This is a genomic window from Saccharopolyspora sp. NPDC045839, from assembly GCF_056431645.1.
The window spans coordinates 131,828-187,809 of record NZ_JBWKKH010000001.1 but is presented as its reverse complement, the minus strand read 5'-3'; the positions used below and the strand labels follow the sequence as shown (position 1 = coordinate 187,809).

At 70.7% G+C, this 55,982-nt stretch carries 52 protein-coding genes and 2 pseudogenes (1 of these 54 cut by a window edge); 27 read left to right on the top strand and 27 right to left on the bottom strand.

All coding sequences use genetic code 11. The annotated features are described in order from the left end of the window. The 8 genes from AC07EQ_RS00900 to AC07EQ_RS00865 form a co-directional block, all read left to right on the top strand. Window positions 1-1,049: the 3' portion of an NADH:flavin oxidoreductase gene (locus AC07EQ_RS00900; RefSeq protein WP_478385808.1), read on the top strand. 184 nt of this gene lie to the left of the window's left edge; only the last 1,049 of its 1,233 coding nucleotides appear in the window; its start codon lies off the left edge, out of view; it ends in the stop codon at window positions 1,047-1,049. 14 nt (window positions 1,050-1,063) lie between these two features. After that, window positions 1,064-2,725: a steroid-22-oyl-CoA synthetase gene (gene casI, locus AC07EQ_RS00895; RefSeq protein ID WP_478385806.1), complete on the top strand. Its 1,662-nt coding sequence runs from the start codon at window positions 1,064-1,066 to the stop codon at window positions 2,723-2,725. Window positions 2,726-2,912: 187 nt separating this feature from the next. Continuing rightward, window positions 2,913-4,115 carry an acyl-CoA dehydrogenase family protein gene (locus tag AC07EQ_RS00890; RefSeq protein ID WP_478385804.1) on the top strand — a complete coding sequence of 401 codons (1,203 nt, stop codon included), beginning with the start codon at window positions 2,913-2,915 and terminating at the stop codon, window positions 4,113-4,115. Continuing rightward, window positions 4,112-5,065, top strand: coding sequence for a bifunctional MaoC family dehydratase N-terminal/OB-fold nucleic acid binding domain-containing protein (locus AC07EQ_RS00885; RefSeq protein WP_478385802.1), 954 nt, complete (start codon window positions 4,112-4,114; stop codon window positions 5,063-5,065). The genes AC07EQ_RS00890 and AC07EQ_RS00885 overlap by 4 nt, the downstream gene beginning before the upstream one ends. 23 nt (window positions 5,066-5,088) lie before the next feature. Then, entirely contained in the window at window positions 5,089-6,201 is a 1,113-nt protein-coding gene (locus AC07EQ_RS00880) for an acyl-CoA dehydrogenase family protein (protein ID WP_478385800.1), read from the top strand. Between the two features lie 11 nt (window positions 6,202-6,212). Next, window positions 6,213-6,638, top strand: coding sequence for a MaoC family dehydratase (locus tag AC07EQ_RS00875; RefSeq protein WP_478386228.1), 426 nt, complete (start codon window positions 6,213-6,215; stop codon window positions 6,636-6,638). Beyond that, window positions 6,635-7,816 carry a lipid-transfer protein gene (locus AC07EQ_RS00870; RefSeq protein WP_478385798.1) on the top strand — a complete coding sequence of 394 codons (1,182 nt, stop codon included), beginning with the start codon at window positions 6,635-6,637 and terminating at the stop codon, window positions 7,814-7,816. The genes AC07EQ_RS00875 and AC07EQ_RS00870 overlap by 4 nt, the downstream gene beginning before the upstream one ends. After that, a complete protein-coding gene (locus AC07EQ_RS00865; RefSeq protein WP_478385796.1) occupies window positions 7,813-8,628 on the top strand; it encodes a MaoC/PaaZ C-terminal domain-containing protein in 816 nt (271 codons plus the stop codon). Before AC07EQ_RS00870 ends, AC07EQ_RS00865 begins: the two co-directional genes overlap by 4 nt. Before the next feature lie 59 nt (window positions 8,629-8,687). On the opposite strand, the gene AC07EQ_RS00860 is transcribed toward AC07EQ_RS00865, so the two are convergent. Beyond that, a complete protein-coding gene (locus AC07EQ_RS00860; protein WP_478385795.1) occupies window positions 8,688-9,101 on the bottom strand; it encodes a RidA family protein in 414 nt (137 codons plus the stop codon). 92 nt (window positions 9,102-9,193) lie between these two features. Here AC07EQ_RS00860 and AC07EQ_RS00855 point away from each other — a divergent pair, with 92 nt between their 5' ends. Beyond that, window positions 9,194-9,688 carry a MarR family winged helix-turn-helix transcriptional regulator gene (locus AC07EQ_RS00855; RefSeq protein ID WP_478385794.1) on the top strand — a complete coding sequence of 165 codons (495 nt, stop codon included), beginning with the start codon at window positions 9,194-9,196 and terminating at the stop codon, window positions 9,686-9,688. 69 nt (window positions 9,689-9,757) lie between these two features. On the opposite strand, the gene AC07EQ_RS00850 is transcribed toward AC07EQ_RS00855, so the two are convergent. Genes AC07EQ_RS00850 through AC07EQ_RS00840 form a run of 3 tightly spaced genes read right to left on the bottom strand, consistent with a single transcriptional unit; the run spans window position 9,758 to window position 12,050 of the window. After that, window positions 9,758-10,516 (bottom strand): SDR family NAD(P)-dependent oxidoreductase, encoded by a 759-nt coding sequence (locus AC07EQ_RS00850; RefSeq protein ID WP_478385793.1) that lies wholly within the window; start codon window positions 10,514-10,516, stop codon window positions 9,758-9,760. Next, on the bottom strand, window positions 10,513-10,716 hold the full coding sequence (locus AC07EQ_RS00845) for a hypothetical protein (RefSeq protein ID WP_478385792.1): 204 nt from the start codon (window positions 10,714-10,716) through the stop codon (window positions 10,513-10,515). Before AC07EQ_RS00845 ends, AC07EQ_RS00850 begins: the two co-directional genes overlap by 4 nt. Next, on the bottom strand, window positions 10,713-12,050 hold the full coding sequence (locus AC07EQ_RS00840) for an acyl-CoA dehydrogenase family protein (protein ID WP_478385790.1): 1,338 nt from the start codon (window positions 12,048-12,050) through the stop codon (window positions 10,713-10,715). Before AC07EQ_RS00840 ends, AC07EQ_RS00845 begins: the two co-directional genes overlap by 4 nt. Before the next feature lie 151 nt (window positions 12,051-12,201). On the opposite strand from AC07EQ_RS00840, the gene AC07EQ_RS00835 reads away from it, so the two are divergent. From AC07EQ_RS00835 to AC07EQ_RS00820, 4 genes are all read left to right on the top strand, one after another. Beyond that, complete coding sequence (locus AC07EQ_RS00835; protein ID WP_478385789.1) at window positions 12,202-13,911, top strand: class I adenylate-forming enzyme family protein; 1,710 nt, start codon at window positions 12,202-12,204, stop codon at window positions 13,909-13,911. A 9-nt stretch (window positions 13,912-13,920) separates the two neighbouring features. Beyond that, the gene (locus tag AC07EQ_RS00830; RefSeq protein WP_478385788.1) at window positions 13,921-14,607 is read left to right on the top strand and encodes a TetR/AcrR family transcriptional regulator; all 687 of its coding nucleotides are present in this window, start codon (window positions 13,921-13,923) and stop codon (window positions 14,605-14,607) included. A 25-nt stretch (window positions 14,608-14,632) separates the two neighbouring features. Further along, the gene (locus AC07EQ_RS00825) at window positions 14,633-15,412 is read left to right on the top strand and encodes an SDR family NAD(P)-dependent oxidoreductase (RefSeq protein WP_478385787.1); all 780 of its coding nucleotides are present in this window, start codon (window positions 14,633-14,635) and stop codon (window positions 15,410-15,412) included. A 232-nt stretch (window positions 15,413-15,644) separates the two neighbouring features. Beyond that, window positions 15,645-16,283 (top strand): LysE family translocator, encoded by a 639-nt coding sequence (locus AC07EQ_RS00820; RefSeq protein ID WP_478385786.1) that lies wholly within the window; start codon window positions 15,645-15,647, stop codon window positions 16,281-16,283. A 109-nt stretch (window positions 16,284-16,392) separates the two neighbouring features. Here the strand turns inward: AC07EQ_RS00820 and AC07EQ_RS00815 are convergent, their stop codons facing one another. From AC07EQ_RS00815 to AC07EQ_RS00800, 4 genes are read right to left on the bottom strand one after another with little or no spacing between them, the layout of a single operon-like run. Continuing rightward, complete coding sequence (locus AC07EQ_RS00815; protein WP_478385785.1) at window positions 16,393-17,463, bottom strand: NAD(P)H-dependent flavin oxidoreductase; 1,071 nt, start codon at window positions 17,461-17,463, stop codon at window positions 16,393-16,395. After that, complete coding sequence (locus tag AC07EQ_RS00810) at window positions 17,460-18,227, bottom strand: CoA-transferase subunit beta (RefSeq protein WP_478385784.1); 768 nt, start codon at window positions 18,225-18,227, stop codon at window positions 17,460-17,462. Before AC07EQ_RS00810 ends, AC07EQ_RS00815 begins: the two co-directional genes overlap by 4 nt. Before the next feature lie 2 nt (window positions 18,228-18,229). Continuing rightward, entirely contained in the window at window positions 18,230-19,120 is an 891-nt protein-coding gene (locus AC07EQ_RS00805) for a CoA transferase subunit A (RefSeq protein ID WP_478385783.1), read from the bottom strand. Beyond that, window positions 19,117-19,875 carry an enoyl-CoA hydratase family protein gene (locus AC07EQ_RS00800; RefSeq protein WP_478385782.1) on the bottom strand — a complete coding sequence of 253 codons (759 nt, stop codon included), beginning with the start codon at window positions 19,873-19,875 and terminating at the stop codon, window positions 19,117-19,119. The genes AC07EQ_RS00805 and AC07EQ_RS00800 overlap by 4 nt, the downstream gene beginning before the upstream one ends. An 81-nt stretch (window positions 19,876-19,956) precedes the next feature. On the opposite strand from AC07EQ_RS00800, the gene AC07EQ_RS00795 reads away from it, so the two are divergent. Further along, a complete protein-coding gene (locus AC07EQ_RS00795) occupies window positions 19,957-20,718 on the top strand; it encodes an SDR family oxidoreductase (RefSeq protein ID WP_478385781.1) in 762 nt (253 codons plus the stop codon). Window positions 20,719-20,850: 132 nt separating this feature from the next. Here AC07EQ_RS00795 and AC07EQ_RS00790 read toward each other — a convergent pair whose 3' ends face one another. After that, a complete protein-coding gene (locus AC07EQ_RS00790; RefSeq protein WP_478385780.1) occupies window positions 20,851-21,876 on the bottom strand; it encodes a TerC family protein in 1,026 nt (341 codons plus the stop codon). 147 nt (window positions 21,877-22,023) lie between these two features. Between AC07EQ_RS00790 and AC07EQ_RS00785 the strand changes: the two genes are divergently transcribed. Both AC07EQ_RS00785 and AC07EQ_RS00780 read left to right on the top strand, forming a co-directional pair. Further along, entirely contained in the window at window positions 22,024-22,617 is a 594-nt protein-coding gene (locus tag AC07EQ_RS00785) for a DUF3556 domain-containing protein (RefSeq protein WP_478385779.1), read from the top strand. Between the two features lie 114 nt (window positions 22,618-22,731). Continuing rightward, window positions 22,732-24,147 carry a phytoene desaturase family protein gene (locus tag AC07EQ_RS00780; protein WP_478385778.1) on the top strand — a complete coding sequence of 472 codons (1,416 nt, stop codon included), beginning with the start codon at window positions 22,732-22,734 and terminating at the stop codon, window positions 24,145-24,147. Window positions 24,148-24,344: 197 nt separating this feature from the next. On the opposite strand, the gene AC07EQ_RS00775 is transcribed toward AC07EQ_RS00780, so the two are convergent. From AC07EQ_RS00775 to AC07EQ_RS00765, 3 genes are read right to left on the bottom strand one after another with little or no spacing between them, the layout of a single operon-like run. Beyond that, window positions 24,345-25,349, bottom strand: a complete 1,005-nt coding sequence (locus AC07EQ_RS00775) for an alpha/beta fold hydrolase (RefSeq protein WP_478385777.1) — start codon at window positions 25,347-25,349, stop codon at window positions 24,345-24,347. Further along, complete coding sequence (locus tag AC07EQ_RS00770; protein ID WP_478385775.1) at window positions 25,346-26,797, bottom strand: MFS transporter; 1,452 nt, start codon at window positions 26,795-26,797, stop codon at window positions 25,346-25,348. Before AC07EQ_RS00770 ends, AC07EQ_RS00775 begins: the two co-directional genes overlap by 4 nt. 47 nt (window positions 26,798-26,844) lie before the next feature. After that, window positions 26,845-28,782, bottom strand: a complete 1,938-nt coding sequence (locus AC07EQ_RS00765; RefSeq protein WP_478385774.1) for a flavin-containing monooxygenase — start codon at window positions 28,780-28,782, stop codon at window positions 26,845-26,847. A gap of 300 nt (window positions 28,783-29,082) precedes the next feature. Here AC07EQ_RS00765 and AC07EQ_RS00760 point away from each other — a divergent pair, with 300 nt between their 5' ends. Then, window positions 29,083-30,018 carry an SDR family NAD(P)-dependent oxidoreductase gene (locus AC07EQ_RS00760; protein WP_478385773.1) on the top strand — a complete coding sequence of 312 codons (936 nt, stop codon included), beginning with the start codon at window positions 29,083-29,085 and terminating at the stop codon, window positions 30,016-30,018. Further along, window positions 30,018-30,944, top strand: coding sequence for an alpha/beta hydrolase (locus AC07EQ_RS00755; protein ID WP_478385772.1), 927 nt, complete (start codon window positions 30,018-30,020; stop codon window positions 30,942-30,944). The genes AC07EQ_RS00760 and AC07EQ_RS00755 overlap by 1 nt, the downstream gene beginning before the upstream one ends. Window positions 30,945-30,948: 4 nt before the next feature. On the opposite strand, the gene AC07EQ_RS00750 is transcribed toward AC07EQ_RS00755, so the two are convergent. Then, window positions 30,949-31,545, bottom strand: coding sequence for a TetR/AcrR family transcriptional regulator (locus tag AC07EQ_RS00750; protein ID WP_478385771.1), 597 nt, complete (start codon window positions 31,543-31,545; stop codon window positions 30,949-30,951). Window positions 31,546-31,681: 136 nt separating this feature from the next. Further along, on the bottom strand, window positions 31,682-31,894 hold the full coding sequence (locus tag AC07EQ_RS00745; RefSeq protein WP_478385770.1) for a tRNA-dependent cyclodipeptide synthase: 213 nt from the start codon (window positions 31,892-31,894) through the stop codon (window positions 31,682-31,684). 818 nt (window positions 31,895-32,712) lie between these two features. Between AC07EQ_RS00745 and AC07EQ_RS00740 the strand changes: the two genes are divergently transcribed. Then, entirely contained in the window at window positions 32,713-33,129 is a 417-nt protein-coding gene (locus AC07EQ_RS00740; RefSeq protein ID WP_478386227.1) for a Fur family transcriptional regulator, read from the top strand. A 17-nt stretch (window positions 33,130-33,146) separates the two neighbouring features. Continuing rightward, window positions 33,147-35,375: a catalase/peroxidase HPI gene (katG, locus tag AC07EQ_RS00735; protein WP_478385769.1), complete on the top strand. Its 2,229-nt coding sequence runs from the start codon at window positions 33,147-33,149 to the stop codon at window positions 35,373-35,375. A gap of 94 nt (window positions 35,376-35,469) precedes the next feature. Here katG and AC07EQ_RS00730 read toward each other — a convergent pair whose 3' ends face one another. Next, on the bottom strand, window positions 35,470-36,744 hold the full coding sequence (locus tag AC07EQ_RS00730; RefSeq protein WP_478385768.1) for a M20 family metallo-hydrolase: 1,275 nt from the start codon (window positions 36,742-36,744) through the stop codon (window positions 35,470-35,472). A gap of 198 nt (window positions 36,745-36,942) precedes the next feature. Further along, the gene (locus tag AC07EQ_RS00725) at window positions 36,943-38,115 is read right to left on the bottom strand and encodes a PucR family transcriptional regulator (protein ID WP_478385767.1); all 1,173 of its coding nucleotides are present in this window, start codon (window positions 38,113-38,115) and stop codon (window positions 36,943-36,945) included. 198 nt (window positions 38,116-38,313) lie between these two features. Here AC07EQ_RS00725 and AC07EQ_RS00720 point away from each other — a divergent pair. The 3 genes and pseudogenes from AC07EQ_RS00720 to AC07EQ_RS00710 form a co-directional block, all read left to right on the top strand. After that, window positions 38,314-38,394, top strand: a pseudogene (locus tag AC07EQ_RS00720) (IS200/IS605 family transposase); the annotation flags it as partial. 45 nt (window positions 38,395-38,439) lie between these two features. Continuing rightward, window positions 38,440-39,027 (top strand): annotated as a pseudogene (locus AC07EQ_RS00715) (RNA-guided endonuclease InsQ/TnpB family protein); the annotation flags it as partial. Between the two features lie 143 nt (window positions 39,028-39,170). Beyond that, window positions 39,171-39,362 (top strand): hypothetical protein, encoded by a 192-nt coding sequence (locus tag AC07EQ_RS00710; RefSeq protein ID WP_478385766.1) that lies wholly within the window; start codon window positions 39,171-39,173, stop codon window positions 39,360-39,362. A gap of 117 nt (window positions 39,363-39,479) precedes the next feature. On the opposite strand, the gene AC07EQ_RS00705 is transcribed toward AC07EQ_RS00710, so the two are convergent. The 9 genes from AC07EQ_RS00705 to AC07EQ_RS00665 form a co-directional block, all read right to left on the bottom strand. Continuing rightward, window positions 39,480-40,550, bottom strand: coding sequence for a DUF6924 domain-containing protein (locus AC07EQ_RS00705; RefSeq protein ID WP_478385765.1), 1,071 nt, complete (start codon window positions 40,548-40,550; stop codon window positions 39,480-39,482). Between the two features lie 176 nt (window positions 40,551-40,726). Next, window positions 40,727-41,302: a class I SAM-dependent methyltransferase gene (locus AC07EQ_RS00700; protein WP_478385764.1), complete on the bottom strand. Its 576-nt coding sequence runs from the start codon at window positions 41,300-41,302 to the stop codon at window positions 40,727-40,729. A gap of 69 nt (window positions 41,303-41,371) precedes the next feature. After that, the gene (locus tag AC07EQ_RS00695; RefSeq protein ID WP_478385763.1) at window positions 41,372-43,021 is read right to left on the bottom strand and encodes an MDR family MFS transporter; all 1,650 of its coding nucleotides are present in this window, start codon (window positions 43,019-43,021) and stop codon (window positions 41,372-41,374) included. Then, entirely contained in the window at window positions 43,018-43,617 is a 600-nt protein-coding gene (locus tag AC07EQ_RS00690) for a TetR/AcrR family transcriptional regulator (protein WP_478385762.1), read from the bottom strand. The genes AC07EQ_RS00695 and AC07EQ_RS00690 overlap by 4 nt, the downstream gene beginning before the upstream one ends. Window positions 43,618-43,900: 283 nt before the next feature. Then, complete coding sequence (locus tag AC07EQ_RS00685) at window positions 43,901-45,100, bottom strand: cytochrome P450 (RefSeq protein ID WP_478386226.1); 1,200 nt, start codon at window positions 45,098-45,100, stop codon at window positions 43,901-43,903. Beyond that, on the bottom strand, window positions 45,100-46,275 hold the full coding sequence (locus AC07EQ_RS00680) for an NAD(P)/FAD-dependent oxidoreductase (protein ID WP_478385761.1): 1,176 nt from the start codon (window positions 46,273-46,275) through the stop codon (window positions 45,100-45,102). The genes AC07EQ_RS00685 and AC07EQ_RS00680 overlap by 1 nt, the downstream gene beginning before the upstream one ends. Further along, window positions 46,272-46,472, bottom strand: coding sequence for a ferredoxin (locus tag AC07EQ_RS00675; protein ID WP_478385760.1), 201 nt, complete (start codon window positions 46,470-46,472; stop codon window positions 46,272-46,274). Before AC07EQ_RS00675 ends, AC07EQ_RS00680 begins: the two co-directional genes overlap by 4 nt. 31 nt (window positions 46,473-46,503) lie before the next feature. Continuing rightward, window positions 46,504-47,991 carry an MFS transporter gene (locus AC07EQ_RS00670; protein WP_478385759.1) on the bottom strand — a complete coding sequence of 496 codons (1,488 nt, stop codon included), beginning with the start codon at window positions 47,989-47,991 and terminating at the stop codon, window positions 46,504-46,506. 68 nt (window positions 47,992-48,059) lie between these two features. After that, complete coding sequence (locus AC07EQ_RS00665) at window positions 48,060-51,200, bottom strand: BTAD domain-containing putative transcriptional regulator (protein ID WP_478385758.1); 3,141 nt, start codon at window positions 51,198-51,200, stop codon at window positions 48,060-48,062. A 312-nt stretch (window positions 51,201-51,512) separates the two neighbouring features. On the opposite strand from AC07EQ_RS00665, the gene AC07EQ_RS00660 reads away from it, so the two are divergent. Genes AC07EQ_RS00660 through AC07EQ_RS00645 form a run of 4 tightly spaced genes read left to right on the top strand, consistent with a single transcriptional unit; the run spans window position 51,513 to window position 53,598 of the window. Continuing rightward, entirely contained in the window at window positions 51,513-51,662 is a 150-nt protein-coding gene (locus AC07EQ_RS00660) for a helix-turn-helix domain-containing protein (RefSeq protein ID WP_478385757.1), read from the top strand. Between the two features lie 18 nt (window positions 51,663-51,680). After that, a complete protein-coding gene (locus AC07EQ_RS00655) occupies window positions 51,681-52,484 on the top strand; it encodes an RNA-guided endonuclease InsQ/TnpB family protein (RefSeq protein ID WP_478385756.1) in 804 nt (267 codons plus the stop codon). Further along, window positions 52,412-52,678 (top strand): alpha/beta hydrolase family protein, encoded by a 267-nt coding sequence (locus AC07EQ_RS00650; protein WP_478385755.1) that lies wholly within the window; start codon window positions 52,412-52,414, stop codon window positions 52,676-52,678. Before AC07EQ_RS00655 ends, AC07EQ_RS00650 begins: the two co-directional genes overlap by 73 nt. A 44-nt stretch (window positions 52,679-52,722) precedes the next feature. Continuing rightward, the gene (locus tag AC07EQ_RS00645; RefSeq protein ID WP_478385754.1) at window positions 52,723-53,598 is read left to right on the top strand and encodes a macrolide 2'-phosphotransferase; all 876 of its coding nucleotides are present in this window, start codon (window positions 52,723-52,725) and stop codon (window positions 53,596-53,598) included. Window positions 53,599-53,649: 51 nt separating this feature from the next. On the opposite strand, the gene AC07EQ_RS00640 is transcribed toward AC07EQ_RS00645, so the two are convergent. Beyond that, entirely contained in the window at window positions 53,650-54,954 is a 1,305-nt protein-coding gene (locus tag AC07EQ_RS00640; protein WP_478385753.1) for an SLC13 family permease, read from the bottom strand. A gap of 85 nt (window positions 54,955-55,039) precedes the next feature. Further along, the gene (locus AC07EQ_RS00635; protein WP_478385752.1) at window positions 55,040-55,792 is read right to left on the bottom strand and encodes a fumarylacetoacetate hydrolase family protein; all 753 of its coding nucleotides are present in this window, start codon (window positions 55,790-55,792) and stop codon (window positions 55,040-55,042) included. Window positions 55,793-55,982 lie beyond the last annotated feature (190 nt).

Genomic DNA, 55,982 nt, shown 5'->3' with positions numbered 1-55,982 from the left:
TCGCCTACTGCGCGGTGTCTCCCGAAGGGCGCACCGACCGGCACCAGATCCTGTGGACCCCGGAATCGCTGCCGGGCCTGCAGAAGCTCACCGCCGCGGTCCACGCCGAGGGCGCCGCCGCGTCGGCGCAGATCGGGCACGGCGGCCCGGTCGCCAACCCCAAGGGCAACGGCGCGCCCGCGCTGGCGCCGAGCCGGCACTTCCACAAGACCACGCTCAGCTTCGCCAAGGAGGCCACCCGGGACGATCTGCGCCGCATCGTGCGGGATCACGCCCGGGCGGCGCGCATGGCCATCGAGGCGGGCTTCGACGCGGTCGAGGTGCACCTGGGCCACAACTACCTGGCCAGCTCCTTCCTGAGCCCGAAGCTCAACCACCGCACCGATTCCTACGGCGGGAGCCTGGAGAACCGGGCGCGGTTCGCGCGGGAGATCATGACGGCCGTCCGCGAGGCCGTCGACGACCGGATCGCGATCATCGCCAAGATGAACATGGACGACGGCGTGCCGGGCGGCTTCTGGCTCGACGAGGCGATCGCGGTGACCCGCTGGCTGGAGTCCGACGGCACGGTCGACGCGCTGGAGATGACCGCGGGCAGCTCGCTGAGCAACCCCATGTACCTGTTCAAGGGCGACGCGCCGCTGGAGGCGTTCGCCGACGTCATGCCCCAGCCCATCAAGCTCGGCGTGAAGCTCGTCGGCAACAAGGTGCTGCGGGAGTATCCCTACCGGGACGGTTTCCTGCTCGAGGACGCCCGCCAGATCCGGGCCGCCGTCAAGCTGCCGATGATCCTGCTCGGCGGCATCACGAACCGGGGGATCATGGACCAGGCGATGGCCGGGGGCTTCGAGTTCGTGGCGATGGCGCGCGCCCTGCTCCGCGAGCCCGACCTGGTGAACCGGATCGAGGCCGACGCGGGCGTCCGGTCGCTGTGCAACCACAACAACCGTTGCATGCCAACGAACTTCACCGGCACGCGCTGCGTCCTGGTCGACCGGAGCACCACGCGCTCCGCGACCTGGGGCACCGAGGCCGGTTACGTCTCCTGAAGCGGCGAGGACCGATGACCGAGCGACGAGAGACCATCGCCGACCTGCTGCTCGACCGGATCGGCGACCACCGGCCGGGGCTCCGCTCCCGGGAGCGGACCTGGACCTGGGACGAGGTCGTCCGGGACAGCGCCGCCCGCGCCGGCCTGCTGCGGCGGCTGCGCGACGAGGACCGGCCGTGCCACGTCGGGATCCTCCTGGACAACGTCCCGGAGTTCATCCTCTGGCTGGGCGCGGCGGCGCTCGGCGGGGCGACGGTGGTGGGCATCAACCCCACCCGCCGCGGCGCCTACCTGGAGGAGGAGGTGCGCAACACCGACCTCCAGCTGGTGGTGACCGACGCGGCGGGGCTGGAGATCCTCGACGGCCTCGACATCGGCGTGGCGCGGGACCGCTTCCTGCTCGTGGATTCGGCGGAGTACGCCGAGCAGCTCCCGAGCCGGCCCGAACCGGCCAAGGATCCGTCGGTCACGGCCGCGACCCGGATGCTGCTGCTGTTCACCTCCGGGACCACCGGCGCGTCGAAGGCCGCGATCTGCTCCCAGGGACGGCTCGTCGGGCTGGCGTACCAGAACACCGCGAAGTACCGCATCGGCCGCGACGACGTCTGCTACTGCTGCATGCCGCTGTTCCACGGCAACGCGCTGATGGCCCTCTGGGCGCCCGCCCTGCTCGCGGGGGCGTGCGTCGTGCTCACGCCGAAGTTCACCGCGTCGGGCTTCCTGGACGACGTTCGCCATTACGGCGCAACGTACTTCACCTACGTCGGCAAGGCGCTCGGCTACCTCCTCGGCCGGCCGGAACGACCGGACGACGCCGACAACACGCTGACGCACGGCTTCGGCACCGAGGCGTCGCCGGAGGACCAGGCCGAGTTCAAGCGCCGCTTCGCTGCGACGCTGTACGAGGGCTACGGGTCCAGCGAAGGCGCCGGGATGATCAACCAGGCCCCGGACGGGCCGCCCGCGGCGCTCGGAGTGCCCGCGCACGCCGGCGTCCGCGTCGTCGACCCGGAGACCCGCGAGACCTGCCCGCCCGCGAAGCTGGACGAGCACGGCCGGGTGCTCAACGCCGAGCTCGCCATCGGCGAGATCGTCAACACCGAGGGCGCCGCGAAGTTCGAGGGCTACTACAAGAATCCGGCGGCCAACGCCGAGCGGGTGCGCCACGGCTGGTACTGGACCGGCGACCTCGGGTACGTCGATCCGGCGGGCTACTTCTACTTCGCCGGCCGCTCGGGCGACTGGATCCGGGTGGACGGCGAGAACATCTCCGCGCTGCTGACCGAGCGGATCCTGCGCCGCCACCCCGATGTCGTCGCCGCCGGCGTCTTCGCGGTGCCCGACCCGCGCTCGGGCGATCAGGTGATGGCGGCCGTCGAGATCCCCGAGCGGATGAGCTTCGAGGATCTCGGCCTGCCGGAATTCCTCGCAAGGCAAGAAGATCTGGGCTCCAAGGGCGCGCCGCGCTACATCCGCGTGTCGCACCAGCTGCCCACGACCGGCTCGAACAAGCTCCGCAAGAAGGAGATGCAGGCCGACGGCTGGCGGACCACCGACGACGTGCACTGGTGGGCAGGTCGCGGCGAGCCGTCGTACGAGCTGATGACCGCGGCGGACAAGGAATCCCTCCGCGACCGGTTCGCCGCGAACGGCCGGCTGCGCTTCCTGCCCTGACCGCAAGGAGAAACGACAGCGGGACCGCACCTGGAGGGATGTTCCTGCAGGTCCGGGGCCGTGAGTCCTTTGAGTCGCTATAGCAGCCAAAAAGACTCACGGCCCGCTACCCGCGGAAACACCCCGCGAGAGTCCGGGTCCCGCTGATCAGAACCGTGCTTCTCGAGCCCAGGAACGAGGACTCCCGATGGATTTGCGCGAGACACCCGAGCAGCGCCGGCTCCGGCAGGAGCTGCGCGGCTACTTCGCCGGGCTGCTGCCCGCGGACGAACGCAGACGGGTGGGGGAGGAGGGCGTCGGCGGGGACAGGTTCCGGGAGGTCGTCAGGATGCTCGGCCGCGACGGCTGGCTGGGCATCGGGTGGCCGCGCGAGTACGGCGGCCAGGGCCGGTCGGTCGAGGAGCAGTACGTCTTCTTCGACGAGGTGCAGCGGGCCGGGCTGCCGTTCCCGTTCGTCACCGTGAACACCGTCGGCCCCACGCTGATGGAGTACGGCACGGAGGAGCAGAAGAAGACGTACCTGCCCGGAATCCTCAGCGGCGACGTCGTCTTCGCCATTGGCTACACCGAACCCGACGCGGGCACCGACCTCGCCTCGCTGAAGACCCGGGCGGTGCGCGACGGAGGGGGCACCTCCCGCTCGAGCGAAGCCGAGAGTGGGGGAGAGTACGTGGTCAACGGGCAGAAGATCTTCACCTCGGGCGCGAACACCGCGGACTACGTGTGGCTCGCGGCCCGCACCGACGCGAAAGCGCCCAAGCACAAGGGCATCTCGATCCTGATCGTGCCCACCAGCGCCCCGGGCTTCTCCTGGAGCCCGATCCAGGCAGTCGGCGGCATGGTGGTCACCGCGACCTACTACAGCGACATCCGCGTCCCGGCCGGCGACGTCGTCGGCGCGGTCGACGGCGGATGGCGGCTGATCACCGCCCAGCTCAACCACGAGCGCATCGGCCTGGCCGCGCTCGGCGGGCGGATGATCCAGCTCTGGGAGCAGGTGCTGGCCTGGGCGAAGCGCACCGGGGTCGCCGAAAAGCCATGGGTGCGGCGGGAAATGGCCCGGACGTACGCGAAGCTCGAAGCGATGCGCCTGATGAACTGGAAGATGACCACGGCCGTCGCGGAAGGCGCGCTGACCGGCGCGACCGCCGGTGCCGCGAAGGCGTACGGCACCGAGACTCACATCGACGTCCAGCGCACGCTGACCCAGGTGCTCGGCGCGGCCGGCCGGATCCGCCCGGATTCGCCGGCGGCGGTGCTCGGCGGGCAGATCGAGCAACTTTCCAGGCAGGGCATCGTCAACACCTTCGGTGGCGGCGTGAACGAGGTGCTGCGCGACATGGTCGCCACCCAGGGCCTCGGCCTGCCCCGGGCGAAGAGGGGCGCATGAGCGACGAGCAGATGACCCCGGGGGCGGCGTACGAGCAGCGCCTCCAGTCCTACGCGGGGCGCGTCCTCGTGCCGGGCAGGCCGGGCCAGGACCCGGTCAACGTGCCGATGATCCGCCACTGGGTCGAGGCGATGGGCGACGCCAACCCGGTCTACCTCTCGGCCGAGGCCGCGCGGGCCACGGGCCGCGACGGCGTCGTCGCCCCGGCCTCGATGGTGCAGGCGTGGACCATGCGGGGCTACGCCGCCACCACGGCGCCGGAGGCGAGCGATCCGACGCCCTTCGACGAACTCGTCGCCCTGCTCGCGGAGGGCGGCTACACCTCGGTGGTGGCCACCGACTCCGGGTTCGAGTTCCACCGCGAGCTCGTGCCCGGCGACGAGATCAGCACCGAGGAGGTCGTGGAGTCGGTCTCCCCGGAGAAGCGCACCGGGCTCGGCGCGGGGCGGTTCGTCACCACGGTGCGCACCTACCGCGACGCGAGCGGAACCGCGGTGGCGACCCAGAAGTGGCGCACCCTGCGGTTCCGGCCCGCGGCGAAGAAGGCGCTGCGGCCCCGGCCCGCCGTGAACCAGGACAACGAGTTCTGGTTCGCCGCGGCGAAGGAGAAGCGGCTGGTCGTCCAGCGGTGCCGGTCCTGCGAGACCCTGCGCCACCCGCCCGGCCCGTGCTGCCCGCACTGCCAGTCCTTCGACTGGGACACCGTGACGGCATCCGGGCGCGGCACCGTCTACAGCTACGTGGTCGCGCACCACCCGCCGCACCCGGCGTTCGAGTACCCGCTGCTGATCGCGGTCGTCGAACTGGCGGAGGGCACCCGGCTGATCACCAACCTGGTGGGCGTGGCGCCGGACGACGTCGCCATCGGCATGCCGGTCCGGCTCGACTGGCTCGAAGCGGACCCGCAGCTGACGCTGCCCGTGTTCCGCCCCGCGACCGACCGGCCCTGACCGGCAGGAGAAGGAGACCCCGAATGGACTTCCACCTCAGCGACGAGCTGGTCGCGGTCCAGGACCTGTCCCGCAGCATCTTCGCCGACCGGGCCGCCACCGACCGGATCCGGGAGGTGGAGGCGTCGGAGACGCGCGTCGACGAACGCCTCTGGGCGGACCTGGCCGGGGCCGGGCTGGTGGGCATCGCGCTGCCCGAGGAGCACGGCGGAGCGGGCCTCGGCCTCGCCGGCCTGTGCGTGCTGCTGGAGGAGCAGGGCCGGTTCGTCGCGCCAGTTCCACTGTGGACGGCGGGCGTGGCGGCGCTGGCGGTCGCCACCCACGGCGACGAGGAGCAGCGCGGCCGGATCCTGCCGGCGGCGGCCGACGGAAGCCTGCGGCTGGCCCTGGCGCTGGAGGAGTTCGCCCCCGCCGAGCCCGGCGCGCCGGCGTGCACCGCGACCGGCGACGGAAATGCCTGGCGGCTAACGGGAACCAAGGCGGTCGTGCCGTCTCCGCAGGGCGCCGACGCGGTGGTCGTGTCCGCGACCACGGACCACGGACCGGGGCTGTTCCTGGTGCGTGCGGACGCCGACGGTGTGCGGTGGGAACGGGCCGAGACCACGACCCGAGACCTCAGCGGGCACCTCCACCTCGACCGCGCCGTCGGGCACGCGGTCGGCGATCCGGGCGGCGACGCGCTCCGCCGGACCCTGCGCCGCGCCACCGCCGCCCTCGCGGCGATCCAGGCAGGGGTCGCGCAAGGAGCCCTGGCGCTGGCCGCCGGCTACCTCGGCGAGCGGCACCAGTTCGGCCGCCCCCTGGCCACCTTCCAGGCGGTCCAGCACCAGCTGGCCGACTGCTACATCGACATCGAGGCCATGCGGGTGACGCTGTGGCAGGCGATCACCTCGCTCGCCGACGAGGCGCCCGGCGCCGGCGCCGCCGTGCTGGTGGCCAAGTGGTGGGCGGACCAGGCCGGGCTGGACGTCGTGCACCGCACCCAGCACGTGCACGGCGGCATCGGCGTCGACGTCGATTACCCGGCCCACCGGTTCTTCCTGTGGGGCAAGCAGATCTCCGGCACGTTCGGCGGAGCCGAGGCGGCCCTCGCCGACCTGGGCGAGCACCTGGCCGTCGAGGAGGTGGCCTCGTGACGATCCCGCCGATGCGGACCTTCGACGCGGTGCGCGTCGGGGAAGTCCTCCCGGAGCTGGAGATCCCGCTGACCCGCACCCTCGTGGTGGCCACTGCCATCGCGAGCCGGGACTTCCAGGACGTGCACCACGATCCGGGGCTGGCGGCCGAGCGCGGCTCGCAGGACGTGTTCATGAACATCCTCACGACCAACGGCCTCGTGGACCGGTTCGTCACCTCGTGGGCCGGCCCGGCCGCGGTGGTCAAGGCCATCCGGATCCGGCTCGGGGCGCCCAACTACCCGGGCGACACGATGGTCCTCAGCGGCGCGGTGACCGGCAAGGACGAGCCGCACCGGCGCGTCCAGGTCTCGGTCCGGGGCGAGAACGGCCTCGGCGCGCACGTCACCGGCACGGTCGACGTCCAGCTTCCCGGCGCCCGGAAGGAATCCGCATGAGCGGCACCGCCTTGTCCCGTTCGGCCGCGATCGTCGGCATCGGCGCGACGGAGTTCTCCAAGAAGTCCGGCCGCAGCGAACTGCAGCTGGCCACCGAGGCGGTGCTCGCCGCCGTGGCCGATGCCGGGCTGACGCCCGCCGACGTCGACGGCATGGTGACCTACACCGCGGAGTCGAGCGCCGACATCCACGTCGCCCGCAACGCGGGGATCGGCGATCTCACCTTCTTCTCCCGCGTCGGTTACGGCGGCGGGGCGGCGTGCGGCACGGTCGCGCACGCCGCGGCCGCCATCGCCACCGGGCTGGCGTCGGTCGTGGTCTGCTGGCGGGCCTTCAACGAGCGGTCGGGGGAGCGCTACGGGCTGGGCCAGGCCGACCGCGCGATGGACACCAGCGCCGACCGGGCCGCGTACTCGTGGATGACGCCGTACGGCCTGAACACCCCCGCCCAGTGGGTGGCCATGTTCGCCCGCCGCTACCTGCACGAATACGGCGCCACCTCGGAGGATTTCGGGCGGGTCGCCGTGCTGGACCGCAAGCACGCCGCCACCAACCCCAACGCCTGGTTCTACGGGCGCCCGATCACCCTGGCCGATCACCAGGCGTCGCGGTGGATCGCCGAGCCGCTGCACCTGCTGGACTGCTGCCAGGAAACGGACGGCGGCCAGGCGCTGGTGCTGGTCTCCGCGGAGCGCGCCCGGGACCTGCCGCACGCCCCGGTCCACGTGCTCGCCGCGGCGCAGGGTTCCGGCGCGGACCAGCACATGATGACGAGCTACTACCGGCCGTCGATCTCGGGCATCCCGGAGCTGGGGCTGGTCGGCGACCAGCTGTGGTCGCAGAGCGGGCTGCGCCCCGACGACGTGCAGGCGGCGATCCTCTACGACCACTTCACCCCGCTGGTGCTCCCGCAGCTGGAGGAGCTCGGCTTCTGCGCCAGGGGCGAGGCGAAGGACTTCATCCGGGACGGTCACCTCGAACTGGACGGCAGGCTGCCCACCAACACCCACGGCGGCCAGCTCGGCGAGGCGTACCTGCACGGGATGAACGGCATCGCCGAGGCCGTCCGGCTGGTCCGGGGCACCTCGGTCAACCAACCGGCGGGAGTGCGGAACGTGGTGGTCACGGCGGGAACCGGGGTGCCGACCAGCGGCCTGGTCGTGGGAGCGGCGCGATGACGGCGGAAACGGCCCGCCCGGCGGGCGAATGGCGCGGCGTCGAGCTCGGCAGCCGCGTGGTCGACTACACCGAGCGGGACGCGATCCTCTACGCGCTGGCGGTCGGCGCCGCCGCAGCGGACCTGGACCTGGTCTTCGAGGAGCGGCTGCGCGTCCTGCCGACCTTCGCGCTGACGCTCGCGCAGTGGGCTCCCGACGCACTGGGCACCCGGGGCGCTTTCGACACCCGCACCGCCGTGCACGGCTCCCAGCGGCTCGAAGTGCTCGCCCCGCTGCCCCGCTCGGGTTCCCTGGCGATGACCGCTTCGGTGGCGCAGGTGTGGGACAAGGGCTCGGCGGCGATCTTCGAGGTGGCGGTGGAGAGCGACTACTTCGTCGCCACCTGGGCGCTGTTCGCCCCCGGCTGCGGCGGGTTCGGCGGCGAGCGCGGCCCGTCGAGCCCGAAGCGGCCGGAAGCCGCGGCCGGCCACCGGCTCGACGTCGCCACCGCGCCGAACCAGGCTGCGCTGTACCGGTTGCTGGGGGATCGCCACCACATGCACATCGATCCCGAAGCCGCCGAGGCGGCCGGGCAACCGCGGCCGTTCCTGCACGGCCTGTGCACCCTGGCGGGCACGACCCTGTCCGTGGCGCGGCGCTACGGCGTCCATCCGGCCGATCTGCGCCGGTTGGAGGGTCGCTTCGCCGCTCCCGTCTTCCCCGGCGACCGGCTCGCGGTCGAGTGCTGGGGAGCCGACGCGAGCGCGGTCGTCTTCGGCGCCGCGGTCGCGGAGCGCGCCGTGCTGACCGGTGGGACGGTCTCGTTCGGCTAGCGCCGGCGCCTGCCGACCGGGGGCGTCCGGTCGGCAGGCGCTTCGGAGGCGGCCGGCGGTCAGCCGACGATGGCCGTCACGCGGATCTCGACGCGCATCCCCGGCGCGCCGAGGGCCGGAACGCCGAGCTCGGTCCAGATGGGCGCGCGGTCGCCCATGCGCTCGCGGAACTGCGCCACCATGACGCGGTTGTGGACCTCTCCGATGAACTCGGCGGATTCGGGGACGTGGTAGGAGTTCACGGCGATGACGTCGCGCCACGTGGCGCCGGCCGTGGCGAGGGTTCGCTCGACGTTCTCGAAGGCCTGCACTATCTCGTCTTCGAGGGACTCGGGGAAGTTCCAGTCGTCGTCCCATCCTCCCTGGCCCGAGGTCTCGACGCGGTCGCCGATGCGAACTGCCTGGTTGTAGTGCATGTCGGTCAGCTGCCTCGCGCCGTACCCGGGCGTGGCGAAGAACTCCGGTTCGTTCATGATGGCCCCTTCGAGATCACTTCACGTGTGAAGTGAACGTAGCACGGTTTCACTTCATGCGTGAAGTCATGGCGGCTGGGTAGGGTTCCGCCATGGCCACCACCGCAACCCCAGGCGGGCACGCCCCGGACGAGACGCCGTGGCTGAACCCGGACGAGAAGGAGGCCTGGACCGGGCTGGTCTCGCTGATCCTGCTGCTGCCGGGACGGCTGGAGTCGCCGCTGCAGCAGGAGGCCGGCCTGACCCTCTTCGAGTACCTGGCCCTCAGCCACATCTCGGAGGCCCCGGAGCGCCGTCTGCGGATGAGCGAGCTGGCCTACCTGGCCAACGGGTCCCTCTCGCGCCTGTCCAACGTCGTCAAGCGGTTCGAGCAGCGGGGCTGGGTGGAGCGTTCGCCCGATCCCGACGACGGCCGGTACACCGTCGCCGCTCTCACCGACGCCGGCTACGAGGTGGTCGCCGCCGCTGCGCCCACGCACGTGCGCGCGGTGCGGCGGCTCGTCCTGGACCCGCTCACCGCCACCGACCAGCAGGCGCTGGCCAGGATCGCGGCCAAACTGCGGGTACGACCGGCCGACCTGGCCTGAAGGTTTCCCGCAATCGCGGGTTCGGTCCTGCGATTGCGGGACAGCCGAGCGGAAGGTTCCTCGGGTGAGTCAGTGGACGCCGCCGTCGAGGCGGAGGACTGCTCCGGTGCAGAAGGAAGACGCGGCACTGGCGAAGTAGAGAGCTGCTCCCACGACCTCGTCGGGCTCGCCGCCGCGGCCCAGCGCGATCGAGGTCCTGGCCCGTTCGGCGAAGGCGTCGAGGTCCCAGGCGTGGGAGATGTCGGTGAGGAACGGCCCGGCTTGGATGGCGTTCACCCGGACCTTGGGGCCGAAGGCGCGGGCGAAGCCTTCGGTGAGGGTGTTCAGGCCGGCTTTCGCCGCGGCGTAGGGGAGTTCGATCGGTGCCGGCCGGATCGCGGCTATCGACGAGATGTTGATGATCGCGCCGCCGTCGCCATCGGCCATCCGGGTGCCGATCAGTGCGGTGAGCCGGAACGGGCCCTTGAGGTTGACGGCGAGCACCTTGTCCCACAGGGCTTCGCCGACCTGGTCGAGACTGGGGTAGAGCGGCGAGAGGCCGGCGTTGTTGACCAGCACGTCGACCCGGCCGAACTCGGCGTAGGCGCGTTCGACCAGGGCATCGCACTGGTCCCAGTGGCTGACGTTGCAGGCCACGGGGAGCGCGCGGACGCCGTGTTCCTCCTCGATCTCACGTGCCGTGCTCTCGCAGGCTTCCAGCTTGCGGCTGGCGATGATCACGTCCGCCCCCTTGGCCGCGAAGGCGTGGGCCATCGCGCGGCCCATGCCTCGGCTGCCGCCGGTGACGAGGGCGATCTTGCCGGTCAGGTCGAAGGTCGTGTCGGTCATGGGATCGCGCTCCAACCGGGGTTCATATCGGCGATCGGGCTCGGGTGAGCAGGCCGCAGCACGACGTTCTGCGTGCCGCCGGCCAGTTCGGTGACTTCGGTGAAGTCGCCCGGCGGCAGGTCCTGGTCGTCCATCCACCGTGCGAGCGCGGTGAAATCGACCAGTTCCGGATCCACTGTGGATGGTCGGGGTGCGCTCACGCCGGGAGCCGCCCGTGTCGCTTGAGCACGTCGGCGTACTTCTGGCGGGCTTGGTCGCGCAACTTCGGCTCGTGGCGGGTGGGGAACAGGTCGTCGGACGGCTCGTAGTCGTGCAGCACCTGCCGGGCCAGGGTGGCCTTGTGGACCTCGGTCGGGCCGTCGGCGAGCCCCATGTGGAAGGACTGGGTGACGTACCCGGCGAACGGCATCTCGTTGGAGACGCCGAGCGAACCGTGGACCTGCAGCGCGCGGGAGGCCACATCGCGCAGGACGCGCGGCATCATCGCCTTGACCGCGGAGATGTCGGCGCGCACCTTGCGGTAGTCCTGGTACTTGTCGATGCGCCACGCGGTGCGCAGCACCAGGAGCCGGTAGGTCTCCAGGTCCAGCCAGGAATCCGCGATCATCTCCTGCACCATCTGCTTGCGCGCGAGCTGCTCGCCCTGGGTGGTGCGGGAGAGCGCTCGCTCGGCCATCATGTCGAGGCTCCGCCTGATCAGCCCGACGGTGCGCATGGCGTGGTGGATGCGCCCACCGCCGAGGCGGGTCTGCGCCACCATGAACGCCTCGCCGCGCGGGCCGAGCAGCGCGTCGGCCGGAACGCGGACGTTGCGGTAGCGGATGTAGGCGTGCGAGCCCGCTCCTTCGGGGTCACCGCCGAGCCCGACGTTGCGGATGATCTCCACGCCCGGTGCGTCGGCCGGGACGATCAGCATCGACTGCTGCCGGTAGGGCGGGTTGTCCGGGTCGGTGACCGCCATGACGATGAGGAACGCCGCGTAGCGTGCGTTGGAGGAGAACCACTTCTCCCCGTTCAGCACCCATTCTCCCCCACTCTCGGCTTCGCTCGAGCGGGAAGTGCCCCCTCCATCGCGAACCGCGCTGGTGGTGAACACCTTCGGGTCGGCGCCACCTTGCGGCTCGGTCATCGAGAACGCCGAGACGATCTCGTTGGCGAGCAGCGGCTGCAGCCAGCGCTCCTTCTGCGCCGGCGTGCCGAAGTGGGCGAGGATCTCGCTGTTGCCGCTGTCGGGGGCTTGGGCGCCGAAGACGATCGGGGCGCAGCGCGCCCGGCCGAGGATTTCGTTCATCAGGGCGAGCTTGACCTGCCCGTACCCGGGTCCGCCCAGGTCCGGGCCGAGGTGGCAGGCCCACAGGCCGCGTTCGCGGACCGTTTCCTGCAACGGCGGGATCAGCTCCGCGCGGACCGGGTCGTCGAGGTCGTAGGGGTGGTCGATGATGTGGTCGAGCGGTTCGATCTCCTCGCGGACGAACTCCTCGATCCAGTCGAGTTCCCGCTGGAACTCGGGGTCGGTCTCGAATTCCCAGGCCACGGCGGTCTCCTCCGGTGCGGGCTTCGGTGACGGGCGCCAACGTAATGCGACTGCCTTAGAAGCACAAGCACTTGATTTTCCGTTGCGGGCGGGGCAGATTCGATGCGTCTCACGGAATGTTCGAGCCGGCGAGGGTGGGGACGTGGAAACGATGAGGAACCACGAGGACATCCGTGCCGAGCTGACCGCTCCGGGCGCGCCTTTCGAGACCGTCGAGGTCGACATCCGCGGTGTGCGAGTGCGTGCCTGGCGGAACGCGCCTGCCAGCTTGCGGGCCATGGTCGAGAGCTCGCGGGCCTTCGCCGAGCGGGATTTCCTCGTCCACGGCGACGAGCGGGTCACCTACCGCGAGCACTTCCAGCAGGTGGCCGGGTTGGCGGGGCGGCTCGTCGACGAGCACGGCATCCGGAAGGGCGACCGGGTCGCCATCGCCATGCGCAACTTCCCCGAATGGCCGGTCGCCTTCTTCGCCGCCGCGTGCGCCGGTGCTGTCGTGGTGCCGTTGAACGCTTGGTGGTCGGCGAGCGAGCTGGAGTTCGGCCTGCGCGACTCCGGGGCGAAGGTGCTGATCGCGGACCAGGAGCGGATGGACCGGCTGCGGGACGTGCTACCGGGCCTCGGGATCGCCGCGATCGTGGCGCGGCCGACCGGGCCGCTGCCCGCAGGCAGCCGGGACATCCGCGATGTGCCCGCCGCCGCGGAGCTTCCCGATGTCGACCTCGGCCCCGAGGACGACGCCACGATCTTCTACACGTCCGGGACCACCGGCACTCCCAAAGGCGCGTTCGGCACGCACCGCAACATCTGCGGCAACGTGACCAGCGTGGGATACGCGGCGGCCCGGGCGCTGCTCCGGCAGGGCGGGTCGCTCGCCGATCTGGCCGCGGCGCAGGCGGTGCCGGCGACGGCCCTGGTGGCGGTTCCGTTCTTCCACGGCACCGGCTGCCACTCGGTGCTGCTCGGTGCCTTTCACCGAGGTGCCACTTTGGTCCTCATGCACAAGTGGGACGCCGGCACCGCGCTCGAACTCATCGAGCGCGAGCGCGTCACGCAATTCACCGGCGTGCCGGCGATGCTCGCGCAACTTTGTGCGCACCCCGAGTTCGCGCGGCGCGACCTGACCAGCCTGACCGCGGTCGGAACCGGAGGAGCGGCTGCGCCACCGGCGCTCGTGCAGCGCTCCGCCGCGCTCCTGCCCGGCGCGGCGCCGGCCAACGGCTACGGCCTCACCGAGACGTCCTCGATGACCACGGCCAACCGCGGACTCGATTACCTGACCAAGCCGGACAGCGTCGGGCTCGCGGTCGCGATCTGCGACGTCGAGGTGGTGGACCCGGTCACCGAGCAGCGGTTGCCCACCGGCGAGATCGGCGAGCTGCGGATCAAGGGCGCGAACGTGGTCAAGGGCTACTGGAACCGGCCGGACGCCACGGCCGACGCGATCACCGACGGCTGGCTGCGCTCCGGCGACCTCGCCCGGATCGACGAAGAGGGGTTCGTCCACATCGTCGACCGGGCCAAGGACATGCTGATCCGCGGCGGGGAGAACGTCTACTGCGCCGAGGTCGAGGCCGCGATCCACGAGCACCCCGCAGTGGCCGACTGCGCCGTGATCGGCATCCCGCACGACATCCTGGGCGAAGAGGTGGGGGTGCTGGTCCAGGTCCTCGCCGGGACCACCCTGACCGCCGAGGCATTGCGCGCGTTCCTGGACGGGCGGACAGCGCGGTTCAAGATCCCCGCGCACGTCTGGGTGCAGGAGGACGAGCTGCCCCGCAACGCCTCCGGGAAGATCCTCAAGCGGCAGATCCGCACCGAGCTGATCCGCGCGGTCGCGGCCGGCGAATCGCGGCACGGATAGGTTCTCGCCATGACCCACACCTCGACGCGCGATGCCGAACCCGCGACGGACGCGCGTTCGGCGCTGATCCGAGCGGCCACCCGGCTCTTCGCCGAACGCGGGATCTACGCGGTGTCGCTGCGGGAGATCACCCGCGCCGCCGGGCAGCGCAACACCACCGCGCTGCAGTACCACTTCACCAACCGGGAAGGCCTGCTCCGGGAGGTGCTGATCGAGCACGGGCGGGATGTCGGGGCACGCCGCGACACGCTGCTCGACCAGTACGAGCTGACCGGCCGCGACGACCTGCGCGCGCTGGCGTCCGCACTGGTCCTGCCCCTGATCGCGAAGCTGTCGGATCCCACGGGCGGCCGCGAGTACCTGCAGATCACCGCGGAACTGCTCGGCCGGACCAACCGGATGGTCGAGCCTGGGGAACCTGCCGCGATCGTGCTCGACGACCCCGGGGGCAGCCTGGCCCGCTGGCTCGAACTGGTGGCACCGATGCTGCCGCCCGAGGCGGTCGGCCCGCCGCTGCACCGCCGGTTCGCGGCCATCCACTTCGCGCACCTCGAACTGAGCCGCCGCGCCAAGGACGACCCGCGCAGCGAACAAACCCTGTTCACCCACTACCTCACCGACCTGGTGGCCGCGGTGCTCGCCGCACCGGTCTCCGACGAGACGAAGCGGGTGCTCGCCACGCGGCAGCGATCCTGACGCCCGCCCGACCGGAAGGACATCGATGCCCCGACTGACCAGATTGAGCCGTTCCGTCGCCGGCAGCGTCGCCCTCGTGACCGGGGCGGCGAGCGGGATGGGGCGGGCGACGGCCCACCTGCTCGCCGACGAGGGCGCCGCCGTCGGCATCGTCGACCGCGACGCCGACGGGCTCGCGGCGGTTGCTGACGAGATCCGCGGCGCAGGTGCCGGGGTGCACGCCGTGGTCGCGGACGTCGCAGATCCCAGCGCGCCTGCGGCCGCGGTGTCGGAGGTCCGCGAGGCGCTCGGCCCGATCGACGCCCTGGTCAACAACGCCGGAGTCAGCATCCACGCCGGCTTGGCGGATGAGGGTTTCGACGATGCGTGGGCGACCACGCTCGCGATCAACCTGACCGCATATCCCGGGTTCGTCCGGGCGGCCCTTCCGGACCTGCGCCGCAACCGCGCGGGCCGGGTCGTGAACGTCGCCTCCACCGAGGGGCTCGGCGCGACGGCCGGGATCACGGCCTACACCGCTTCCAAGCACGGCGTGATCGGCCTGACGCGCTCGCTCGCCGTGGAGCTGGGGCCCAGCGGAGTCACGGTGAACTGCGTCTGCCCCGGCCCGATCAACACCGGCATGACCGCGCGAATCCAGGACGAGGACAAGGCCGTCTTCGCGCGGCGGCGCACAGCGCTGCGGCGGTACGGAGAGCCGGAGGAGGTCGCCCACGTCACGGTATCCCTGCTACTGCCCGCGGCCTCGTTCGTCACCGGCGCGGTGCTCGCGGTCGACGGCGGCCTGACCGTCCGCAACGCCTGATTCAGGCGGATCGCGGAGGATCTTCCACCTGGACCGGCGACTCCTCGCGCCCAGTTCGCAGTTTCAATTGAAACTGCGAACCGGGCGCTCGAAGAGTGGCGACCGCGTCCTCGCTGGGAGCCGAGTCGCGTGCCGCCGCACCGCTTTCCGCAACGCCCGCTTGCAAAGGGTCGTTTCAGAGACGCGTGAGCCCGGCCGGGGACGGCGACTGCCCGCCCGATACGTTCGCTCCATGGAACTCGTACCGCTCGCCTCGTTGCTCGGCGTCGTGGTGGTGGAGTTGGGCATGGTGCTGACCCCCGGGCCCAACATGGTCTACCTGGCATCGCGGGCCATCTCGCAGGGGCGGCGTGCCGGACTCGTGTCGCTCGCCGGGGTCGCCCTCGGATTCGTCGTCTACCTCGTCGCGGCGGCCGCCGGTCTGTCCGCCCTCTTCGTGGCCGTACCTGAGGCCTACCACGTGGTGAAACTCCTGGGCGCGGCGTACCTCGCGTGGATGGCCTGGCAGATCCTGCGCCCCGGTGGCGGGTCGCCGTTCGAACCGCGCGAACTGGTCCCGCACTCGGCGGCCCGCCTGTTCGGCATGGGGCTGCTGACGAACCTCTTGAATCCCAAGATCGCGCTCCTGTACGCCGCGCTGATCCCTCAGTTCGTCGATCCCGCGCTGGGTGCGACGTGGTGGCAGTTCCTCCAACTCGGAACCGCGCAGATCGTGGTCGGCGTGACCATCAATGGCCTCATCGTTCTCGCCGCCGCTGCGCTCGCCGGGTATCTGGCCCGCCACCCCCGCGTGCTCCGGGCACAGCGTTTCGCATCCGGCACCCTGCTGGGCTTCTTCGCCGTCAAGATGGCCACCAGCCGGCCCAACTGAACCCGCCCTGTCATGCCGGCAGGCCGGAATCTGGGCACCTTCGGATGAGCGTGCCCGAAGCTTCCGAAAGAGGCGGTGCCCACTGTGCGGTGGGCACCGCCTCTGGTTCTCAGAGCGCGTACTTCTGGGTCCTCCGCAGGCATTCGGCTGCCTCGGTGACCACCCGGTCGATCAGCTCCTCGCAGGTCGGCAGGTCGTCCAGGACGCCGACCACCTGACCGGCGGCGAGCACGCCGGCGTTCGTGTCGCCTTCGACGAGGCCGGACTTGAGCATCATCGGGGTGTTGGCCGCGAGCACCATCTGGGACCAGGACCGGCCGCTGCCGTGCTTCATCGACCGGCCGTCGGCGGCGAGGCCGCGCCAGGTCATCCCGCTCAGCTTCTTGAACTTCAGGGTCCGCTGGATGGTCGGCCCCAGCCGCTTCAGGATGCTCGTCTCCTGCAGTTCCGCCACGAACCGGGTGCGCAGCATGCGGTGCGGCATGCCGTCGACCTTGTCGGTGACGACCGTCCCGTTGACGTCGTGGGAGAGGTACAGCCGCTTCACGGCATCGGGAACGGCGCTGTCCTTGGTGAGCAGGAAGCGGGTGCCCATGCCGATTCCCGCCGCGCCGTAGGACAAAGCCGCCGCGAGGCCGCGGCCGTCGAAGAAGCCGCCCGCCGCGACGACGGGGATGTCGACGGCGTCGAGCACGCTCGGCAGGAGCAGCGTGGTGGGCACCGAGCCGGTGTGACCGCCACCCTCGCCGCCCTGGACCATGACCGCGTCGGCGCCCCACGCCGCCACCTTCTCGGCGTGGCGGGGCGCGCCGACCGAGGGCATCACGACGATGCCGTGGTCCTTGAGCTTGGCGATCAGCTCCTTCTTCGGCGCCAGCGCGAACGATGCGACCTTCACCCCGTGCTGGATCAGCAGGTCGACCCGTTGCGGCGCGTCGCCGGCGTCGGCCCGGAGGTTGACGCCGAAGGGCCGGTCGGTGCGGCGCTTGACCGCGATGATCGCCCGCTCCAGCTCTGCCAGGCTCATCGTCGCGCTGGCCAGGATGCCCAGGCCGCCGGCGTTCGCCGTGCCGCCGACCAGGCTCGGCCCGGCCACCCAGCCCATGCCGGTCTGCACGACCGGATGCCGGATGCCGACCAGGTCGTTGAGCGGGGTGCGCAGGAGCTGCTCGGTGCTCATCGGGCGGCCTCCGGCTTGACCTCGCGGTCGCGCAGGTTCTTCGGGTCGATCACCTCGCGGATGAGGGTCAGCTCCGCGTCGGTGGGCGTGCGGGTCTCCGGAACGTCGTCGTCGGCGTGGATCTCGCACCCGCTGACCGCCCGCACGTCGTCGACGGTCACGCCCGGGTGCACCGAGCGCAGCCGCAACGTGCGGTCGGGGCCGCCCAGGTCGAGGACCGCGAGGTTCGAGACGATGCGGTGGATGTCGTTGTACCGGGCGGCGGCAGGTCCGGCCTGCTCGGCGAGCTTCGGCCCGATGCCGGAGACGATGTCCACCCGTTCCACGAAGACCCGGGGGGCGTGCTTCGGAACCCAGTACGAGGTGCGGTTGTTCGCGGTGTTGCCGGGGGCGCCGCGGGAACCGAGCAGCTGGCGCTTCGGCTGCGCGAATTCGCCGATCGCGGAGATGTTCTGGTTGCCGTGCCGGTCGATCTGGGTGGCGCCCATCATGACGTGCCGCTTGCCGTAGGCGACCACGTCGAAGACCTTCCGGAACGGGATCCAGCCCTCCACCGCATCGGATCCGGCCCCGAGCGCGGGAACCTCGGCGAGGAAGCGGGATTCGCCGTCGGAGATCACCAGATCGGGATTGCTCGTCAGCTTGGCCAGCCGCACACCCAGGGTGGGCAGCAGTCCCATCGGGCTGCCGAAGATCTCGCCGTCGTCGGCGAACGCGTCGGCGATGGCCGCCGCGCAGATCTCGGCACGCGTCACGTCGGACATCCTCACGCCTCCTGCTCTTCGTGGAACGCCTTCACGGCGGCCTGGTAGTCGTCCTCGGTGCCGCGCAGGAAGCGCCGTTCGAAGGCTTCCCAGGCCGACGGGTCGGCGGCCGCGGCGGCGTAGGCGCGCTGGAACTTCTCGTCCCGCTCGTAGTCCGGGGTGCACGTGGTGAAGTGGGCCCCGTTGGGCGTTTCGACGACGCCGTCGACCATCATCCGGCTGATCAGCAGGCGCTGGACGGGGGCTTCGCGGGTGAGCTCCGCGGTGTCGACGATGCGCTCGCAGGTCACGAACGCCTTGTCGGCCGCCATGCAGAACAGGTCGTCGAAGTAGGGATCCGGGCCGAGGTAGGTGGCGTTGCCGTGCGGGTCCGCGCGGTTCATGTGCACCAGCGCGGCGTCGAGGTGCAGCGCCGGAACGGCGACGAGTTCCTCGAAGACGCCGTCCGCGGCGGGGTACGGGCTGGCCACGGTGCGCAGGCCGGGGTTGTTCACCATGACGTCGGAGCCGAGCCCGGCGCGCATGGGCAGGAACGGCAGGCGCTGGGCGGCGGCGCGCAGCCCGGCCTGGAACATGCCCTCGTCGAGCTCGACGACCTCGGGGATCGTCCGGTTCTGCCGCGCCTGCTGGAAGTTCGGTTCGAGCGGCACGGAGTCGAGCGAGACGAACGCGTACACCAGCTTGCGGATCCGTCCCGCGCGGGCGAGGAGCCCGACGTCGGCGCCGCCCCAGGAGACCAGGGTGAGGTCGGTCAGGTTCGAGCGCAGGATCGCGCGGACCAGCGCCATCGGCTTGCGCCGCGGGCCCCAGCCGCCGATGCCGATGGTCATGCCGTCCTCGAGCCGGGCGACCACGTCGTCCGCGGTCATGCGCTTGTCGCGGGGCTTGCTCATTCGCTCCTCGCTTTCTCGGTGCCGGCGAACCGGTCCCGGTGCTCGTCCGCCACCCCGGCGAGGTTGAGCTCCATGGTGAAGCCCTGCTCGAACCGGTAGCTGCGGTTGACGTCGACGGGGTCGATGCCGTTGATGGCCTCCTTGGCCATCCGGATGACCCGGGTGTCCTTCGCGGCGATCTCGGCCGCGACGGCGAGGGCCGCCTCGTCGAGGCGGTCGCGCGGGACGACTTCGAGGACGGAGCCGTGCCCGACGAGGTCGGTGGCGGGGATGTTGCGGCCGGTGAAGTAGAGGGTGCGCAGCAGGTGCGGCGGGACGAGGCGGGCGAGGTGGGTCGCGGCGCCGAGGGCACCGCGGTCCACCTCCGGCACCCCGAAGTAGGCGTCTTCGGCGGCGACGATCGTGTCGGCGTTGCCGACCAGACCGACGCCGCCGCCGAGGCAGAACCCGTTGACGGCGGCGATGACCGGCACGGCGCACTCGTAGACCGCCTTGAACGCGGCGAAGCAGCCCCGGTTCGCGCCGATCAGGGCGTCGAACCCCGCGGTGTGCTGCATTTCCTTGATGTCGACGCCCGCGTTGAAGCCCTTGCCCTCCGCGCGCAGCACGACGACGTGGGTGTTCAGGTCCGCGCCCGCTTCGTCGAGCGCCGCGGCGAGGTCGAACCAGCCCCGAACGGGGAGCGCGTTGACAGGCGGGTAGTCGACGGTGACGACGCGGATGCCGTCGTCACGCAAGTCCGAGGTGATGCCCATGTGCCACCTTCCGGGCTACTTGACCTATCATTTGCTTGGTACCCTAACATCTGCTTGGTTCTCGACCCATGGGAGAGACGCGTGGCGGTTCAGCTGGACATGACGGGACGGGTGGTCCTGGTGACCGGGGGCACCAAGGGCATCGGCCGGGCCATCGCCGCGGCCTTCGTCGCGGCCGGCGCGCAGGTGGTGACGTGCGCGCGGTCCGAATCGGACGAGCCGGCCGCGGGCACGACGCACCTGCGGTGCGATGTGCGGGACGAGGAGTCGGTCCGGGCGATGATGGCCGACTTGCTCGCGCGGCACGGCCGGATCGACGTGGCGGTGAACAACGCGGGCGGTGCGCCGTACGCGCTGGCGGCGGACGCGTCACCGCGCTTCCACGGCAAGATCATGGACCTCAACTTCTTCGGGCCGCTGCTGGTCGCCCAGGTCGCGAACGCCGCCATGCAGGAGCAGGACGCCGGCGGCTCGATCGTGAACATCTCCTCCGTCAGCTCCCTCCGGCCCTCGCCCGGCACGGCGGCCTACGGCGCGGCGAAGGCCGGGCTGGACTCGCTCACCCGCTCGCTGGCCGTGGAGTGGGCGCCGAAGGTGCGGCTGAACTCCATCAACGTCGGCCTGTGCCGCACCGAGCTGACCGGCGGCCACTACGGCGACGACGGGAGCGTCGAGGCCATCGAGCGCACCATCCCGCTGGGACGGATGGCGCGACCGGAGGAGGTCGCCAACGTCGCGCTCTTCCTGGCCTCCGATCTCGCCTCGTACGTCAGCGGCGCCTCGGTCGAATGCCACGGCGGGGGAGAGCCGCCCGCCTTCCTCTTCGCCGCCCAGACCCTCTAGTGCGCCTCGCGACCGCACCGGTGGCTCGGATCCGGATGGCGCAGGATGCCTTCCCAGTGCTCCGGAATCGGTGACCGGGAAGGACGGTTGGTCCGGAATCCGGTGGAGGTGCCGAGAATTCCGGGGCAGTCGTCACCGGTCGGTCGGAGTGTCCGCGTCCGGCGATCCGGTCTTGGGGCGGTGCGCCCGGAGGGAACCGGGGTGGGCCTTCGCCGACGGGTCGCGCCGGGTCTTGATCACGCTCGCCACGGTCACGACCAGCAGCACCGCGATGATCACGCCGAGGCTGAGGGGCGTCGGGATCTCGGGGACGCGCTCGTCGATGTCCACGTGCAACCAGTGCAGGATCAGCTTGACGCCGATGAACGCGAGGATCAGCGACAGCCCCGCCGAGAGGTAGACCAGGCGCTCCAGCAGGCCCTTCACCAGGAAGAACAGCGCGCGCAGGCCGAGGAGGGCGAAGGCGTTGGCGGTGAAGACGATGTAGGCCTCCGCGGTGATGCCGAAGACCGCCGGGATGGAGTCGAGGGCGAACAGCAGGTCGACGCTGCCGATCGCGATCAGCACGATGAACATCGGCGTGACCACCCAGCGCCCGCCGACGCGCGCCACGAGCTTGCCGCCCACGTACTCGTCCGAGACCGGCAGCACCCGGCGGGCCGCCTTGACCACGGCGTTGTCCTCGACGTCGGGATCCTCGTCGCGGTGCCGGAACAGCTGCACCGCGGTGTAGATCAGCAGCAGCCCGAAGGCCAGGAACATGAAGGAGAACAACGACAGCAGCGCCGCGCCGACCGCGATGAAGATGCCGCGCATGATCAACGCCAGCACGATGCCGAAGGTCAGCACTTTGTGCTGGTGCTCCTCGGGGACCGCGAACGTGGTCATGATGATCACGAAGACGAACAGGTTGTCGACCGAGAGGCTCTTCTCGACGATGTAGCCGGCGAAGTACTCGGTGCCGGCCTGGCCGCCGTACTGCGTCGCGAACCAGACGCCGAAGACGACCGCCGCCAGGACGTAGGCCACCGACCACGCGCTCGCCTCGGCGAAGCCGACCCGGTGCGGGCGCGCGGCCGCCATGATCAGGTCGATCGCCAGCAGCCCGACGATCACCGCGATGGTGAGCACCCAGGTCAGCGTGGTTATCTCGAGCACGTTCCCTCCGCTTGGAATCGTCGTGCGGCGCCGGCGTGCTGGTGCTGTGCGGGCGGTCGCGGCGGACGGTGGATCCGCCACCTTCGGAGCGCGGCGCCGCCGCACGCCCGATCCCGGGCGGGCGGGATCGCAACGGCCTCGTGCCAGGTGCGTGTTGTTGATCTGTCGCCGGTCAGGGTAATCGGACTCGCCGCGCATCGCCCGCTCGACACGCGAGCCGGACTCGCGCTCGTCCGGCCGTCCACTGTGCAGCGCGGAATCCGATGCGCATGGTCTTCGATCACCGTCTCTTGTGGACCGGGAGAGCGCGGTGCCGAGAAGTCCCGTTGCGGCTCGGGCTCCCGGGCGTTCCGCCGCGCCCAGCGCGCACAGGCCCGCGGTGACCGGCTGCGGCAGCCGGAATCAGCGCTCCAGCAGGCCCATCAGCACCACCCCGAGCGCAATTCCCTGATCGGCTTCAACTTCGGCGACGGCCACCTGCACGACGAGGACCTGATCCGCGCGGTGCGGTCCCGCGTCGGGTTCGCCCCCGGCGAATGGCTCGTGGTGTTCGAGTCGCAGGCGATCCACTCGAAGGTCCAGCACTACAAGGTGATCGACGCCGCGCTCGGCGTGATCGAGCGCGGCACCTGGAAGGTTTCCGGCGCGGTGGCGGCGCAACCGTGGTTGCCGGACGGGCCGATCCTGCTGGACGTCACCTGGACCCGCGAGCCCGGCCCGGCGGTCCGCACGACCGCCTGACCGCAGCCGGGCCGATCGGTCTTCCGGCTGGAAGACTCCGGGGCGGAGGGCGAAACCGGCCCGCTCTCCGCCCGCCCAGGAAGCGCACGACACCGACCCCGGGAGGGAAACCCGATGAGCACCGCGATCGTGATCGGCAGCGGCCCCAACGGCCTCACCGCAGCCGCGGTCCTGGCCCGGGCGGGCGTTGAGGTCACCGTGCTGGAGGCGGCCGACGAGATCGGCGGCGGCACCCGCACCGCCGAGGCGATCGTGCCCGGCCTGCTGCACGACCACTGCTCGGCGACCCACACGATGGCCGTCGGCTCGCACGTCCTGCGCGATCTGGGACTCGACCGCTACGGCCTGCGCTGGCGCCTGCCGGAGATCGATTGCACGCACCCGCTCGACGACGGCACCGCCGGCATCCTGCACCGCTCGGTGGCCGAGACGGCCCGCGGGCTGGGGTCCGACGGCCGCCGCTGGCGCGCGCTGTTCGAGCGACCGGCCCGCGGCTACGACGCGCTGAGCGAGGACATCCTGCGTCCGCTCCTGCGCCTGCCGCGGCATCCGCTGCGGCTCGCCCGGTTCGGCATCCCGACGCTCCTGCCGGCCACGGCGCTGGCGCGGCTGTTCCGCACCGAGCAGGCGCGGGCCTTGTGGCTCGGCGTGTCCGCGCACGCGTTCCGTCCGCTGGACCAGCCGCTGTCCTCGGCGATCGGGCTCGGCATCCTGACCGCCGGCCACCGCAACGGCTGGGCGGTCGCCGAGGGAGGTTCGCGCGCCATCTCGGACGCGCTGGCCGCGCTGCTGCGCGACCACGGCGGGAAGATCGAGACCGGGGTCGTGGTCCGCTCGGTGGCGCAGCTCCCGCCGTCGGACGTCGTGGTGTGGGACGTCGCGCCGACCGCGGTGGCCGACGCGCTGGGCGACCGGCTGCCCGCGCGGATCTCCCGCGCCTACCGCCGGTTCCGGTACGGGCCCGCCGCTTTCAAGGTCGACTTCGCGGTCGCGGGCGGCGTGCCCTGGACCGCCGAGCAGGCCCGGCGGGCCGGTTCGGTGCACGTCTGCGGCACCGCGGCCGAGGTGTCCGCGGCCGAACGGGCGGTGCACGCCGGGCGGCTGCCCGACCGGCCGTTCGTGCTGGTCGGCCAGCAGTACCTCGCCGACCCGACGCGCTCGGTGGGCGATGTGCATCCACTGTGGACCTATGCGCACGTCCCGCACGGATATACCGGCGACGCGACCGAAGCGATCATCGGGCAGATCGAGCGGTTCGCCCCCGGGTTCCGCAACCGGATCGTCGGCACCGCGGTCCGCACCCCGGCCGGAATCGCCCGGGACAACGCCAATTTCGTCGGCGGTAACATCCTGACGGGCGCGAAGGATCTCCGGCAGCTGACCTTCGGTCCCCGAACCACCCTGCAGCCCTACGACGTCGGGCTACCGGGCCACTTCCAGTGCTCGGCGGCGACCCCGCCGGGTCCGGGCGCCCACGGCATGTGCGGCGCGCACGCGGCCGCCCGCGCGCTGCGCCACCTCCGCCGCTGACCCTCCGCCGTCGTCCTCCCGCAATTTCCATTGAAATTGGACCTTCGATTTCAATGGAAATTGCGGGAGGACCGTGGCCGAGCACGTCTGACCAACCCGGTCGAGTGCGGCGATGACCGCGGCCAGCAGGTACGACGAGGCGACGGCAGGCGCGAAAAGGCTTGCGGCGACGGCCCTTCACTTGCGGCGACGGCCCGTCAGAAGTGGCGGGTGAGCCATTCCAGGAGGATCTCGTTGGTGCCCTCCGGATCCTCCTGCTGCGTCCAGTGGCCGGTGTCGAGCATGCGGCGTTCGAGGGTCTCGACGTATTGGAGCAGGTCGTCGCTCAGGTCCGGGTGGCAGATCGCGTCCCGGCGAGCGGCGATCATCAGCGCCGGCACGGTCAGCTTCGCGATGGCGCCGTCCGGGAACACCCCGGACTGCACGCGCCAGTTCCCCGGGATGCTGCGGTACCAGCCGAGCGGGCCGCCGAACCCCGTGCGCGCGAAGGCTTCGGCGTAGTGGTCGAGCTCCTCGTCGCCGACCAGCACCTCGCCGGGCCAGGTGGCCTCGTCGTCGGCGAGCAGGTGGCTGTAGCTCATCGACTCCGCATCGTGCCGGCCGGTGCGCGAGAGAGTGGTGCCGGCGCCAGTGTCGCGGCGGAAGAAGAACCGGAGGGTCCGCGCCGGGTCGCGCTCCATGAGCGCCTGCAGCTCCGGGGTCTGGAAGTGCGCGACGTAGTTGCGCGGTCCATAGGCCTCCAGGTACTTCTCCAGCGGGTTCTCCCTGGAGTACCCGAACGGCGTGTTGAGCGTGATGACGCCGGCCACGCGCCCGGGATGCAGGTGCGGCATCCACCACGAGATCATGCCGCCGAAGTCGTGGCCGACCACCACCGCGCGGTCGTAGCCGGCGTCCGCGATCAGCCCGGCGACGTCGGTCGTCGTCTCCGCGATGCTGTACGCCGTCGGGTCGGCCGGGCCGGTCGAGCGGCCGTAGCCGCGCAGATCGGGCGCGAGCACGTGGAATCCGGCGTCCGCCAGCGGCCGGAGCTGGTGCCGCCAGGAGGCGGCCAGCTCCGGGAAGCCGTGGCAGAGCACGACGCAGACGTCCCGGGCGACGCGCTCCGGCTTCGCCTCGTAGACGGCGAGGCGGACGCCGTTCGTGTCGACGAACCGCGGTGCCGGCAGCAGGCCGGGCCTGTTCTCCGCCGCCCCGGTCATCGGTCCGCGCTCCGGCGCTGCAGGGTGCGGGGCACGGCGAGCGAGGCGACCGCGCCGATCGCTGCGGCGGCGGCTGCGACCAGGAACGCGCCCCGGAAGCCGGCCTCCTCGTAGACGACGCCGGTCGGGCCGGCGGCGAGCACGAAGTGCGCCAGCACGGTGAAACCGATCGTCGAGATCAGCGTGCCGGACATGGTCTGGGCGACGCCGACGAAGCTCGACCCGACGGCGCGCTCCGTCTCGGGCAGGGTCAGCAGGGCGAGGTTCGGGACGGCGGCGTAGATCATGCAGCCGAGGCCGAAGACCACCCAGATCAGCACCATCACGGCCGGCACGGAGGGCACGGCCGCGAGCACGGCGGCCGCCGTCGCGATCGCCACCGCGCCGAGGGTGAGGTGGTTGCGGAAGCCGAGCGAGCGCGCGGTGGCGCCGGCGATGAACCCGCTGGCGACGATCGCGAGCTGCCCGGGCAGCAGCCACCCCGCCATCTGGGTCGCGGAGAGACCGAAGCCGTACGACGTGCTCTGCGGCGCCTGCAGCAGCATCGGCATCAGGGTGGCGAGCAGGGTCGTGGCGCCGTAGGCGATGCCGCCGGCGATGACGGTGTAGCGCAGGCCCGGGTTGGTGAACAGGTCCAGCCGGATCAGCGGCTCCGGCGTGCGGCGCTCCCACCACACCCAGACGGCGAAGCCGGCCAGTCCGATGGCGACGAAGGTCAGCGTCCGGGAGTCGAACAGGCCCCACACCTTGCCCCGGGAGAGGCCGAACATGACGACGAACATGCCGGCGGTGACCAGCGTCGCGCCGAGCCAGTCGATCCGCGCGGGGGTGCGGATCGGCGTCTCCCGCACGAACAGCGCCGCGAGCAGGGCACCGAAGGCGCAGAAGCCGAACGCGAACCAGAACACCGAACGCATCCCGAAGCGGTCGATGAGCACCCCGGCCACCAGCAGGGAGCCGACGCCGACCGCGCCGACGCCGGTGTTGGCGATGCTGATCGAAATCGACTGCATCCGCACCGGGAACGTGTCCCGGATCAGCGTGTAGCCGAGGGCCATGCAGGCGAAGGCGATGCCGGCGAGGAACCGGCCGGCCACCAGGATTTCGAACGTCGGCGCCGTCGCCGAGAGCAACGCGCCCAGGGCGCCGACGGCGGCGGTGACGACGAGCATCCGCTTCTTGCCGTAGCGGTCGGCCAGCTTGCCGATGACGGGCGAGGCGACCGCGCCGGACAGCGTGAAGGCCGTCATCACCCAGACCACCTGGCTGCCGGGGAACTCGGCGGCGACCTGGGGCAGGGCGGGCGCGATGAGGGAGAAGCCGAGGGCGGACTGCTCGGTGAGCAGCAACAGGATCAGCAGCACGCCGACCCAGTAGCGGGCGGGGCGGCCGTCGGGATCCGCGACGGTGGCGGGGCGTCTGGTGCCGCCGGAGGCCGAGACGGACATGGGGACTCGCTTTCGTGGGGTGGCTCGGTTCGAGACCGGCGCAGGGGTCAGCGGAGGGTGAAGTGCGCGGCGTCGGGCCGGCGGTGCTCGGCCCAGACGTCGACCAGCCGCCACGGGCAGGCGAGGATCACCCGTCCCCGCGCGTTGCGGTAGTAGGTGTGCGCCGTCGGGGTGTGCCGCCAGACGGTGCGCTCCATGTCGGTGTCGATCCGGGCGACGTACTCCTCGTACGCGGCGCGCGTCGGTTCCAGCGACCGGGCGCCCTGCTCGGCGAGGAGGTGCAGGCACTCGAACAGGTAGTGCACGGTGACCTCGATGCCGAAGTTGTTGCCCGCACCGTGGCTGGGGTTCGCGTTGGGCGCGTTGGCGACGAACAGGTTGGGGAATCCGGGCACGGTGCCGCCGCGATAGGCGCGGGGGTCGTTGCCGGCCCACTCGTCGACCAGCCGGACGCCGTCACGCCCCCGGATGTCCAGGCCGGACAGGAAGTCGAGGTGGAACCCGGTGGCGTAGACGATGACGTCGACCTCGACCAGCTCGCCGTCGGGAGTGCGGATGCCGTGCTCGGTGATCTCCGCGGGCTCGGCCGCGACGACGTCGACGTGGTCCCGGGTGAGCGCGGCGTAGTAGGCGCCGGGGTCGCGGATGATCCGCTTGCCGAACGGCGCGAAGTCCGGGGTCACCTTGGCCGCGAGCTCCGACCCCGCGCCGAAGGTGCGGTCGATGTAGGCCAGGCAGTCCTGGAGCAGGACGTCGTTGGCCGGCGAGATCGACCGGTGGGTGGCGGCCCACTCGGGGTCGACGAGGACGACCGGGTAGCCGTTGTCGGCGGAGCCCCAGAAAGCCTTGAGCCGCAGCCAGTTCGCGTAGAACGGCACGTGCCGGCCGAGCCAGCGGTGGTGCTCGGGAACGTCGTCGCTGTCGCGCTTGCGCGGCGCCACCCAGTGCGGCTGGCGCTGGAACAAGGTGAGGTGGGCGACGTCGTCGGCGATCGCGTCGACGATCTGGGCCGCGGTGCAACCGGCGCCGATGACGGCGACGCGCTTGCCCGTGAGGTCGAGCCCCGGGTGCCACTCGCCGGAGTGGACGCTGAGGCCCTGGAAGCGGTCCCGCCCGGGCGCCCCCGGGTACTGCGGCCGGTTGAGGTAGCCGGCCGCGGTCAGCACCACCGCGGCGTCCTCGACGCGGGTGCCGTTGGCGTCGCGCACCCGGATCCGCCAGCGTGCGGCGGCGTCGTCCCAGGTCAGGGCCTCGACTTCGGTGCCGAACGAGACGTGCTCCTGAACGCCGTGCCGGCCGACGACCTCGCGCAGGTACTCCTGGTACTCGCCGCCCTTGGGGTAGTAGCTCGACCAGTCGGGGTTGATCTCGGCGGACAGCGAGTAGTACGACGACGGCGTGTCTACGCCGACGCCGGGGTAGGTCTGGGTGAGCCAGGTGCCGCCGATGTCGTTGTTGCGCTCGTAGATCCGGTACCGGACCCCCTCCCGCTGCGCGGTGAGCGCGGCCGCGATGCCGGCCAGGCCGCCGCCGATGATGGCGAGGTCGATCGTCTCCGGCAGCGGCTCGGTGCGCGGCACCACCGGTCGTGAGCCCTGGAAACCCCCTTGCTCCAGCAACATCGGGTAGTACTCCGGAGCCGGTGTCGCGCCCATCGCGACCGGCACCAGCCGGGTGAAGAACGCCAGGTCGTCGGGGGCCGGACCGTTCGCGTCGCCCGGCTCCCGGTCGGCGGTCAGCGCCGCGACCAGCCGGTCGACGATGGCCGCGGCGGTGTCGGCGTCGGTGCGGCCCGCCATCTCGGGCGGGTCCGGCACGTGGGTGATCGCGCCGCCGAACTCGTCGAGCACCGACACGTCCCGGGTGACCTGGGCCAGCACGGCCAGCAGCACCGCGGAGTCGGCCCGGCGCAGGTGCGCGCGCAGCTCGTCGGCATCGACGCCGGGCGAGCCGGGTGAGGCGAGGGCATGGGCGGAAGCGGACAAGGCGACTCCTCGCAGAGGACATGGCGGGCTGCCGCGGCGGAGCGGGTCCGCGCCGGTGAGATGGGTCAGGACGGACCTGGTCGGACGCCCGGAGACCGGGGTCGAACGACTGTGTGAGCCAGGACACTAAGCGGTCGAGCGAACGCTGTCTAGACTCTCGTCTCGGTTTTCAGATCTAAAGTTCGAAGTATTGCCTTCGGGTCTATCCAGGTGCCGCGCGGTCGACTACGGTCGCCGCCATTCCCCTCCACCGAACGCCGCATCCGGCGCGACGCCGCTCTCGAGAAAGGTCTTGCCGCCATGGATCAACTGCGCTTCGACGACCAGGTCGCCCTGGTCACCGGTGTCTCCACGTTCGGCCTCGGGCTCGCCTACGCCCGGCTGCTGGCCGCTCGCGGCTGCCGGGTCGTCGTCAACGACCTCGGTCGCGACTGGACCGGCTCGGCCAATCCGCCCGGCACCGACGAGGCGGTGCGGATCATCGAGGAGGCGGGCGGCACCGCCGTCGGCGTGACGGGCGACGTCGTGGCGGAGGCCCCGCAGATCGTGCAGGCCGCCGTCGACGCCTTCGGCCGGCTCGACATCGTGATCAACAACGCCGGCGCCGGTGGCGACTTCGACACCCAGGTCGACGTGCACCTGCGCGGCGCCCACCGGATCAGCGAGGCCGCCTGGCCGCACCTCGTCGCCGCCGGGGCCGGACGGATCCTGAACATCTCCTCCAACGGCAGCTACGGCGCGCCGGCGATGCCGGGGTACGCCGCGGCCAAGGGCGGCATCCTGTCGCTCACGCGCACCCAGGCCATCCTCGGCCGGCCGGTCGGCGTGCGGGCCAACACGATCCTGCCCGCCGCGTGGACCCGCTCGACGGCGGGCATCGAGCAGCCCGGCTTCGCGGACTTCATGTCCACCCACTTCCCGCCGGAGGCCGTGGCCGCTTTCGCGGCGTACCTCCTGCACGGCGGCACGACGCTCACCGGCGAGGCCTTCGCCGTCGGTGGCGGCCTGGTCACCCGCGTGGTCCAGGCCGAGACGAGGGGAGCGCGGGCGGCCGACCACGTGCCCGAGGCCTGGCCCGCACTGATCGAGCAGGTGCTGGCGCCGGAGTCGATGGTGATCGCCGGCTCGCTGTGGGCGCAGCTGGACGCGTTCGTCGGCCGGATGGGGCCCGCGACGCAGGCGGACTGGGCGGCGATCCGGATCGCCCCCGACGTGGCCGGGAAGGTGGGTGCGTGATGGTGTCGCTCGACCCCGATGTCGCCGCCTACCTGGAGCACAGGAGCGAGAGCTGGGTGCCGATGCACGTCGCCGGCGTGAGCGCCGCGCGCACGGCGCTCGCCCGGCTACCGCGCCGCTCCGGGCCGCAGATGCACCGCGTCGAGGACCGCGTGATCGACGGCCCGCACGGTCCCTTGCGGCTGCGGATCTACTGGCCGACCGACGCGGACGCCCCGCCCGCCGTCGCGTACTTCCACGGCGGCGGCATGGTCATCGGCGACATCGACGACTTCGATATCCTCGCCCGTTTCCTGGCGGAGGCGTCCGGCGCCGTGGTGGTGAGCGTCGACTACCGGCTCGCCCCCGAGCACCCCTACCCGGTGGCCACGGAGGAGGCGTACGCCGCCGTGCAGTGGATCGGCGACGCCGCGGCCGAGCTCGGCATCGACCCCACCCGCGTTGCGGTCGCCGGCGACAGCGCCGGCGCGACCCTGGCGGCCGGCGTCGCCCTTCAGACCCGCGACGAGGGCGGCGTCCCGCTGGTCTTCCAGCTGCACCTCTACGCCGGGATCGACCGCGACGACACCCGGCCCTCGGTCCTGGAGCACGCCGACGGGCCGATCATCACCGCGGGCGACTTCGCCTGGACCAAGAACCTCTACCTGGGGGACGACCCGAGCCGCGACCACCCCTACGGCGTGCCCAGCCTCGCCGCCGACCTGTCCGGCCTCCCGGACGCCATCGTCGTCACGGCCTCGCACGACCCCAGTCGCGACGGGGCGGAGGAGTACGGGCTGCGGCTGCGCGACACCGGCGTCCAGGTGGCGCTGCTGCGCTACCCGGGCGTGGCCCACGGGTTCCTGATGCACGCCGACCACCACGCCCGGGCCCGGCTCGCGCTGGCCGAGATCGGCGGCCTGATGCGCGCCAAGCTCGGGCGCTGAGACCTCAGTCGACGAGCAGTGCCGCGCACCAGACGTCGGTGATCGTGTCGATCGCGCCGGCCCGGTCGGCCTGCCAGCCCCGCACCAGCCAGGTGTTGAGGAACAGCTCCAGGCCGCTGATCAGCAGCAGCGCGCGGCACTGCACGTCGGCGTCGTCGAAGCGCTGCCACAGGGTCGCGTTCGCGGTGAGCGCCGTGACGAAGCGGTGGTGGTAGTCGAGGTAGAACTCGTCGTAGCGCACCAGCCCGGAGCTCTGCACCCGCAACCGGTCATCGCTGTGCTCCCAGGTGGCGACGACGTGCTCGACCCACCCGCCGATGCTCGCCCGGGACCACTCCTCGAGCGCCCCGAAGTCGCGGTACAGCGACTCCGCGCGGTCCCACATCTCGATGACGATCTCGCGGGCGATCAGGTCCTTGCTCGGGAAGTACGAGTACAGGGTCGCCCGGCTGGCCCCCACCGCCTTCGCGATGTCGTCGATCGTGGTCTCGCGGAAGCCCCGCCGGCCGATCAGCTCGGCGGCGGCGTCGAGGATCGTCGCCCTCGTCTGGCGCTTCTGCTGCTCGCGCAGCGACGGACGCCGCTCGGGTCTGGAATCCATACTCCGAGTCTAGTATCCGCGAACTCGCGTGGTCCGGGCGGCGGGGATGATCTTCGCCTGCGCGCACTTCGTGGTGCCGTGCGCGAGCTTCCGGGACCGCGCCGGCTCGTGCGGGGGCGCGGCGGGTGACCATCGATCACCAGACGACCGGGAAGACGTCGATCTTGTCGAAGCGCGGGTAGCACCACGAAACCAGGTCGCGCACCAGAGAAGGTTTGTAATAGCTGTTGAACGGGCTCGATGCGATGAGCCCGTGCTCAGCACGATCGACGATCCGGCGACATCGCGCGGTGACTGTTTCGATGGTGAACAGTCCGCTTTCGCTGTCGATTTCGGCTGACTCGAGCACGTGATCAGCTTAGTCTTCCGGGGCTCCGCCGAATCAACAGATCTGTGTAGAGTTGTCGGCCGGAATGCCCTTTTGGGCAACGCGATATCTCATTTCTGCGCTCCTCCGCAGGATTGCTGCCGCCCACCCATTCTCCGTTCGGTCAATGTGGCGAAGACCACGATGGCGCGAGAGGCTGATCCTTTCCGTGTAACCAGTGGTGATGTTGCAGTGGCGCTGGTGACGCGCCAAAGGTGTTGCGGTGCGGCACAAAGATGCGGAACTCCAGTACGAAGATGATCCTTCCATGGAGGTTTTTTCAACCTCGTTCTGCGTGGCGGTGCCGGTGTCGTAGGTGGGTTATGCGCCTGCGGCGCATGCGACATCCCGTCGACGTGCGGCTTTGCGACCTGCGGCTGCTGGCCGACCGGGATGAAAAAGGATCAACAGGATCCCTTGGAACTCCCAGCAAAGTGACAGGTTCACCAGTCTGCGGAAGCAGATGATTGCGAACGTCAGGTGTAGGAATGCCTCGTGAATGCCGTCGCGGACCTCCCGGCGAACGCGCAATCGGCGGAACCGGTGCAGCAGCGCGAAGGTCTGCTCGGTCACCCACCGGTACACGCCCGGCACTTTCCGCTGAACGGGGAGGAATCCGGTGGACGTTGGGACGATGGCTCCGCTGGTCGTCGAAGGACTGCGGAAGACGTTCCCGAACCGGGGGAGGAGATCGCGGCTGGTCGCGGTGGACGACGGGCGAGGCGGGGCTCACTCTTGATTAGTTCCAGAAAATGCGGCAGGCTCTGCGCGTGCCAACGACCACGGCGGATCTTGAGCGCATGTTGCGCAAGACTGCGCTGCGCGTGACCCGGCCTCGGGTTGCGGTGCTGTCCGCAGTGCGTGAGCATCCGCACGCGGATACGGACTCGATCGTCGGTGTCGTGCGCAGAGAACTCCCGAAGGTTTCCCGCCAGGCCGTCTACGACGTGCTGCGCGCGCTGACCGAAGCGGGTTTGCTGCGCCGCATCCAGCCGATGGGGTCCGTGGCCCGCTACGAGGCGCGAGTCGGGGACAACCACCACCATCTCGCGTGCCGGTTGTGCGGTGCCATCGTCGACGTCGATTGCGCCGTGGGCGCCGCCCCCTGCTTGGCCGCCTCCGATGCCCACGGCTTCACGATCGACGAGGCCGAGGTCATCTACTGGGGACTGTGCTCCTCCTGCTCGCCCGACCCCGCCGCTGAACAGAACAGCTGAACCTGAAAGGGACTCCCGTGACTGACAGCCCTGACGCCGTTGTTGGAGACAACAAGGAGGCGAGCGCAGGCAAGTGCCCGGTCGCGCACGGGCGCGCCCCGCACCCGACCCAGGGCGGCGGGAACCGCCAGTGGTGGCCGAACCGGCTCAACGTCAAGATCCTCGCGAAGAACCCCCTGGTCGCCAACCCGCTGGGCGAGGAGTTCGACTACGCCGAGGAGTTCAAGACCCTCGACCTGCCCGCCGTCAAGCGGGACATCGAAGAGGTCCTGACCACCTCGCAGGACTGGTGGCCGGCCGACTTCGGCCACTACGGGCCGCTCATCATCCGGATGGCGTGGCACAGCGCGGGCACGTACCGCATCAGCGATGGCCGCGGTGGCGCCGGCGCCGGTCAGCAGCGCTTCGCGCCGCTGAACAGCTGGCCGGACAACGTCAACCTCGACAAGGCCCGCCGCCTGCTGTGGCCGGTCAAGAAGAAGTACGGCCAGAAGATCTCGTGGGCCGACCTGCTGATCCTGGCCGGCAACGTCGCGCTGGAGTCGATGGGCTTCAAGACCTTCGGCTTCGCCGGTGGTCGCGTGGACGTCTGGGAGCCCGACGAGGACGTCTACTGGGGCCCCGAGACCACGTGGCTCGACGACGAGCGCTACAGCGGTGACCGGGAACTCGAGAACCCGCTGGCCGCGGTCCAGATGGGACTCATCTACGTCAACCCGGAGGGCCCCAACGGCAACCCGGACCCGATCGCCGCGGCCCGCGACATCCGCGAGACCTTCCGCCGCATGGCGATGAACGACGAGGAGACCGTCGCGCTGATCGCCGGTGGGCACACCTTCGGCAAGACCCACGGTGCGGCGCCGGACAGCAACCTGGCCGCCGACCCCGAAGGCGCCGCGCTCGAGGAGCAGGGCCTGGGCTGGAAGAACTCCTTCGGCACCGGCAAGGGCGCCGACACCATCACCAGCGGTCTCGAGGTCACGTGGACCTCGACGCCGACGAGGTGGACCACCAACTTCCTCTGGAACCTCTTCAGCTTCGAGTGGGAGCTGACGGAAAGCCCGGCCGGCGCGAAGCAGTGGAAGCCGAAGGGCGGCGCGGGCGAAGGCACGGTGCCGCACGCCCACGATTCGTCGAAGCGGATCGCGCCGAGCATGCTGACCACCGACCTCTCGCTGCGCTACGACCCGGTCTACGAGCCGATCGCGCGGCGCTTCATGGAGAACCCCGACGAGTTCGCCGACGCGTTCGCCCGGGCGTGGTTCAAGCTGACCCACCGCGACCTGGGGCCGAAGTCGCTCTACCTCGGCCCGGAGGTGCCCGCGGAGACCCTGCTGTGGCAGGACCCGCTCCCCGCGGTCGACCACGAGGTCATCGGTGCCGAGGACATCGCCGCCCTGAAGGCCCGGATCACCGACTCGGACCTGAGCGTCTCGCAGCTGGTCTCGGCCGCGTGGGCGTCGGCCTCGACGTTCCGCGGCAGCGACAAGCGCGGTGGCGCCAACGGCGCGCGCATCCGCTTGGAGCCGCAGAAGGGGTGGGAGGTCAACAACCCCGACGAGCTGGCGAAGGTGCTGAGCACCCTGGAGGGCGTCCAGGAGTCGTTCAACGCCGCTCAGACCGGTGGCAAGAAGGTCTCGCTGGCCGACCTGATCGTCCTCGGTGGGGCGGCGGCCGTCGAGCAGGCCGCCAAGGCCGCGGGCTACGACGTCGAGGTGCCGTTCACGCCGGGCCGCGTGGACGCGTCGCAGGAGCAGACCGACGCGGAGTCGTTCGCCGCGCTCGAGCCCGCCGCGGACGGGTTCCGCAACTACCAGGGCAAGGGCAACCGGCTGCCGGCCGAGTACCTGCTGCTCGACAGGGCGAACCTGCTCACGCTGAGCGCCCCGGAGACGACCGTGCTCGTCGGCGGTCTCCGCGTCCTCGGCGCGAACTACGACGGCTCGGAGCTCGGTGTCCTCACCGGCACCCCGGGCGCGCTGACCAACGACTTCTTCGTGAACCTGCTCGACCTGGGCACCACGTGGAAGCCGGTGTCGGAGGACGCCCAGTCCTTCGAGGCTCGCGACGACGCCGGCGAGGTCAAGTGGACCGGCAGCCGCGCCGACCTCGTCTTCGGCTCGAACTCCGAGCTGCGCGCGCTCGCGGAGGTCTACGCGAGCGATGACGCGAAGGAGAAGTTCGTGCGCGACTTCGTCGCCGCGTGGGACAAGGTCATGAACCTCGACCGGTTCGACCTCGCCTGATCCGACCGCGTCAGCTCGCCTCTGACGAGCTGAAACGGTCCGAAGAGGACAGCGAGACCCCGTCCACCAGGGCGGGGTCTCGCCGCTTCCGGCGCTACCGCTGGGATTCCAGGGCGCCCGACATGAGGCGGTGGATCACCTCGGCCAGCAGGTCGGTGCCCGCGCAGATGTCGTGATCGGGGGTGAACTCGCCTTCGTTGTGGGAAATGCCGTCGGTGCTGGGGACGAAGAGCATGACCGCGGGCGTGACGTCCTTCATGTTCACCGAGTCATGACCGGCGATGGTCATCATGGTCCGGTGCCGGAGCCCCAGCTCGTCGGCGGCCTCGGCGGCGAGATCCACCCCCGCCCGTGGGAAGGGCGCCACGCCCCATCCATGCGTCTGGACCACCTCGATATCGACCGCCGCGCGCTCCTCGATGCCGCGGATGGCCTCGGCGAGACCCTTGACCGCGTCGTCGAGGAATGCCTCGTCGGGCGACCGCAGGTCGACGTGCATCCGCACCTCGCGCGCCACCACCACCGGCGAGTTGGGCTCGATGTACATCTCGCTCACCGACGTGTGCAGCGGGACGGCCGCGGCCCGCTCCGCCAGTTCGCGCACGGCCACGACCAGGAGGGAAGCGCCGAACAGCGCGTCGCGCCGGTCCGCCATGATCGTCGATCCGGTGTGCGACTGCTCGCCGCGGACGACCACCTGGTACTTGCGCGCCGCCCAGGTCGAGCCGACGAGTCCGATCGTGGTGCCCGCGTTCTCGAGTTCTCGCCCCTGCTCGATGTGGATTTCGGCGTATGCGGCCAACTCCGGCCCGGCGTAGTCGCCGATCGTCCCGATCTCGCGGAGCGCGGCCCGCACCGAGGTTCCCGCCGGGTCGGTCGTGGCGAGCGCGGTCTCGGCGGGCAGCTTCCCGGTGAAGACCGCGCTGCCCATCATGCTCGGCTTGAACCGGGAACCTTCCTCGTTGAACCAGTTGACGACGGCGACGTTGTAGCGCGGGGAAGCACCGGAGGCCCTCCAGCGCTCGACGGCTCGGTGCGCGGCGTGGGCTGCCGCCAGAACCCCGTAGGCACCGTCGTAGCGGCCCCCGAGCGGCTGGCTGTCCAGGTGCGAACCGCTGAGGACGTACGGCGCGCCAGGCGTGAAGGTGAACAGGCCGAACTGGTTGCCCACGCCGTCGTAGTGCACTTCGAAGCCGTGGCGGGTCAGCCAACGGTGCAGCCAGGTGCGCTGGTCGCCGTCGGCAGCGGTGGCGGCCTGGCGATCGACTCCGCCGCCGGGTGTCGCTCCGAATGCGGAGAGCGTCGCGAAGTCCTTCAGCAGTGCGGTGTTCTGCTCGTCCGGGGTCGGCGAGGCGGAGGCGCTTCTCATGATCAGGTCCTTCTGGGCGGGTTCGCGGCTCCTCGGATCCTCCGGTGGGCCGGATCCCAGTAGTCGCTGTTGGCGTGATCGTCGGCGGGCTCGTTCGTGCCGTCCATTCGACCCGAACCCGGGGTCCGTGGGGAATTGCCGCCTGTCGCCGGAATCGGCGATTTCCTTGGGCGTATGCACAAGCCGCGGCGCAGCCGGTCAACCAGGGGCGACCTCGCCGTCCGAGCGTTCTCGGCAGGCCAGCGCGACCAGGACCGCGGCGGCGTGCTCCGGCCGGGTCACGTCGTGCCCGGTGAGCTCGGCGAACCGGTGCAGCCGGTTGAGCACGGTGTTGCGATGGCAGAAGACCTCGTTCGCGACCGCGTTGACCGAACCGGACCGCAGATATGCCCGCACGGTCTCCAGAATGCGAGCCCGCTCGTGCGGCGTGCCGGCGGCCGGTGCGGGGAGCACCTCGTCCCGCAGGGCTGCCGCGACCTCGCCCAGGCGGGCGCCGACGACATGCGGCCACCGTTCGACGAGGTGGTGCGGCCGGCCGTCCTCGTCGCTGATCGTCGCGGCCACCTCCACGCTGATCCGCAGCGCCCGGGGCACGTCGGCGAGCCCGTTCGCGATCGGCCCGACGCCGCACGGCACGGAATCGAGCCACCGCGCCGGTGTCCCCGGCGCCCGGTTCGGCAGCTCGGCGATGAGCACCTGACGCCGGTCGACGTCCTGCAGGTGGGCCGGAACGGACGTGGCCCGCAACCGATCGGCCGCCTGGCGCAGCGGGCGCGGCGCGTCGATGGGGGCGGCCGCGACCAGGAAGTCGCCCTTCGCGTTCATGCCGAGCGCTTGCGCGACCTGCTCGACGACCTGTGGATCACGTCCCCCGACGGCCAGCAGCGAATCCACCAGGCGGTTTCGTTCGTCGTCGCGTTCCCTGGCCAGCACGGCGGCCTCGTTCTCGTAGGCCAGGTGCACCCGGGCGCTGTACTCCTCGACCACGTCCCAGACGCGAACGGTGTTGTGCACGAGGAGCGGGAGTCCGGACCGGTCCACCCGGCGCAGGAACGCCGACCACATCACCCGGAAGTCCAGTCGCACCGCGCGGAGCAGGACTTCCAGCGGGACGCCGAGGTGCGCGCGCCTGCGCCCGATCCGTTCGCAGATGCCGGCGAGCCGTTGCGGCACGGGCAGGCCCGCGGCGGTGCGCAGGAGCAGTTCGATGCTGGCTTCGGCGTCCTCGCGCAGCTCCTCGTTCGGCACCGCGCCGCTGGCGTAGGGCTCGATCGCGCTCAGCTCCGCGATGAAGTCGTCGACCAGCTCGTCCAAGCATGCGTGCACCAGGCCGCGCAGCGGGCCGCCCGGCGCGATATCGACGTCCGACATGTGTGTTCGCCCATTTCGTCGCGATCTTCCAGGTCGTCCGCCTCATTGTGCGGTGCGAGCGGTCGGCCTGGGGGAGCGCGCATCGGCGCATGCGTGACGAATCGGGGCGATCACCGGCCGCTGCTCGTGTGCATTTGCCCAAGCCGCTCCGGGGAAGTAGCGGCATTTCGTCATTGTGCCGGGATGTCGGTGCGAGCAAACAGCTACTTCGTCGCGACCGTGGGCCTTGCTCCGCTGTCGGCGATCAAGCGGTATGTCGAGCAGCAGAAAGCCCGGTGACACGATGCTGACGGCGTTGAGGACGGCGCCACCACCCCAGAGAGGCACGCCGCACCCAACAGCGGTGTCGGTGTTGACCGAGGCGTCGCAACCGCTGTGGCCACCAGTGACGGTGACCTGTTGGACCGGGAGTTCCGCACCAAGGGCGAGGCCAAGCGTTACCGGAGGTCGCAGCAGAAACTCGCACGCCAACAACGCGGATCGACCAACCGCAAGAAGACCCTCGCTGAGGCGCGGTGTATCAAGCGCCGTGAAACCGATCGTCGGGACGACTTCTGCAACCAAACCGCCCACCAGCTCGCCACCCGTAACGTGCTGGTCGCCATCGAAGATCTGCGCACCCGCAACATGATCGCCTCAGCCAAGGGCACCACCGAAGAACCGGGTAAGCGGGTTGCGCAGAAGTCCGGGTTGAACCGGTCGATCCTGGACAAGGGTTGGCACAAGCTTCAGCTCGCCGTGGAAAACGTTGCCCGTTACACGGGCACCAAGATCGTAAAGGTACCTGCTGCGTACACGTCTCAGACGTGCTCAGCATGCCGCGTTGTGGACCCGAAATCGCGTGAGAGCCAAGCGCGGTTCCGGTGCACCCAGTGCGGACACGCGGAGCATGCCGACGTCAACGCAGCGAAGAACATCCTCGCCGCCGGACGGGCGGTGTCAGCCTGTGGAGACCTCGGGAATGCCCGGTCCGTGAAGCAGGAACCAGCGGTAAACCGTGAGGAACGGGATCGCTGCTCACCGAACTGTTCCCGCCGCAGCTCCGCTACAGCGGTGTGTCGATCGCGTTCAACCTGGGCGGCGTGGTCAGCGGGTTCGTGCCGTTCGCGGCGACGGCGGTGCTGGCGGCGAGCGGGCAGCGATCGTGGTCGGTGGCGCTGCTGCTCGTGGGACTCGCCGTGCTGACCGCTCTGGGCGGAGCGATCGGCGAGCGGCTGCGGATCGCGGACGACGTCCGCGCCGGATGAGTCCGCTCGCGGGCGGTTGCCGACCTGGTCATTCATGATGTCGGGGATCCCACAGCGAGAAGGCGCCTGAGGTTCCGCTACCTGCACCGCGATGCAAGGTGAGTCCGGAAACAGGTTCTAGAGCATCGGTTGCACGATGCCGTTTTCGTCCACGTTGTCGGCGAATTCCTCCCAGTCCATGTTCGCTATCGACAGGTTGTTCTCGATCTCCTGGATCGCCGGCGGAGTGGCGCGGAAGGTCTGGCCGAGGTTTTCCTCGTCGAGATCGACGACCAGCACGTGGCGCTCGGGGGCCTCCATGGTCGCCTCGTCGGCGACGACCAGCAGCGCCCAGTCGGCGTCCGGCGGCACCAGCTGGACGAGTTGTGCGGCCGTCAGGCCTTCGAACCTGATGTCGTCGACGGGTTCCACGTCCGCGATGAAGACGTCGTCGTCGAACACCTGGCGCGGTGCGGTCACCTGGCTGCTCGCCGCGGCCCACGCCTCGTCGTCGGAGAAATCGGTGCGCACCAGGGGCACCGACCCGATCAGCGGCAACTGTGGCGTGCCGGCCGGAACCTCCTCCAGGGCTACCGGTCCGCGCGCCTCCTCGAACAGCGGCGTTTCCGGGGGTTCCACGAGCGTGCCCCGGTAGGCGACCGGGGCGTGGCCCGGCGGCTGGCGGTAGCCCATGAATTCGGCGCCGGTTTTCTTGAAGGTCATGCCGGCGACCGTGAATTCCTCGGACTCGCCGGACCAACCGGGTTTCCACAGCCCGACCGAGTACGCGATGCCCGACCGGTCGCGCCACGCCGCCCACTGCAGGGGCGACTCCTCGCCGTCGTCGATGAGGAACCGCAGCCGTCCCGCCGGGTGCCACCCCTTGCTCAGGGTTTCGGTGGTGAACTCGAACCCGTGGACAGCATCGGCGTCCTCGAAGACCTCCCGGCCTTCGAGCTCGCCGCGAACCTGGACCAGATGGGCGCTGTCCGCTCGGCGGTGGCCGAAGCACTTGCCCATGTCCGGCGCGAAGGCGAGCGAGGACTCCGCGCCGTCCCGCGTGACCCAGGACAGCTGCTCCGGCACCGCGCTCCCGTCTTCCGCGACGTGCACCAGCAGTCGAGGGCCTGGTTCCCACTCCACGGCCGCCAGATCGCGCCGCCACATGCGAAAGACGAACACCGAAGCGTCGCCCGAAGCCGACTGCACAGAAGTCTCCTCGAAGCCACGCCGCCGGGACACTCAGCCCGGCGGCACCTCGCGAGAGAAGGTAGCCACGTCCCATGACAGGCAGCGCCACATCCAGCGAGGACTTCCCCAGCGGGCACGTCGCGAAGCCTGAAGGGGCAGCGGAATGCCCGACTGTCTCTTGTGGACTCCGATGCTCAGAGGGTGTGGACCGAAACCGCGTAATCGCCGTCGGTGAAGGGGGCCCGGTCCCAGGTGGCGAACCGGTCGCTCAGCGTGAGCCCGGCCGCCGCCGCGTGCGCGTCGTAGTCGGCGATCCGGTAACCGCGGTCGAGGCTGAAACCGGCGATGAGCAGTCCCGCGGGGCGCACGTGGCGGGCCACGCCCGCGACGAGTGCGGCTTGGGTGCCGGGCGGTGTGAACAGCGGGACGTTGCCGGCCATGACGACCACGTCGAAGGTGCGCCCGAGGTCGAGCCCGGCCAGGTCGGCCCGGACCCAGGAGATCTCCGGGGCCAGGCGGCGGGCGGTGGTCAGCATCGAGCCGTCGACGTCGGTCCCGACGACCTCGATGCCGTGCCGGGCCAGTTCGATCGCCACGCGGCCCGTCCCGCAGCCGGCGTCGAGGACGCTCGCGGGGGAGAAGGCGCGGACGAAGCCCGCTTCGCCGTGGACATCTGCCCCGGAAGCCGCCAATGCGTCGAAGCGCCGCTGGTAGTCCTCGCCGTCCCACCCGGCGGGTGCGGTGGCGGCGGTGTCGCGTCCTTCAGCCATGGCTCGATCTTCGCATTCCGGGTGACCTGCGAGTACTACCGGCAGACCGGCAGTACTCGCAGGTGGTGGTCAGGAGACTTCGGATCCTTCTCGGCGTGCGCTCGCCGGGGCGGCCTCCGGCCCGTTCTGCGTGCGCTGCTCGGCTTCCAGCCGCTCCGCCTCCTCGCCGCCGATCGCCTCGCCGCGGGCGACGAGCCCGGCGACGTCCGAGAGCGGGATCTGCTTCAGGACCAGGGCGAGGAGGAAGGCGATGCCGATGAACGGCAGCAGGTACCAGAACACGGGCGCGAGGGCGTCGGCGTAGGCCGTGACCACGCCGTCGCGGAGCTGCTCGGGGAGCTGGCTCAGCGTCTTGGGGTCGAGCGTCGCGGTCGCGGTCGAGGCGTCCGCCGCCGAGGCGCCGGAAGCGGCGAAGACCCCGGTGAGGTTCTCGGTGAGGCGAGTGGTGAAGATCGTGCCGAACACCGCGGTGCCGAGCGCGGCACCGACCTCGCGGAAGTAGTTGTTGGTGCTCGTCGCGGTGCCGATCATGGCGGGCGGGACCGCGTTCTGCACCACCAGCACGACCACCTGCATGATCAGCCCGAGTCCGGCGCCGAAGATGAACAGGTAGACGCAGATCAGCCAGATCGGGGTGTCGGCGGCGAGCGTCGTCATCAGGACCATGGCGACGGCGGTGATGATCGTGCCGACGATCGGGAAGATCCGGTAGCGGCCGGTCTTGGTGATCACGGTGCCCGAGGCGATGGACGTGCCGAGCAGACCCACCATCATCGGCAGGAGCAGCAGTCCGGAGGCGGCCGCCGAGGTCCCCGACGACATCTGCAGGAACGTCGGCACGAAGCCGATGGCGGCGAACATGCCGAGGCCCAGCGCGAGGCCGATCGCGGTGGCGTTCACGAAGATCGGGTTGCGGAACAGGCTCAGCGGGATGATCGGGTCCGCGGCGCGCGCCTCGGTGATGACGAACGCGACCGTCGCCGCGAGCAGGCCGAGGCCCCAGGCCCACGTCTCGACCGCGGTCCAGCCGTGCGCCTTGTCGCCGCCGAAGTCGGTGAAGAAGATGAGGCACGTCGTGGCGGTGGAGAGGAACACGACGCCGAGGACGTCGATCGGCTGGGTCGCCTTCTTGTTCGGCAGGGTCAGCGCGACGAGCGCGATGATGAAGGCGGCGATGCCGACCGGGATGTTGATGTAGAACGCCCACTGCCAGGTCAGGTGGTCGACGAAGAACCCGCCGAGCAGGGGGCCGCCGACGGCCGACAGGCCGAAGATGCCGCCGAGCGGGCCGAGGTACTTGCCGCGCTCGTTGGCGGGCACGATGTCGGCGATGATCGCCTGCGACAGGATCATGAGCCCGCCGCCGCCGAGGCCCTGCATGGCCCGGAACACCACGAACGTCCAGAAGTCCGTGGCGAACGCGCAGCCCACCGAGGCGAGCGTGAACAGCGCGATCGCGATGAGGAACAGCCGGCGCCGGCCGAGGACGTCGCCGAACTTGCCGTAGATCGGCATGACGATCGTGGTCGCGAGGAGGTAGGCGGTGGTGATCCACACCTGGTGCTCGACGCCGCCGAGATCGCCGACGATGGTCGGCATGGCGGTCGCGACGATGGTCTGGTCGAGGCTGGACAGCAGCATGCCCGCGATGAGCGCGCTGAAGATGATCCAGATCCGTCGCTGCGTCAGCAGCAGCGGGGCGGGCGCGGTGGTGGTCATGACTTCCGTTCGAGGTTCGGCGCGAAGAGCTCGCGGGCGGCGGCCAGCCGGCGGGCGAGGATCTCCGCGAAGGAGTCGGAGTTCGACAGGGTGAGGAATTCCCGCACGGCGGCCGAGATCAGGGCGCGGATGACCTGCACGGCGGCGGCGGCGCGAAGATCACCGGGAGCGAGGCCCTCGCGCTGCTCGACGAGCTCCACGTCGGACTGCTCGTCGCGCTGCATCTTCTCGACGAACCGGGTGAGCAGCCGGGGCTCGCGTTCGAACACGGCGAGGACGTCGCGGATGCTCTCGGCCGTGATGTCCGCGCGTTCCCAGCGCTGCACCGCCAACTCGGCGAGCTCGTCGAGCAGGGTCGGTGAGAGTCCGGGGCTCGCGGAGTCGCCGCGCGCCAGGAACTGGTCCGTGAGCGCGTCGTCGTCCTTGCGCGCGGTGATTCCCAGGACAGCGTCGTCCTTGGAAGCGAAGTAGTTGAAGAAGGTGCGGCGGGAGATGTCGACCTGCTCGCAGACTTCCTCGACGGTGAACCCGGACAGCCCGCGTTCGGCGGTCAGCCGAAGGGCGACGGAGGTCACCTGAGCAGCGGTCGCGGCCATGCGCCGCTCGCGAAGGTTAGTTGCACGATTCATCTCATAGTGCAGTATTGCACCCTCGGTTGCACAGTGCATCAATACCCACTGTGCTCTCGACCGCACCCTACAGCGGGAGATCGCCGACACGCCCGTGTTCCAGGTCCCCGGTCAGGAGCACTTCTGCGACGCGGAGCTCGTGACCCGCTCCGAGGTGCACATGGAATCGCGTCTTCTCTGCGGCAATGAGTGGCGCCGACGGCATGCATGAACCGACCCAGCGAGATGGTCTCGCTGGGCCGGGTGGGGGTCAGGCGTTCCAGGTGAGGGGGAGTCGCTCCATCTCGTAGATGTTCGAATTGGTGTGCATCGGCACTTCTTCCACGGGTATCGCCAGGCTCAGGTCGGGGAAGCGGGTGACGAGTGCCGGGAGCGCCGTTCGCAGCTCTATTCGCGCGAGGTGCTGGCCGAGGCACTGGTGGACGCCGTGGACGAAGGTGAGGTGTCCGGTTGCGTTGCGGCGCAGGTCCAGGGCGTCCGGGTTCGGGAACTTGGCCGGGTCTCGGTTGGCCGCGTCCATGGAGATGGTGACGTTCTCTCCCGCCTTGATCAGCCGGCCGTCGATTTCGGCGTCTTCCAGGGCGGCCCGCACCGTGCAGGGGCCGATTCCGGTGTAGCGCAGCAATTCCTCGACGGCTCCGTCGGCGAGGTCCGGGCCGTTGCGCAGGGCGGCGAGCTGGTCGGGGTTGATCAGCAGGGCGAAGGTGGCCATGCCGATCACGCTCGCCGTGGTGTGCAGGCCCGCGAACAGGAGGAAGGCGCCGAGCCCGAACAGTTCCTCGTCGGTCAGGTCGCTGGTGGTCAGCTCGCTGAGGACGTCGTCGGTGGGGTTGGCGCGCTTGGCCAGGACGAGTTCGCTGATGTAGTCCTGCAGTCCCTTCAACGCGGCGATCTGGTCCTCCGGGGTGGCCCCGTCCCGCAGCACCACGCCTTCGGCGAGGTGCTGGAACTTCTCGTGGTCGGTGTAGGGGACGCCCAGCAGCTCGCAGATCACCAGCGCCGGAATCGGTCGTGCGTACAACGCCATGAGGTCCGCCGGAGAACCCTGCCGCTGCATCGCGTCCAGGCGCGCCGCGGTGAACTCTGCCACCCGATCCGCCAGCAGGCGGATCCGGCGCGGGGTGAACTTCCCGGCCAGCAGCCTGCGGTAGCGGGTGTGCTCCGGCGCGTCCAAACCGAGGAAGTCCCCCGGCGATGCGGGAGGCACCGGCTCGGTGATACCGGGCATCGGCATGTGCAGCAGCTCGTACCGGTTGCTGAACCCGGGATGCGCGAGCACGGCGCGGGCCTGGTCGTAGCCGGTCGCCAGCCAGCCCTCGTGCCCGTCCGGGTAGGTCATCCGCACGAGCGGCTGTTCCTCGCGCAGGCGAACGAGCTCCGGTGGCAGGTGGAACGGGTGCTCGGGAGACCGCTGGAACAGCAGCTCCAGCTTGGTGAAAGGTTCTGCCATCATCGAATTCCTCCTACTGGTAAGGGATTTCGCAGCATGCGGCGTGCGGTGCGGATGCCGCGGGGGTGGTTCCAGCCGATGGCGGCGGTGACCCCGTCGTCGCCTTCGGCCAGCGCGAGGAAGCGGCCCTCGCGGGGATCGCCTTCGGCGATCCGGATCCGCGCTTGCGGCGCGATGACGCCGTGCACCTGGATCTTGGTGTCGTACTGGTCCGACCAGAAGTACGGGATCGGGCTGTACCGGCGGTCACCGCCGAGGATGTTGCCGGCGACGACCAGGGCCTGTTCCGTGGCGTTGGTGCGGGTTTCCAGCCGCGCGGTGGTGCCGGTGCCGGGGTCGTGCCAGCGGGCGACGTCGCCGACCGCGTACACGTCGTCGGCGGCGCGCAGCGAGGCGTCGCAGCCCACCCCGTCGTCCAGGCGCAGGCCGCTGTCCACCAGCCATCCGGTGGCAGGGGTGGACCCGGCCGCCAGCACCGCGAGATCGGCCTCGACGACCTCGCCCGAGGTCAGTTCCACACCGGAGGTCTTGCCGTCCGCACCGATGAGCCGGGCGGCACCGACGCCGGTGCGCAGCCGCACGCCGCGCGATTCGTGCAGTGCGGCGACGTGACCGCCGAGCTCGGCCCCGAGCTGCGACGCCATCGGCACCGGTCCCGGATCGATGAGCGTCATCTCCTTGCCGAGAGCACAGCCTGCGGCCGCTACCTCGCAGCCGAGGACTCCCGCGCCGATCACCGCGACTCGCTGTGCGGTCTGGAGGTCCTGCTTGAGGCGAAGTGCGTCGTCCAGCGTCCGGAGGGTGTGCGCGCCGGCGAAGCCGGCCGGCCGGTGCGGCACCAGGCCGGTCGCGATCACCAGCGCCCCGTACGACAGGGCCTTGCCCCGGTCCAGCACGACCGTGCGGGTGTCGAGCCGGAGCCGCTCGGCGCGGTGGCCGAGCAGCCAGTCCACCTGCAGTTCGTCCAGCCCGCCGGCGGGGCGGAGGTGGACCGCCTCCGCGGACCACCGTCCGATGAGGACCTCCTTGGACAGCGGCGGCCGGTCGTAGGGCGGGCGAGGTTCTTCGCCGACGATCCTGATCCGGCCGGTGAATCCCTTGCGGCGCAAGGCCTCCGCCACCGTCAGGCCGCCCACGGACGCGCCGACGATCAGCACGTCGTCGGGGACGGTCACGACGTTTCCTCGATGCGGATCGCAGCAGCGGGGCACAGCATCGCGGCTTCCCGCACAGCATCGTGCAGGTCGGCCCGCGGTGCCGGGTCGAGCAGCACCACGACACCGTCCTCATCGCGCTGGTCGAACACCTCCTCGGCGGCGAGCACGCACTGGCCGCCGCCGGTGCACTTCACTTCGTCCACGATGATTCTCACGTTGTCCTCCAAGGGGTTCGAGCTCGTTGCTTCAGGCTTCTGCGGCGATCTGCTGCGGTGCGGGGGAGGTGCGACCCTTCATGACGAGGCGGGCGAGCACGGCGGCGGCGAGCACGAGTGCGGCGGTGGCCCAGCAGGTGATCGCCATGCCCGAGCTGAACGCCTCGCGAGCGGCGTGTGCGATCCCGGCATCGCCCAGTGCGAGCGCATCGCCGATCGAGGTGCGGGCCGGTTCTGGTGCGGTCGCGGGCATCGCGGAGGTGTAGTTCGCGGCCAGGACGCTGCCGAGGATGGCGATCCCGAGGGCTCCGCCGGCCTGCTGCATGGTGTCGTTCACCGCGGACCCGACGCCCGCGTGCTCCGGCGGAACGGCGTTCATGAGCGCCGCGACGGCGGCTGGCTGCGCGAGACCGGCCCCGACGCCGAACACCGTCAGTGCCGATGCCACCGCGACGACACCGCTGTCCGGGGAAAGGCTCCCCAGCAAGGCGAATCCGACGGCCACCACGGTCAGCCCGGTCGCGGTCATGGTCCGGTTGCCGATCTTGTCGCCGAGGGTGGCGCCGAGGGCGTTGGTCAGGATGGTGGCCAACGCGATGGGCACCATCATCGCGCCCGCCTGGGTCGGGGTGTAGCCGAGGACGAACTGCAGGTACTGGGTGAACACCAGGACCAGCCCGCCGAATCCGACCTGCGTCAGGACCAGCGCGAAGCTGCCGCCGGAGAAATCGCGGTCCCGGTACAGCGCGAGCGGGACCATCGGGGACGCCGTCCTGGTCTCCCAGACCGCGAACGCGATCAGGACGGCCACGGCCACCGCGAGCCGGGTCAGGGTAGCCGGGTGGGTCAGGCCGGTGACCGGGAGTTCGATGATCGCCCACACCAGCACGGTCAGCCCGACCATCGACAGGATCGCGCCGAGCGGGTCGGCCCGGCGGGCGGGCGCCCGGGATTCGGGCATCAGGGCGAGCGCGGCGATGATCGCCAGGATCGCGATCGGGACGTTGATGAGGAAGACCGATCCCCAGCCGAAGCCGGTGACCAGCACCCCGCCGAGGATGGGGCCGCCGATCATGCCGACCATCACCACCGCCGACCAGACCGAGGTGGCCTTGCGCCGCTCCTCGTCGTCGAACACCGTGATCAGGATCGACAGCGTGCTCGGCAGCACCAGCGCGCAGCCCACGCCCATCAGGGCGCGGTAGGCGATCAGCTCGCCCGAGCTCGCCGCGCCGGCGGCCAGCAGCGAGGCCAGCCCGAACAGGGCCAGGCCGGTGATCATCACCCGCCGCCGCCCGTACCGGTCCGACAGGCTGCCCGCGGTGAGCAGCAGGCCGGCGGTGGTCAGGATGTAGGCGTCGCCGATCCACTGGATGTCCTGGGAGTCCGCCCCCAGGTCCTGGACCAGCACCGGGATCGCGACCGTGAGCACCTGGTTGTCGATCGTCAGGACCAGGGTGCTCAGGCACAGCACGACCAGGACGAGCCAGCGTCGTGGGTTGCGTTGCGTTATCGACACGCCGGCAACAGTGCCGACCGGCGATGACAGCCGTCTGACAGCGACCTGACAGCCCGGTCGCGCCGCTGTCAGGTCGTGTAAGCGGTCAACCGGTCGAGCGCTTCGCGGCGCGGCATGTCGGCGCCCCGGCGGTACGTCTCGTCGTATTCGGCCTGGCCGAGGCGTCGCGCGAGTTCGGTGACGAGCTCGCGCAGTTCCGGGTCGCCGTGGTCGAACGCGCCGCGGATGGTCTGGCTCATCCCCAGCGCGGTTGCCGCGCCGACCGGATCGCCCTCCAGGCCCAGCAGCTGCGCGAGCTGCTGGGCGGCCGGCGCGATGTCCCGGTGGGCGAATGCTGCGGTAACGGCGCTGGAAAGCAGTTCGCGCGCCCTCGCGGCGTCGCCCGCTGCGAGCCGGTTCGCCATCCTCGCCGGGGCGATCCGGGCCTCGATCGCCTCGGCGGGCAGCGGCGTCTCGCGGGCCAGCAGCGCCATCCGGTCGAGTTCCCGGTCCGCGCGGTCCGGATGTCCCGAGCGGCGGTGGAACTCGGCCATGGCGACCAGGGTTTCGGCCTCCAGCAACCGCTGGCCGCGATCCATGGCCTCCTGCTCGGCGGCGTCGATGTCACGCCGGGCGCCGTCGAGATCGCCGCTGCGCATCCGTTCGGTGGCGAGCCCGACCCGGTACGGGAACGCGTCCTGCGGGGTCAGCGCGAGGCTCCGTTCGAAGGCGGCGATCGCCTCGTCGTGGTCGCCGCCGACGGAGAGCACCTGCGCCTGGCCGGACAGCACCATCGCCGTCCACAGGCGGTCACCGGTCTCCTCGAACCCGCGCAACGCGTGCGCCAGCGCCGTCGAGCAGCCGCCCCAGTCGCCGTGATCGCGGTGGATGAACGCTTCCACCATGAACGTGCATGCGGTGGTCCACGGATCGGAGCGGGCGCGGACCTCCCGCATCTGGCGTGCGACCAGCTCGTCCAGACCGAGGAAGTGCCCCATCGGCAGGGTCGCCATCAGCAGCATCGGGTAGCGCTGGAGCGCTCCGGTGCGCGCGCAGTCCTCGATCAGCGCGTGAGCCCGTTCGGCGTCGGCCTTCGGCCCGCTGTCTCCGGCCAGCAGGTGGATCGCGGTGAACGCGGCGCGGGCGTCCTCGGGCAGCGCGTCGCCGAACTCGACCACCCTGGCCACGTAGTTGTCGGACCGCGCGTCGTAGCGCAGGGAGTTCCAGTACCAGTACAACGGGCCGAGGATCTGGACCGCAGTGCCCGGATCTTCGTCGTCGATGGCCGATCGCAGTGCGAACATCAGATTGTCGTACTCGGCGTCGAAGACCAGCAGGGACTCCGGCTGCCGGGCGGAGCGCAGCAGCGGCTCGTGCTCCTCGGCCAACCCGGCGAAGTAGCGCGTGAATCTGCCCCGGACCTGCTCTTCTTCCCCGGCCTGCCGGAGTTTGTGCGCGGCATGGGCCCGAATGCTCTCCAGCATCCGGTACCCGTTCCCGGTCTGCTCCACGATGGATTTCTCGACCAGCGCGTCGAGCACGTAGCCGACGTCGCCGGCAGGCAGGTCCGCCGCATCCGAGCACACCGCCTCCGCCGCGTCGCCACCGGTCGTGGCGGGGAACACCGACATCCGCCGTGCCAGCAGCCTTTCCCGCTCGGTCAGCAGGTCCCAGCTCCACTCGATCACCGCGTGCAGGGTGCGCTGGCGCGGCTGCGCCCCCCGGTTTCCCGTGGACAGCAACCGGAACCGGTCGTCGAGTCGCCGCTCGATCTGCTCGGGGCTCATCGCCCGCAGCCGCGCCGCGGCCAGTTCCAGGGCGAGCGGCAGGCCGTCCAGCCTGCGCACCACGTTCACCACCGCGTCTACAGTGGACATGTTCAGTTCGAAACCCGGCCGCACGGCCGCCGCGCGGTCGACGAACAGCCGCACCGCGGTGGACCCGGACGCATCCGCCGGGGCCGCGCGGTGCCGCGGCAGGTCGAGCGGCCCGAGGCGGCACAGCGCCTCGCCCATGACCTCCAGCGACTCCCGGCTGGTGGCGAGGATGGCCAGCTGCGGCTGGCGTTCCAGCAGCTGCCGGGCGAACTCCGCGGCGGCCCCGACGACGTGCTCGCAGTTGTCCAGGACGAGCACGGCCTCTCCGCCGCCGAGCAGCTCGACCACCCGGTCCAGCGGATCGCCGGGGGCGCCACCGGAGAGCCTGCCGTCCGGGGAGCTGAGCACGCCTAGCACCGCGTCGGCCACGCTGCCCGGCCCGCTCACCCCGGCGAGCGGGACCAGCCACAGCCGGCCGCGCCGGTGGGCCCGATGCCGGGACGCCGCCTCCACCGCCAGCCGGGTCTTGCCCACGCCGCCGGGGCCGAGGACCGTGACCAGCCGGGAGGTTTCCATCAACTCGGCGAGCAGCGCCAACTCGTCGTCCCGGCCGACGAACGTGGTCAGCGGCGCCGGCAGGCGGCCCGGTGCCGATTCGGGTCGTGCCGCCGGGCGGTTCGTCCCGCCGCGCAGCACGGCCAGGTGAGCCTCCCGCACTTCGGCCGAAGGATCGACGCCGAGCTCGTCGGCGAGCGTGCCGCGCAGCCTCTCGTACACGGCGAGGGCGTCGGCCTGGCGTCCCGCCGCGTGCAACGCGCTCATGAGCAGCGTGGCCAGCCGCTCCCGGAGCGGGTGTTTCGCGGCGAACGCCTCCAGATCGGCCAGGATCTCAGCGTGGTGACCGAGCTGCAGCTCCGCGTCGAAGCGGTCCTCGACGACGCCGATCCGGAGCTCCTCCAGCCGCGCGCCGGTCCTGGTGGCGAACGGAGCGTCGAGCACATCGGCGAGCGCGGCCCCCTGCCACAGCGCGAGCGCCGCGCCGAGCGACGTCGCCGCGTCTCCCGGCGCGCCGGCGGCGAGCGCCCGCCTGCCGCGCGCGGTCAGCTCCTCGAAGCGGTGCGCGTCGACGTTCTCCGCCGGTACCGCGAGCCGGTAACCCGTCCCCGTCGACTCCAGCGCCCCGGCGTCCCCCAACGCCTTTCGCAGCCGGTACACCAGTGCGTGCAATGCGTTGACCGCTTCCGCCGGCGGATCGCCGTCCCAGAGGTCGTCGACGAGCGAACCTGTCGGCACGCTCTCGCCCGCGGTCAGCGCGAGCCTCGCGAGCAGCATGCGCGGCCGGATGCCCGGAACGCGGATCGGGGTCCCGTCGTCCGCGCACGCCCCAACCGGGCCGAGCACCGTTATCCGCATGGTCTCCAGTCCTTCGAATCGTCCGCCGTTCCCGCGGCCGGCGCGCCACCCCGCGAGTTCATCGTAGGACCGGTCGTGGGTCCGGCTTCGGATGCGGGAAGCGAGCCTCGGCTCGTGCTGCGGTCCGCGAAGCGGAACCGGGAGCCATTGGCAGGCCGATCTCACCGAGGAGCAGGCCGTGCGTTCCAGGTGGCGCGCGGTGAACACATTGTGTCGATACTTCGTCAAAGAGGCCGAATGAGCGTGGGGCACGAAGCAGCAGTGTCGACCTGTGTGAAGATCCCCCGTATTCGGCCGTGAGACCAACCTCATATGATCATAGTGGTGCAGCTTCGGTACGCGTTCCGCTTGTATCCAACGCCTGGGCAGCAGATCGCGCTGGCTCAGTCGTTCGGGTGTGCTCGCGTGGTGTTCAACGACGCCGTGCGAGCACGGCAGGATGCTTACGAAGCAGGCGAGTAGGTGCCCAGAGCTGCCGAGTTGTCCAAGCGCCTGGTCACCGAAGCGAAGAAGACGCCCGAACGTTCGTGGTTGGGCACGGTGTCTGCTGTCGTGCTGCAACAATCGCTACGGGATGCTGAGCAGGCGTTCAAGAACTTCTTCGACTCGATCAGTGGTAAGCGCGCTGGTTGCCGCATGGGCGTGCCGAGGTTCAAGACCCGCCGGGACCGTCGCCAGTCGATCCGGTTCACTGCCAACGCGCGTTGGTCGGTCACCAGAGGGAGGAAGCTCCGCTTACCGAAGATCGGTGATGTGCCGGTGCGCTGGTCTCGCGAACTTCCGTCAACACCGTCGAGCGTGACCGTGATCAAGGACGCGGCGGGGCGTTATTTCGCCTCGTTCGTCATCGACACCAACCCCGAATCCATCGGTACGGACGCCCCGGACGTAGGGATCGATCTGGGGTTGGGTCACTTCGCGGTGCTTTCGGACGGTACGAAGATCAAAGCACCCAAGTTTCTCCGTGGAGCGGAGCGCAAGCTCAAGCGGGCACAGCAAGCCCTGTCCCGCAAGGAGAAAGGCAGCAAGAACAGGGACAAAGCCAGGCTCAAGGTCGCTCGGGCTCACGCTCGGGTGGCCGATGCGCGCCGCGAGTTCCACCACCGGCTCTCCACTCAGTTGATCCGCGAGAACCAAGCGATCGCGGTGGAAGACCTGGCGGTGCAAGGTCTCGCGCGCACTCGCCTGGCGAAGTCCGTCCACGACGCTGGATGGTCGGCACGCGAGAGACCGCGCGGCGCAACAGCCCGGTCCGGCAGCAGCCCGCCCACGCATCCCCGCTGATCCTGACCTTCGGAGGCGCCGAGCCTTCGGAGTTCGCGCGCCAGCAGGCCGAGCTCGTGCGCGCGTGGTCGCCGCACGGGGTGCCGTGCCAGGTGGTGGACCAGGCCGACGGCCACCACTTCGATGCCGTGGAGCGGCTCGCCACCGACGGCCCGCTGCGCGAGGCGGTGCTCGCCATGGTCCGCGGCGCCTGAATTTGAATCGCGCCGAGCGGCCTCCGGCCGCTACGGTTCGTGGCGTGTTCGCCGATCTTGCCCGCAAGCACGGGCTGCACGTTCGTGTGCTCGAAGTTGATGAGACGGGCTGGGATTTCCAGGTCGGGCACGCCGTGGCTGCCGACGGCGCGCGGTGGGTGCTCCGCGTGCCGCGGCGTCCCGAGGTCAGCGAGCTGATCGCGGGGGAGCGGCGGCTGCTGGAGTTCCTGCGGCCGCGGTTGGACGTCGCGTTGCCGCAGTGGGAGGTGTGCACCTCCGAGCTCGTCGCCTACCGGCGGCTGCCCGGTTCGCCGTTGGGGCCGGAGGATCCGGTGACGTTGGCGTACCAGTGGCGGATGGACGTGCCCGAGGGGCTCTTCGGGGTCCTCGGCGCGGTGATCGCGGAGCTCCACAACGCGTCGGCGGCGGAGATCGCCGAGCTCGGTGTTCCGGTGTCGGAGCGCACGGCCTTGCGCGACGAGGCCGACGACCACCTCCGCCGCGCGGGGTCCGAATTGGACGTTCCGGAGTCGCGGGCTCGCCGGTGGCGGGAGTGGATCGACGACGACCGGTACTGGATCGGCGAGTCCGCCGGGCTCCGCCTGGTGCACGCCGACCTGCACCCGGGGCACCTGCTCGTCGACGACTCCGGGACGCTGACCGGAATCCTGGACTGGACCGACGCCGCGGTCGACGATCCGGCGCTCGACTTCATCGCCCCGCGCCGGGCGTTCGGCGAAGCCGGTCTCGACCGGCTGCTGGCGGCCTACGTCGACGCGGGCGGACGGCCGCGCGAGCACTTCCGGGCGCACATCGAGCAGCTGTCGTCGTTCTTGTTCAGCGTCTCGCTCGGCATCCACGGGATCGACACGGGCCACGACGGCTACGTGAAGATCGCCCAGGAACGCCTGCGGGGATGACGTTCGGTGGCCCGGGGACCGGCGGCGCGGGCCGCCGGACCCCGGGTTCCGTCAGAGCCAGCCGGGCAGCACGAAGATCGCGCACGACAACACGGGCGCGACCACGATCATGCTCATGCCCCACGCCATCAGACGCTTGAACGTGGTGTCCCGCGCCTCCTCCGGGGTGCTGGCGATGACGAGCGCACCGCTGGTCGAGAACGGGGACGAGTCGACCACGGACGACGAGATCGCCAGGGCGATGATCAGGCCGACCGCGCCGACCTGACCGGTCTGCAGGAACGGCACCGCGAGCGGGATGAGCGCGCCGAGGATCCCGGTGGTCGACGCGAACGCGGACACCCCGCCGCCGATCAGGCAGATGACGAACGAGGCCAGCAGCGGGATCCCGATGCCGACGACGCCGTTGCCGAGGTACTCGATGGTGCCGACGCTCTCCATCAGGCTCACGTACGTCACCACGCCGCAGACCAGCAGCACGGTCGGCCACGCGACCTCGGACACGCATTTCTTGGTGACACCGGGCCACAGCAGGATGATGATCGTGGCGATGCTCAGCGCGAGCAGGCCCACGTCGAACTCCAGCGCCAGCGCGCCGACGGCCAGCGCGACGAGGCCGACGAGCGTCACGATCCGCTGCACGTTCAAGGTGATCGCCTCGACGGCCGTGCTCGTCCGGGTCGCGGTCGCCGTGCCGCCGCCACCCACCGGCTCGTCGTCCTGCTGCGCCGGATCGGTGCTGACCCGCCTGCCGAGCAGTTGCTTCCCGCCGAACATGAAGAACACCGCCACGCTCAGCAGCGTGTTGAACAGCAGCAGGCTGATCCACAGCAGCACGGGATTGCCCGGCAGGCCGCTGCGTTCCACGACGCCGTTGGTGATGCTGCCGAAGATGCTGATCGGCGAGAAGCCGCCAGCGCTCGCGCCGTTGATGATGAGCAACCCCATGAGCAGCGGGTTGATCCGGTAGCGCGTCGCGAAGTTCATCCCGATGGGGGCCATCATCGCCACCGCGCCGGGCACCACGGCGCCCACCATCGTCAACAGGCTGGTGACCAGGAACATCACCCACGGGATGAGGGCTATTCGCCCCCGCACGGCCCGCACTCCGCTGTGGATGAGCCAGTCGACGGTGCCGTTCGCCTTGGCGATGGCGAACAGCAGGGTCACGCCGACCAGGGTGACGAACAGGTCGCCGGGGAAGCCGGCGAAGAGATCGTCGTTGGACTTGCCGAACACGAACGTGCCGAGCAGGAAGGCGCCCAGGAACGCGACCGCTCCCATGTTCACCGAGCGCACGGTCGCGAAGGCGAAGATCAGAACCAGGCCGATGATCGATATTACCTGTAAGGACATCGACACTCCTCGAGGCTGACGTTGGCTCGCAGGGGTTGGTGGATTCGTTGGTACGACGACGGAATCTGGCGGTCGGATGGCCGGGTCAGACCCGGGCGGCCACCACGTTGCGCAGCGCGCCCACCTCGGAGATCTCGACCTCGACGAGGTCTCCGGGCACCATCGGCCCCACCCCGGCCGGGCTGCCGGTGAGCAGCACGTCGCCGGGTTCGAGGGTGATCCAGCGGGTGACGAAGGCCAGCAGTTCCCCGATCCCGAACACCATGTCCGCGACCGATCCCCGCTGGACGACCTCCCCGGCCAGCCTCGTGGTGATCCGCAGGGCCGACGGATCGGCCACCTCGGTCTCGATCCAGGGGCCCAGCGGGCAGAACGTATCCGCGCTCTTCGCCCGCGTCCACTGGCCGTCGGCCCGCCAGTCGTCCGCGGTGACGTCGTTCGCGCAGGTGTAGCCCAGCACGACGTCGGCGAAGCGATCGGCCCGCACGTTGCGCGCGGTGCGGCCGATGACGACGGCCAGCTCGCCCTCGTACTCCAGCCGCCGCACTTCGGGCGGCCGCAGCACCTCCGCATCCGGACCGGTGATCGCGTTGGGAGCCTTGAGGAACAGCGATGGCCGCTCCGGCCAGGGCCTGCCCTTCTCGGCGATCTGGCCGGCGTAGTTGCTGCCCGCGCAGACGATCACGCGCGGCTCGCACGGGGCGAGCAGGGTGACCTCCGACAGCGTCCCCACGGCTCGCCCCGGGGTGTCGTTCCCGTCGGGCAGGTCGTGCACCAGGTCGCCGACGACGACGCCGCGACCGACCCGGTCGCCGAGGCGGTAGCGAACTATTCGCATGGTCCCTCCTAGCGGCTGTTCGAAGAGGAGTTTCGGAATGACGCGCGGGCACGGGTGGGGCGTGGCCGGGTGGGGCGCCGGTTTTTTGCCAAAACCAAACCCTCCCCCCCCCCCCCCCCCCCCCCTTCCCCCCAAAAACCCCCCCCCCCCCCCCCCCCCACCCCCCCTCCCCACCCCCTTGAACCACCCC

Bases quoted from the DNA above. Each gene is read 5' to 3' on its own strand.
- casI (WP_478385806.1), top strand. From the start codon at position 1,064: ATGACCGAGCGACGAGAGACCATCGCCGACCTGCTGCTCGACCGGATC.
- AC07EQ_RS00890 (WP_478385804.1), top strand. From the start codon at position 2,913: ATGGATTTGCGCGAGACACCCGAGCAGCGCCGGCTCCGGCAGGAGCTG.
- AC07EQ_RS00885 (WP_478385802.1), top strand. From the start codon at position 4,112: ATGAGCGACGAGCAGATGACCCCGGGGGCGGCGTACGAGCAGCGCCTC.
- AC07EQ_RS00880 (WP_478385800.1), top strand. From the start codon at position 5,089: ATGGACTTCCACCTCAGCGACGAGCTGGTCGCGGTCCAGGACCTGTCC.
- AC07EQ_RS00875 (WP_478386228.1), top strand. From the start codon at position 6,213: ATGCGGACCTTCGACGCGGTGCGCGTCGGGGAAGTCCTCCCGGAGCTG.
- AC07EQ_RS00870 (WP_478385798.1), top strand. From the start codon at position 6,635: ATGAGCGGCACCGCCTTGTCCCGTTCGGCCGCGATCGTCGGCATCGGC.
- AC07EQ_RS00865 (WP_478385796.1), top strand. From the start codon at position 7,813: ATGACGGCGGAAACGGCCCGCCCGGCGGGCGAATGGCGCGGCGTCGAG.
- AC07EQ_RS00860 (WP_478385795.1), bottom strand. From the start codon at position 9,101: ATGAACGAACCGGAGTTCTTCGCCACGCCCGGGTACGGCGCGAGGCAG.
- AC07EQ_RS00855 (WP_478385794.1), top strand. From the start codon at position 9,194: ATGGCCACCACCGCAACCCCAGGCGGGCACGCCCCGGACGAGACGCCG.
- AC07EQ_RS00850 (WP_478385793.1), bottom strand. From the start codon at position 10,516: ATGACCGACACGACCTTCGACCTGACCGGCAAGATCGCCCTCGTCACC.
- AC07EQ_RS00835 (WP_478385789.1), top strand. From the start codon at position 12,202: ATGAGGAACCACGAGGACATCCGTGCCGAGCTGACCGCTCCGGGCGCG.
- AC07EQ_RS00830 (WP_478385788.1), top strand. From the start codon at position 13,921: ATGACCCACACCTCGACGCGCGATGCCGAACCCGCGACGGACGCGCGT.
- AC07EQ_RS00825 (WP_478385787.1), top strand. From the start codon at position 14,633: ATGCCCCGACTGACCAGATTGAGCCGTTCCGTCGCCGGCAGCGTCGCC.
- AC07EQ_RS00820 (WP_478385786.1), top strand. From the start codon at position 15,645: ATGGAACTCGTACCGCTCGCCTCGTTGCTCGGCGTCGTGGTGGTGGAG.
- AC07EQ_RS00815 (WP_478385785.1), bottom strand. From the start codon at position 17,463: ATGAGCACCGAGCAGCTCCTGCGCACCCCGCTCAACGACCTGGTCGGC.
- AC07EQ_RS00810 (WP_478385784.1), bottom strand. From the start codon at position 18,227: ATGTCCGACGTGACGCGTGCCGAGATCTGCGCGGCGGCCATCGCCGAC.
- AC07EQ_RS00805 (WP_478385783.1), bottom strand. From the start codon at position 19,120: ATGAGCAAGCCCCGCGACAAGCGCATGACCGCGGACGACGTGGTCGCC.
- AC07EQ_RS00800 (WP_478385782.1), bottom strand. From the start codon at position 19,875: ATGGGCATCACCTCGGACTTGCGTGACGACGGCATCCGCGTCGTCACC.
- AC07EQ_RS00780 (WP_478385778.1), top strand. From the start codon at position 22,732: ATGAGCACCGCGATCGTGATCGGCAGCGGCCCCAACGGCCTCACCGCA.
- AC07EQ_RS00775 (WP_478385777.1), bottom strand. From the start codon at position 25,349: ATGACCGGGGCGGCGGAGAACAGGCCCGGCCTGCTGCCGGCACCGCGG.
- AC07EQ_RS00770 (WP_478385775.1), bottom strand. From the start codon at position 26,797: ATGTCCGTCTCGGCCTCCGGCGGCACCAGACGCCCCGCCACCGTCGCG.
- AC07EQ_RS00760 (WP_478385773.1), top strand. From the start codon at position 29,083: ATGGATCAACTGCGCTTCGACGACCAGGTCGCCCTGGTCACCGGTGTC.
- AC07EQ_RS00755 (WP_478385772.1), top strand. From the start codon at position 30,018: ATGGTGTCGCTCGACCCCGATGTCGCCGCCTACCTGGAGCACAGGAGC.
- AC07EQ_RS00750 (WP_478385771.1), bottom strand. From the start codon at position 31,545: ATGGATTCCAGACCCGAGCGGCGTCCGTCGCTGCGCGAGCAGCAGAAG.
- AC07EQ_RS00740 (WP_478386227.1), top strand. From the start codon at position 32,713: ATGTTGCGCAAGACTGCGCTGCGCGTGACCCGGCCTCGGGTTGCGGTG.
- AC07EQ_RS00730 (WP_478385768.1), bottom strand. From the start codon at position 36,744: ATGAGAAGCGCCTCCGCCTCGCCGACCCCGGACGAGCAGAACACCGCA.
- AC07EQ_RS00725 (WP_478385767.1), bottom strand. From the start codon at position 38,115: ATGTCGGACGTCGATATCGCGCCGGGCGGCCCGCTGCGCGGCCTGGTG.
- AC07EQ_RS00700 (WP_478385764.1), bottom strand. From the start codon at position 41,302: ATGGCTGAAGGACGCGACACCGCCGCCACCGCACCCGCCGGGTGGGAC.
- AC07EQ_RS00695 (WP_478385763.1), bottom strand. From the start codon at position 43,021: ATGACCACCACCGCGCCCGCCCCGCTGCTGCTGACGCAGCGACGGATC.
- AC07EQ_RS00690 (WP_478385762.1), bottom strand. From the start codon at position 43,617: ATGGCCGCGACCGCTGCTCAGGTGACCTCCGTCGCCCTTCGGCTGACC.
- AC07EQ_RS00685 (WP_478386226.1), bottom strand. From the start codon at position 45,100: ATGGCAGAACCTTTCACCAAGCTGGAGCTGCTGTTCCAGCGGTCTCCC.
- AC07EQ_RS00665 (WP_478385758.1), bottom strand. From the start codon at position 51,200: ATGCGGATAACGGTGCTCGGCCCGGTTGGGGCGTGCGCGGACGACGGG.
- AC07EQ_RS00660 (WP_478385757.1), top strand. From the start codon at position 51,513: ATGATCATAGTGGTGCAGCTTCGGTACGCGTTCCGCTTGTATCCAACG.
- AC07EQ_RS00650 (WP_478385755.1), top strand. From the start codon at position 52,412: ATGGTCGGCACGCGAGAGACCGCGCGGCGCAACAGCCCGGTCCGGCAG.
- AC07EQ_RS00640 (WP_478385753.1), bottom strand. From the start codon at position 54,954: ATGTCCTTACAGGTAATATCGATCATCGGCCTGGTTCTGATCTTCGCC.
- AC07EQ_RS00635 (WP_478385752.1), bottom strand. From the start codon at position 55,792: ATGCGAATAGTTCGCTACCGCCTCGGCGACCGGGTCGGTCGCGGCGTC.